55 protein-coding genes and 1 pseudogene (2 of these 56 only partly in view) are annotated in these 57,671 nt (G+C 51.1%); 16 read left to right on the plus strand and 40 right to left on the minus strand.

Features of this window, described 5'->3' with window-relative positions:
* From DBY95_RS07260 to truC, 22 genes are all read right to left on the minus strand, one after another.
* Positions 1-306, minus strand: the beginning of a protein-coding gene (locus DBY95_RS07260) for a phosphatidate cytidylyltransferase (protein ID WP_107723880.1). The gene continues 489 nt to the left of window position 1, outside the view; 306 of the gene's 795 nt are visible here — the first part of the coding sequence; it begins with the start codon at positions 304-306; its stop codon lies beyond the left edge, outside the window.
* 5 nt (positions 307-311) lie between these two features.
* Positions 312-1,058, minus strand: coding sequence for an isoprenyl transferase (locus tag DBY95_RS07265; RefSeq protein ID WP_107723881.1), 747 nt, complete (start codon positions 1,056-1,058; stop codon positions 312-314).
* A 57-nt stretch (positions 1,059-1,115) separates the two neighbouring features.
* On the minus strand, positions 1,116-1,673 hold the full coding sequence (gene frr / locus DBY95_RS07270; protein ID WP_063068560.1) for a ribosome recycling factor: 558 nt from the start codon (positions 1,671-1,673) through the stop codon (positions 1,116-1,118).
* A gap of 175 nt (positions 1,674-1,848) precedes the next feature.
* Positions 1,849-2,148, minus strand: a complete 300-nt coding sequence (locus tag DBY95_RS07275; protein WP_107723882.1) for a DUF2818 family protein — start codon at positions 2,146-2,148, stop codon at positions 1,849-1,851.
* 220 nt (positions 2,149-2,368) lie between these two features.
* The gene (gene nuoN / locus DBY95_RS07280; protein ID WP_107723883.1) at positions 2,369-3,811 is read right to left on the minus strand and encodes an NADH-quinone oxidoreductase subunit NuoN; all 1,443 of its coding nucleotides are present in this window, start codon (positions 3,809-3,811) and stop codon (positions 2,369-2,371) included.
* Between the two features lie 9 nt (positions 3,812-3,820).
* Positions 3,821-5,317: an NADH-quinone oxidoreductase subunit M gene (locus DBY95_RS07285; RefSeq protein ID WP_107723884.1), complete on the minus strand. Its 1,497-nt coding sequence runs from the start codon at positions 5,315-5,317 to the stop codon at positions 3,821-3,823.
* Between the two features lie 222 nt (positions 5,318-5,539).
* Positions 5,540-5,845 carry a chorismate mutase gene (locus tag DBY95_RS07290; protein ID WP_003747884.1) on the minus strand — a complete coding sequence of 102 codons (306 nt, stop codon included), beginning with the start codon at positions 5,843-5,845 and terminating at the stop codon, positions 5,540-5,542.
* A gap of 70 nt (positions 5,846-5,915) precedes the next feature.
* Complete coding sequence (nuoL, locus tag DBY95_RS07295; RefSeq protein ID WP_107723885.1) at positions 5,916-7,940, minus strand: NADH-quinone oxidoreductase subunit L; 2,025 nt, start codon at positions 7,938-7,940, stop codon at positions 5,916-5,918.
* A 2-nt stretch (positions 7,941-7,942) separates the two neighbouring features.
* Positions 7,943-8,248 carry an NADH-quinone oxidoreductase subunit NuoK gene (gene nuoK / locus DBY95_RS07300; protein WP_003747881.1) on the minus strand — a complete coding sequence of 102 codons (306 nt, stop codon included), beginning with the start codon at positions 8,246-8,248 and terminating at the stop codon, positions 7,943-7,945.
* A complete protein-coding gene (locus DBY95_RS07305) occupies positions 8,245-8,916 on the minus strand; it encodes an NADH-quinone oxidoreductase subunit J (protein WP_003747879.1) in 672 nt (223 codons plus the stop codon). The genes nuoK and DBY95_RS07305 overlap by 4 nt, the downstream gene beginning before the upstream one ends.
* 11 nt (positions 8,917-8,927) lie before the next feature.
* Positions 8,928-9,407, minus strand: a complete 480-nt coding sequence (gene nuoI / locus DBY95_RS07310) for an NADH-quinone oxidoreductase subunit NuoI (protein ID WP_070837200.1) — start codon at positions 9,405-9,407, stop codon at positions 8,928-8,930.
* Between the two features lie 80 nt (positions 9,408-9,487).
* Positions 9,488-10,564, minus strand: a complete 1,077-nt coding sequence (gene nuoH / locus DBY95_RS07315; protein WP_002216340.1) for an NADH-quinone oxidoreductase subunit NuoH — start codon at positions 10,562-10,564, stop codon at positions 9,488-9,490.
* Between the two features lie 2 nt (positions 10,565-10,566).
* Positions 10,567-12,828, minus strand: a complete 2,262-nt coding sequence (nuoG, locus tag DBY95_RS07320; protein ID WP_107723886.1) for an NADH-quinone oxidoreductase subunit NuoG — start codon at positions 12,826-12,828, stop codon at positions 10,567-10,569.
* Positions 12,829-12,886: 58 nt separating this feature from the next.
* Positions 12,887-14,182, minus strand: coding sequence for an NADH-quinone oxidoreductase subunit NuoF (gene nuoF / locus DBY95_RS07325; RefSeq protein ID WP_003676995.1), 1,296 nt, complete (start codon positions 14,180-14,182; stop codon positions 12,887-12,889).
* Between the two features lie 57 nt (positions 14,183-14,239).
* A complete protein-coding gene (gene nuoE / locus DBY95_RS07330; protein ID WP_107723887.1) occupies positions 14,240-14,713 on the minus strand; it encodes an NADH-quinone oxidoreductase subunit NuoE in 474 nt (157 codons plus the stop codon).
* A complete protein-coding gene (nuoD, locus tag DBY95_RS07335) occupies positions 14,713-15,969 on the minus strand; it encodes an NADH dehydrogenase (quinone) subunit D (RefSeq protein WP_107723888.1) in 1,257 nt (418 codons plus the stop codon). The genes nuoE and nuoD overlap by 1 nt, the downstream gene beginning before the upstream one ends.
* Positions 15,959-16,552 (minus strand): NADH-quinone oxidoreductase subunit C, encoded by a 594-nt coding sequence (locus DBY95_RS07340; protein WP_049332999.1) that lies wholly within the window; start codon positions 16,550-16,552, stop codon positions 15,959-15,961. The genes nuoD and DBY95_RS07340 overlap by 11 nt, the downstream gene beginning before the upstream one ends.
* A 12-nt stretch (positions 16,553-16,564) precedes the next feature.
* On the minus strand, positions 16,565-17,047 hold the full coding sequence (locus tag DBY95_RS07345) for a NuoB/complex I 20 kDa subunit family protein (RefSeq protein ID WP_002215610.1): 483 nt from the start codon (positions 17,045-17,047) through the stop codon (positions 16,565-16,567).
* Entirely contained in the window at positions 17,038-17,394 is a 357-nt protein-coding gene (locus tag DBY95_RS07350) for an NADH-quinone oxidoreductase subunit A (protein WP_003686600.1), read from the minus strand. Before DBY95_RS07350 ends, DBY95_RS07345 begins: the two co-directional genes overlap by 10 nt.
* Before the next feature lie 334 nt (positions 17,395-17,728).
* Positions 17,729-19,186: an oligopeptide:H+ symporter gene (locus tag DBY95_RS07355; protein WP_107723889.1), complete on the minus strand. Its 1,458-nt coding sequence runs from the start codon at positions 19,184-19,186 to the stop codon at positions 17,729-17,731.
* A 199-nt stretch (positions 19,187-19,385) separates the two neighbouring features.
* The gene (gene prfB / locus DBY95_RS07360; RefSeq protein ID WP_003681666.1) at positions 19,386-20,489 is read right to left on the minus strand and encodes a peptide chain release factor 2; all 1,104 of its coding nucleotides are present in this window, start codon (positions 20,487-20,489) and stop codon (positions 19,386-19,388) included.
* Positions 20,490-20,586: 97 nt separating this feature from the next.
* Positions 20,587-21,303, minus strand: a complete 717-nt coding sequence (gene truC / locus DBY95_RS07365; protein WP_107723890.1) for a tRNA pseudouridine(65) synthase TruC — start codon at positions 21,301-21,303, stop codon at positions 20,587-20,589.
* A 141-nt stretch (positions 21,304-21,444) separates the two neighbouring features.
* Here truC and DBY95_RS07370 point away from each other — a divergent pair, with 141 nt between their 5' ends.
* Positions 21,445-22,173 (plus strand): TIGR00730 family Rossman fold protein, encoded by a 729-nt coding sequence (locus DBY95_RS07370; RefSeq protein ID WP_107723891.1) that lies wholly within the window; start codon positions 21,445-21,447, stop codon positions 22,171-22,173.
* A 110-nt stretch (positions 22,174-22,283) separates the two neighbouring features.
* Here DBY95_RS07370 and DBY95_RS07375 read toward each other — a convergent pair whose 3' ends face one another.
* Positions 22,284-24,140 carry an ABC transporter ATP-binding protein gene (locus tag DBY95_RS07375; protein WP_107723892.1) on the minus strand — a complete coding sequence of 619 codons (1,857 nt, stop codon included), beginning with the start codon at positions 24,138-24,140 and terminating at the stop codon, positions 22,284-22,286.
* Positions 24,141-24,367: 227 nt separating this feature from the next.
* A complete protein-coding gene (gene sstT / locus DBY95_RS07380) occupies positions 24,368-25,591 on the minus strand; it encodes a serine/threonine transporter SstT (RefSeq protein WP_107723893.1) in 1,224 nt (407 codons plus the stop codon).
* A gap of 447 nt (positions 25,592-26,038) precedes the next feature.
* On the opposite strand from sstT, the gene DBY95_RS07385 reads away from it, so the two are divergent.
* Together DBY95_RS07385 and DBY95_RS07390 are read left to right on the plus strand one after the other, a co-directional pair.
* Positions 26,039-27,880 (plus strand): autotransporter assembly complex protein TamA, encoded by a 1,842-nt coding sequence (locus tag DBY95_RS07385; RefSeq protein ID WP_107723894.1) that lies wholly within the window; start codon positions 26,039-26,041, stop codon positions 27,878-27,880.
* A gap of 78 nt (positions 27,881-27,958) precedes the next feature.
* Positions 27,959-32,107 carry a translocation/assembly module TamB domain-containing protein gene (locus DBY95_RS07390; RefSeq protein WP_107723895.1) on the plus strand — a complete coding sequence of 1,383 codons (4,149 nt, stop codon included), beginning with the start codon at positions 27,959-27,961 and terminating at the stop codon, positions 32,105-32,107.
* 238 nt (positions 32,108-32,345) lie between these two features.
* On the opposite strand, the gene DBY95_RS10575 is transcribed toward DBY95_RS07390, so the two are convergent.
* The 12 genes from DBY95_RS10575 to gltX form a co-directional block, all read right to left on the minus strand.
* A complete protein-coding gene (locus tag DBY95_RS10575; protein ID WP_049323681.1) occupies positions 32,346-32,519 on the minus strand; it encodes a hypothetical protein in 174 nt (57 codons plus the stop codon).
* Between the two features lie 12 nt (positions 32,520-32,531).
* Complete coding sequence (locus DBY95_RS07400) at positions 32,532-33,110, minus strand: sigma-70 family RNA polymerase sigma factor (protein WP_063068580.1); 579 nt, start codon at positions 33,108-33,110, stop codon at positions 32,532-32,534.
* 142 nt (positions 33,111-33,252) lie between these two features.
* Complete coding sequence (locus DBY95_RS07405) at positions 33,253-33,939, minus strand: HvfC family RiPP maturation protein (RefSeq protein WP_107723896.1); 687 nt, start codon at positions 33,937-33,939, stop codon at positions 33,253-33,255.
* Positions 33,929-34,771 (minus strand): HvfB family MNIO-type RiPP peptide maturase, encoded by an 843-nt coding sequence (locus DBY95_RS07410; RefSeq protein WP_063068582.1) that lies wholly within the window; start codon positions 34,769-34,771, stop codon positions 33,929-33,931. Before DBY95_RS07410 ends, DBY95_RS07405 begins: the two co-directional genes overlap by 11 nt.
* An 86-nt stretch (positions 34,772-34,857) precedes the next feature.
* Positions 34,858-35,130, minus strand: coding sequence for a hypothetical protein (locus tag DBY95_RS07415; protein WP_107723897.1), 273 nt, complete (start codon positions 35,128-35,130; stop codon positions 34,858-34,860).
* A gap of 98 nt (positions 35,131-35,228) precedes the next feature.
* Positions 35,229-35,678 carry an HvfX family Cu-binding RiPP maturation protein gene (locus tag DBY95_RS07420; RefSeq protein WP_004519155.1) on the minus strand — a complete coding sequence of 150 codons (450 nt, stop codon included), beginning with the start codon at positions 35,676-35,678 and terminating at the stop codon, positions 35,229-35,231.
* Positions 35,679-35,900: 222 nt separating this feature from the next.
* The gene (gene recQ, locus DBY95_RS07425) at positions 35,901-38,210 is read right to left on the minus strand and encodes a DNA helicase RecQ (protein WP_107723898.1); all 2,310 of its coding nucleotides are present in this window, start codon (positions 38,208-38,210) and stop codon (positions 35,901-35,903) included.
* A 216-nt stretch (positions 38,211-38,426) separates the two neighbouring features.
* Complete coding sequence (locus DBY95_RS07430; protein ID WP_107723899.1) at positions 38,427-38,762, minus strand: zinc ribbon domain-containing protein YjdM; 336 nt, start codon at positions 38,760-38,762, stop codon at positions 38,427-38,429.
* A 59-nt stretch (positions 38,763-38,821) separates the two neighbouring features.
* Positions 38,822-39,160 (minus strand): hypothetical protein, encoded by a 339-nt coding sequence (locus DBY95_RS07435; RefSeq protein WP_107723900.1) that lies wholly within the window; start codon positions 39,158-39,160, stop codon positions 38,822-38,824.
* 277 nt (positions 39,161-39,437) lie between these two features.
* The gene (locus DBY95_RS07440; protein WP_107723901.1) at positions 39,438-40,412 is read right to left on the minus strand and encodes a hypothetical protein; all 975 of its coding nucleotides are present in this window, start codon (positions 40,410-40,412) and stop codon (positions 39,438-39,440) included.
* Positions 40,405-40,836, minus strand: coding sequence for a hypothetical protein (locus DBY95_RS10695; RefSeq protein WP_234394602.1), 432 nt, complete (start codon positions 40,834-40,836; stop codon positions 40,405-40,407). The genes DBY95_RS07440 and DBY95_RS10695 overlap by 8 nt, the downstream gene beginning before the upstream one ends.
* 106 nt (positions 40,837-40,942) lie before the next feature.
* Positions 40,943-42,337, minus strand: a complete 1,395-nt coding sequence (gltX, locus tag DBY95_RS07450; protein ID WP_107723902.1) for a glutamate--tRNA ligase — start codon at positions 42,335-42,337, stop codon at positions 40,943-40,945.
* Positions 42,338-42,496: 159 nt separating this feature from the next.
* Here gltX and DBY95_RS07455 point away from each other — a divergent pair, with 159 nt between their 5' ends.
* Positions 42,497-43,591 carry an ABC transporter substrate-binding protein gene (locus DBY95_RS07455; RefSeq protein ID WP_107723903.1) on the plus strand — a complete coding sequence of 365 codons (1,095 nt, stop codon included), beginning with the start codon at positions 42,497-42,499 and terminating at the stop codon, positions 43,589-43,591.
* Between the two features lie 117 nt (positions 43,592-43,708).
* On the plus strand, positions 43,709-43,861 hold the full coding sequence (locus tag DBY95_RS10700; RefSeq protein WP_234394603.1) for a hypothetical protein: 153 nt from the start codon (positions 43,709-43,711) through the stop codon (positions 43,859-43,861).
* Between the two features lie 179 nt (positions 43,862-44,040).
* Here DBY95_RS10700 and DBY95_RS07465 read toward each other — a convergent pair whose 3' ends face one another.
* Positions 44,041-44,697 (minus strand): YdcF family protein, encoded by a 657-nt coding sequence (locus DBY95_RS07465; RefSeq protein WP_070606488.1) that lies wholly within the window; start codon positions 44,695-44,697, stop codon positions 44,041-44,043.
* A 25-nt stretch (positions 44,698-44,722) separates the two neighbouring features.
* Complete coding sequence (gene arsC, locus DBY95_RS07470; protein ID WP_004519164.1) at positions 44,723-45,082, minus strand: arsenate reductase (glutaredoxin); 360 nt, start codon at positions 45,080-45,082, stop codon at positions 44,723-44,725.
* A gap of 169 nt (positions 45,083-45,251) precedes the next feature.
* On the opposite strand from arsC, the gene DBY95_RS07475 reads away from it, so the two are divergent.
* The 5 genes from DBY95_RS07475 to DBY95_RS10580 all read left to right on the plus strand — a co-directional run bounded on the left by DBY95_RS07475 (position 45,252) and on the right by DBY95_RS10580 (position 49,280).
* Positions 45,252-45,734: a TlpA disulfide reductase family protein gene (locus tag DBY95_RS07475; RefSeq protein WP_049349226.1), complete on the plus strand. Its 483-nt coding sequence runs from the start codon at positions 45,252-45,254 to the stop codon at positions 45,732-45,734.
* Between the two features lie 251 nt (positions 45,735-45,985).
* Complete coding sequence (ftsE, locus tag DBY95_RS07480; protein ID WP_107723904.1) at positions 45,986-46,636, plus strand: cell division ATP-binding protein FtsE; 651 nt, start codon at positions 45,986-45,988, stop codon at positions 46,634-46,636.
* A complete protein-coding gene (ftsX, locus tag DBY95_RS07485) occupies positions 46,633-47,550 on the plus strand; it encodes a permease-like cell division protein FtsX (RefSeq protein ID WP_063076502.1) in 918 nt (305 codons plus the stop codon). The genes ftsE and ftsX overlap by 4 nt, the downstream gene beginning before the upstream one ends.
* A 190-nt stretch (positions 47,551-47,740) precedes the next feature.
* Entirely contained in the window at positions 47,741-48,994 is a 1,254-nt protein-coding gene (gene murA / locus DBY95_RS07490) for a UDP-N-acetylglucosamine 1-carboxyvinyltransferase (protein WP_049333045.1), read from the plus strand.
* Between the two features lie 127 nt (positions 48,995-49,121).
* Positions 49,122-49,280 (plus strand): hypothetical protein, encoded by a 159-nt coding sequence (locus DBY95_RS10580; protein ID WP_159068473.1) that lies wholly within the window; start codon positions 49,122-49,124, stop codon positions 49,278-49,280.
* An 86-nt stretch (positions 49,281-49,366) separates the two neighbouring features.
* On the opposite strand, the gene DBY95_RS07495 is transcribed toward DBY95_RS10580, so the two are convergent.
* Positions 49,367-49,741 carry a hypothetical protein gene (locus DBY95_RS07495; protein WP_107723905.1) on the minus strand — a complete coding sequence of 125 codons (375 nt, stop codon included), beginning with the start codon at positions 49,739-49,741 and terminating at the stop codon, positions 49,367-49,369.
* Between the two features lie 658 nt (positions 49,742-50,399).
* Between DBY95_RS07495 and DBY95_RS10785 the strand changes: the two are divergent.
* From DBY95_RS10785 to DBY95_RS07510, 3 genes and pseudogenes are all read left to right on the plus strand, one after another.
* A pseudogene (locus DBY95_RS10785) lies at positions 50,400-50,810 on the plus strand (hypothetical protein); the annotation flags it as partial.
* A 128-nt stretch (positions 50,811-50,938) separates the two neighbouring features.
* Positions 50,939-52,996, plus strand: a complete 2,058-nt coding sequence (gene metG, locus DBY95_RS07505; RefSeq protein WP_107723906.1) for a methionine--tRNA ligase — start codon at positions 50,939-50,941, stop codon at positions 52,994-52,996.
* 23 nt (positions 52,997-53,019) lie between these two features.
* Positions 53,020-53,214, plus strand: a complete 195-nt coding sequence (locus tag DBY95_RS07510) for a virulence regulator (protein ID WP_107723907.1) — start codon at positions 53,020-53,022, stop codon at positions 53,212-53,214.
* Between the two features lie 108 nt (positions 53,215-53,322).
* Here the strand turns inward: DBY95_RS07510 and rsgA are convergent, their stop codons facing one another.
* Positions 53,323-54,189 (minus strand): ribosome small subunit-dependent GTPase A, encoded by an 867-nt coding sequence (rsgA, locus tag DBY95_RS07515; protein ID WP_070584458.1) that lies wholly within the window; start codon positions 54,187-54,189, stop codon positions 53,323-53,325.
* Positions 54,190-54,339: 150 nt separating this feature from the next.
* Here rsgA and DBY95_RS07520 point away from each other — a divergent pair, with 150 nt between their 5' ends.
* From DBY95_RS07520 to DBY95_RS07530, 3 genes are all read left to right on the plus strand, one after another.
* Positions 54,340-54,957: a tellurite resistance TerB family protein gene (locus DBY95_RS07520; protein ID WP_049349212.1), complete on the plus strand. Its 618-nt coding sequence runs from the start codon at positions 54,340-54,342 to the stop codon at positions 54,955-54,957.
* A 99-nt stretch (positions 54,958-55,056) separates the two neighbouring features.
* Positions 55,057-55,977 carry a patatin-like phospholipase family protein gene (locus DBY95_RS07525; protein WP_107723908.1) on the plus strand — a complete coding sequence of 307 codons (921 nt, stop codon included), beginning with the start codon at positions 55,057-55,059 and terminating at the stop codon, positions 55,975-55,977.
* Between the two features lie 108 nt (positions 55,978-56,085).
* Positions 56,086-57,671 carry the 5' portion of a ribonuclease catalytic domain-containing protein gene (locus DBY95_RS07530; protein ID WP_107723909.1) on the plus strand. It continues 271 nt past the right edge of the window, so only the first 1,586 of its 1,857 coding nucleotides appear in the window; it begins with the start codon at positions 56,086-56,088; its stop codon lies beyond the right edge, outside the window.

Consider the following 57,671-nt stretch of genomic DNA (forward strand, 5'->3'; position numbering starts at 1 on the left):
GTTCAACTTCCATTTCGCCTTCAGCCACCAAGGCATGACAATCAGCCAAAACGCCAATACGACATACCAAACCAAATCAGGCAACTGCCAACCGCCGGCATAGGCAATCACGCCAAACACCAGCGTTGAAGCCAAATAATGATTGATTTTCAGCTTGTCCAAGCCGCTCATGCGGGCATATTCCCACAAAGTCAGCATGGCAATCAGGCCGCAAAACGCCGCCCACAGCCACATAGGTGCATAAAATAGCATACCCAGCATCAGCGGCAAGAGCCACAGCGCCGTCAAAATCCGTTGTTTCAACATAGTTCTCAACCCCGTTGCTGCTCAACCGGCAGCTGTTCGGAAGTCCGCCCGAAGCGGCGCTCCCGTTTTTGGAACGAAGCAATCGCCTCGTTCAGCGATTTCTCATTAAAATCAGGCCACAGCGTATCCGTAAAATACAATTCCGCGTACGCCATCTGCCACAGCAGGAAATTACTGATGCGCGTCTCGCCGCCGGTGCGGATAAACAAATCCGGCTCGGGTGCATCGCCCAACATCAAATAACGCGACAACGCCTCTTCCGTAATCTCAGTTGCACCCTCGGCAATCAACTGATTTGCCGCCTGCAAAATATCCCAGCGGCCGCCATAATCGGCGGCAATGCTCAAAGTCAAACCGGTATTGTTTGCCGTCAACGCCTCTGCCGCCTCAATCCCCTTCAGGATTTCAGCATTAAACCGCTCACGGCTGCCGATGACTCTCAAGCGCATATTGTTATCGTGCAAACGGCGCACCTGCTTTTGCAAAGCCTGCAAAAACAGCCCCATCAGAAAAGAAACCTCTTCCTCGGGGCGTCGCCAGTTTTCAGTCGAAAAAGCAAACACGGTCAAATACCGCACACCCAGTTCAGCACAATGCTTCACCATGTTCTCCAGCGCATCCAAGCCGCGCTTATGCCCCATCACACGGGGAAGAAAACGCTTCTTTGCCCAACGTCCGTTGCCGTCCATAATCACAGCAATATGTCGGGGGATGGCAGAGTGTTCCAAAATCGTCTGCGTACTGCTTTTCATGTCTGCCTTTCAGGGAGCAAACCGTCCAAAGGCCGTCTGAACGGTTTGCACACAGAATTAAATCGCCATCAAATCTTCTTCTTTGGCAGCCAAGAGCTTGTCTGCCTCAGCAATGTATTTGTCGGTCAACTTCTGAACCGCTTCCTCGCCACGACGTGCTTCATCTTCAGAAATCTCTTTGTCTTTCAACAGTTTTTTGATGTGGTCGTTTGCATCACGGCGTACATTGCGGATAGACACACGGCCTTCTTCTGCCTCACCGCGTACCACTTTAATCAAATCTTTACGGCGTTCCTCAGTCAACATAGGCATAGGGACACGGATCAAATCGCCGACAGAAGCAGGGTTCAGGCCCAAGTTGGAATCACGGATCGCTTTCTCGACTTTTGCAGCCATATTGCTCTCGAACGGTTTCACACCAATCGTACGCGCATCCAAAAGCGTTACGTTTGCCACTTGGCTCACAGGCACCATGCTGCCCCAGTATTCCACTTCCACTTGGTCAAGCAGGCCGGTATGCGCACGGCCGGTACGCACCTTAGCCAAGTTTTCTTTCAACACTTCCAGAGAACGCTGCATTTTGCCTTCAGCTGTCTTTTGAATATCATTAATCATCTTATACTTTCAATTTCATAGGAATAAAACAGGATTAACCGAGAATAGTACCGTTAAACCGCCCTCACGACAAGGCTTTACGCCCCAACAGCCTTGTTTTCTAATCGATATTTAACATCAAACAAAATAAAGGCCGTCTGAAAATCTTTCAGACAGCCTTTCCCTTATTCAAATCCTACTCTCTATTCCGCTCATTCCAAAAGTAACGCCATACGAAGCATGGGAAGGCAAAAATCAGGTAGAGGCAGACAACGGTCGCGTAAAACTCCCAGTCTTGGGCATGTACGGCTCCGGCGCGTGATTCAAGGATATAGGCGAGAATCGCGGTAAGTAGGAAGCCTGCCAGCAATTCGATCAAGTGATGGCCGATGTGTTTGCGTTTCAGGGTGATGATGCCGAAGAATTTGGTGGTAATAAATGGTGCGTTGGCAAAGATAAGTGCCAACAGCAAAAGAATGTACATGGATGCGGTCATGATGGTCTTTCTATTTTCAGACGGCCTGTGTGTGATTTTAACATGTTAAATGGGCATTCTTGCCCATCATTATCCGTGGAATATTCAATATCTTGATGATACCTGCTAGATGATTGTTCAAAGGATTGAGGCCGTCTGAACTTTGGGTATATTTCACCCGAATGCGAATCCTAACAAAAACGGCGACTTTGGAACAGCCGCCGTTGGTTTTGTTTGAAGCTTACAGGGTATTTATCAATGCTTTGGCACACCAGTCGATAACGGTTTGCGGCATGATACCCCACAGGAGCAGCAAGAAGGCATTGACCGTCAGAACAAATTTAGCGGCATAGTTACTGCCGACCGGCTGGTCATGGTCAGGCGCATCGAAGTAGATGACTTTGACCACGCGCAGGTAGTAGAACGCACCAATCAGCGACATGATGACGGCAAATACGGACAACCAAACATGGCCTTGTTTCAAGAGTGCCATAATTACGCCGAATTTGGCGTAAAAACCCATCAGCGGTGGAATACCCGCCATGGAGAACATAGACAGCAACATCAGGAAGGCAAACCATGCATGGCGTTGGTTAAGGCCTGCGAGGTCTTTGATGTTTTCACATTCAATGTCTTTGGTGGACAATACCATCAAAACGCCGAAGCTGACTGCCGCCATCAAAGCATAGGTAATGGCGTAATACAAACCTGCAGTAAAGCCGACTGCGCCTGCCATAAACGCCAACAGGATAAAACCCATGTGCGATACGGTAGAATAGGCAAGCATACGTTTGATATTGGTTTGCATGATGGCGGCAAGGTTACCGACCACCAAAGAAGCAACGGCAAGGATGGCCAACATCGGCGCCCAGTCTGAATGTATGGTACCCATACCGGTAACAAGGATACGGAACGCAAAGACGACAGCGGCAATTTTCGGAGCCGTACCCACAAAGGCGGTAACAGAGGTTGGCGCGCCATCGTACACATCGGGTACCCACATATGGAATGGCACCGCACCCAATTTAAATGCAATGGCGACCACAATAAACACCATACCCAATTTCAACAACCATTCATTGGCCTGCTCATTGAAAGCAGAAGCCAAGACGGAAGCAAAATCAAGAGAACCGGTGGCGCCATAAACCATGGAAATACCATAAAGCAGCAAGCCGGAGGCCAACGCGCCCAATACGAAGTATTTCAGTGCGGCCTCGGCAGAGCGGCCGGAATCGCGGCGCAGGGCAATCATGGCGTACAGCGACAAAGACAACAATTCCAAACCGATATACGCAGTCAGGAAATGTGCCGAGCTGACCATGACGCTCATACCCAACAGGGCAAACAATGACAGGGTGTAAAACTCGCCTTTAAAGATTTGGCGGTCTTCGTTGTACGGTTTACTGTAAATAAACAGACCAAACGTCAGTGCATACAGCACCAGTTTTGCCAAACGGGACATGCCGTCTGCAATATACATACCGTGAAAGGCATCGACACTGCCCTGCTCCCATACCGCCAATTGGGTGATGGTCACGATGATGACCGTTCCCAAACTCATCAGATGGGTCAGATAGCGGTTTTTATCGCAAATCCACAAGTCTGCCAGCAATACGACACCCAATAGCGCAAGCAGCACGATTTCGGGCATGGCGGGCATTAAATTCAAATCAGACCAGTTCATTTACACACCTCAAATCTTGCTTTGTGCCACATGGGCAATCAAATCGTTTGCCGCTTGATGCACCACTTCGATAAACGCTTGCGGATACAGACCCATGCCCAATACAGCAACCGCCAAAATTGCCAAAATCGCAAATTCGCGGCAATTGATGTCTTTCATTTCGGCAACGTGCGGATTGTGGATCGCACCAAAAATAACGCGTTTGTACATCCACAGGGTATAAGACGCACCGTAAATCAGAGTCATAGCAGCCAACGCACCTACCCAGAAATTCACTTTAACCGCGCCCATAATCACCATAAACTCGCCCACGAAGCCGGAAGTCGCAGGCAGACCGGCATTAGCCATACCGAACAACATCATAAACGCCGCAAACTTAGGCATCACATTGACCACGCCGCCATAGTCGGCAATATTGCGAGTATGCAGGCGGTCGTACATCACACCGATACACATAAACATCGCGGCAGACACAAAACCGTGGGAAATCATTTGAATGATTGCACCTTTCAATGCCCAGTCATTCAATTGGCCGTTCACAAACAGGAACATACCCAAAGTGACAAAACCCATATGGCTGATGGAAGAGTACGCCACCAGTTTTTTCATATCGGTTTGCACCAAAGCCACCATACCGATGTAAATCACGGCAATCAGGCTCAATACGATGATCACGGGGGCAAAATAGCGTGCCGCATCCGGCATAATCGGCAGGATAAAGCGCAAGAAACCATATGCACCCAGTTTCAGCGTAATTGCCGCCAATACCATCGAACCGCCGGTCGGCGCTTCAACGTGGGCATCCGGCAACCAAGTGTGCACAGGGAACATCGGCACTTTTACAGCGAATGACAGGAAGAACGCCACAAACAAAAGCTGTTGTACGCCCAATGGAATCTGTTTGATGTTTTGGAAATCAACAATAGAGAAGCTGCCTGTCTGATAGTACAGGTAAACCATGGCAACCAGCATCAAGAGCGAACCCATCAGCGTATAGAGGAACAGCTTGACCGACGCATAGACGCGGCGCGGGCCGCCCCATACACCGATAATCAGGTACAGCGGAATCAGCATACCCTCGAAGAACACATAAAACAGAATCGCATCCTGCGCGGCAAACGCACCATTAATCAAACCCGACATGATCAGGAATGCCGCCATATACTGCGCCGGACGTTTCTGAATGACTTCCCAACCGGCCAATACCACCAACAGCGTAATAAACGCATTCAAGATGATAAAGAGCACTGAAATACCGTCTACACCCAACTGGTAGTTGATTTTCAGAAGCGGAATCCACTCGTGGAACTCGGTAAACTGATAGCCGCCACTCAAACGGTCAAAACCGGTAAACAGGGGCAGCGTTACCAAGAAACCGGCAAGCGCACCCATGAAGGCAAGCACACGCGCCAGCGGCGCACGGCTGTCTTTACCGGTCGCCAAAACCAGCACACCTGCGGCGATGGGTATCCATATTGCCAAGCTGAGTAGGTAGTTGGAAAACATAGTGGTTAACCTGTGGTTAAAATAAAAAATATAGTTGTATGGGTTGGTTTTCAGACACCATTTCAGGAGGCCGTCTGAAAAAGATTGTGTATTTTGTATATGGCAAAATCAAGAAAAACGTATATCTACCGTTATTCTTTTATTCCATAACCGCCTAAAACCTTCTTTTCAGACGGCCTCTTCCATATTTTTCTTGTCAAAACCATTATCCGAAGATTTTGACTACGCTCCGTCGGTACGGTTGGTGTCCATCTCAAGTTTAATGAACGCATCAATCATGCTGCGCCAAACTGCTTCTGCTACTTCGGGCGACAAACCCGCCTTTTCGGCATAAGCGCGGCGAGAGGCAATCACTTGAGCCACCCGTTCGGGCGCGGAAACCGCCTGCACATCGTTTTTAGGTTTCAGACGACCAGCCTGCCGTACCAATTTCTGCCGGCGGGCGAGTAATTCGATTAATCCCTTATCCAAACCATCGATGGCTTCACGGACTTCGTCCAGGGTTTGCGGTAATTTGTCTTCAATCATTGTTGCTCAAATTTTCTTTTTCAGACGGCCCTATACACAAACTATAAACAGGCCGTCTGAAATCCTGCTTTTATCGGAACAATCCCCAGAAGGTCATGCCGAGCAGTACCAATACGCCGAATACCATAGCGGCGGCATAGGTATAGATGAAGCCGGTTTGGACTTTGCGTACCTGCGCGGCAATCGCGCCGACCAGTTTGGCAGAGCCGTTGACGATACCGTTGTCGATAATAGCGGTATCGCCGACTTTCCAGAAGAAAGTACCCAATGCGCGCGTGCCTTTGGCGAAAACATTGAAATACAGGGCGTCGAGGTAGTATTTGTTTTCAAACAAAACGTAAATCGGACGGAACGCCTGTGCAATTTTCGCAGGCAGGTGCGGCAGTTTGACGTACAAGAGCCATGCGCTCAACACGCCTGCGATAGCAAGGTAGAGTACAGGCGAATGCAGGCTGTGCGACACCATTGCCAATGCGCCGTGGAACTCTTCCTTCATGATGTGCATGGTTGGATGCGCGTCGGTATTGACGAAAATCACGTCTTTGAAGAAATCGCCGTAAAGCATAGGCTCGATGGCAACATAGCCGATGATGACGGACGGAATGGCAAGCAGAATCAGCGGCAGGGTAACGACCAGCGGGCTTTCGTGCGGATTGTCGTTTTTGCCCAAGCCGTGATGTTCTTCGCCATGATGATCGTCATAATGCTCAGGCAGGCTGCGCCATTTCTCTTCGCCGTGGAACACCATAAAGTATTGGCGGAACGCGTAAAACGCGGTAACGAACACGCTGGCGAGGACGGCAAAATAAGCAAAGCCGCTGCCCGGCAGGGTGCTGTATTTCGCCGCTTCGATAATCGAATCTTTGGAGTAGAAGCCGGAGAAGAACGGCGTACCGATCAGCGACAAGTTACCGACCAGCATGGTCAGCCAAGTAATCGGCATGTATTTTTTCAGATTGCCCATGTGGCGCATGTCTTGGTCGTGGTGCATACCGATAATGGCGCTACCCGCCGCCAAGAACAGCAAGGCCTTAAAGAAGGCGTGGGTCATGACGTGGAACATCGCCACAGAATAGGCGGACGCGCCCAGAGCCACGGTCATATAACCCAGTTGCGACAGGGTGGAATACGCAACCACGCGCTTGATGTCGTTTTGAATTACGCCCAAGAAACCCATAAACAGGGCGGTAATCGCGCCAATCACCATAATCACCGACAGCGCAGTGCTGCTCATTTCGTAAATCGGCGACATGCGCGACACCATGAACAGACCCGCCGTAACCATCGTAGCGGCGTGAATCAATGCAGAAATCGGTGTCGGGCCTTCCATCGAATCAGGCAGCCAAACGTGCAGCGGGAACTGCGCCGATTTACCCATCGCACCCACAAACAGGAGCAAACAGGTTACAGTAATCAAAGACCATTCCACACCGGGGAACAGTTGGATAGTGGCCGTCTGAACATTAGGCAGATAAGCGAATACATCTTGATAGCGCAGGCTGCCGCCGAAATAGGCAAGCACCAAGCCGATACCGAGCAAAAAACCGAAGTCGCCGACACGGTTGATCAAAAAGGCTTTCAGGTTGGCAAATGTTGCGCTCGGACGTTTGAAATAGAAACCGATCAAGAGATACGACACCAAGCCCACAGCCTCCCAGCCGAAGAAGAGCTGGATGAAATTGTTGCTCATAATCAGCATCAACATGCTGAAAGTAAACAAAGAAATATAGCTGAAGAAGCGTTGGTAGCCGACTTTTTCATCGTGCATATAGCCGATGGTATAGATATGCACCATCAACGACACGCCGGTGACCACGACCATCATCATCGCCGTCATCGTATCGACCAAGAAGCCGACGGAGAAATCCAAGCCGCCCATTGTCAGCCAGGTATAAACGTTCTCGTCAAACTTGGTACGGCTGCCATTGAGGAATCCCCACAGCACATAAGCCGACAGCAAGGCGGACACCGCCACACCGAGTATTGTTACGGTATGCGCGCTGGCACGTCCGATTTTATTGCCGAACAAACCTGCAATCAGCGAGCCTGCCAAAGGCACAAGGGCAATTACCAAATATAAAGTCATGTCGTTCATGATTACCCTTTCAACTCATCCAAATCGGCAACGTTGATTGTTTTTCTGTTACGGTACACCAGCACCATAATCGCCAAACCGATGGCGGATTCAGCAGCGGCAACGGTCAATACGAAGAATACGAAAATCTGTCCGGCAGTATCGCCCAAATATTGGGAGAAAGCGATAAAGTTGAAGTTCACCGCCAAGAGCATCAGCTCGATGGACATCAGCAATACCAGCACGTTTTTGCGGTTCATAAAGATACCCATTGCGCTGATACCGAACAGGAGCGCACCCAATACCAGATAATGTGTCAAGGTAATCATGCTTTGCCCTCCCCTTCCGGCTTGAGGCCGTCTGAAACTTCGCTTTCTTCGGCAGATTCGACTTGCGGTTTGACCGCTTCCATTTTCACCAGACGCATACGGCCTTGATCGGCGCGTACTTTGACTTGGTCTGCAGGATCCATACGTTTCGGATTGAAAGTTTTGCGGTGAACCAGTGCAATCGCGGCTACCATACCCAACAGCAGCAATACCGCCGCCAACTCAAACGGCAACAGGTAGTCAGTATAAATACGGCTGCCCAAATCGCGGATATTGTTGTAATCGGCCGGAATGTCTTTCATCAGACCAAATGCGGCTAGGTCGGTTTTCGGGTTGACCAAAATCAGGATCAGGGCAACCGCCAACAATGTGCCGACCACACCGGCAACAGGCGCATGACGCCAGAAACCGGCGCGCATGGCTTCGATGTCGATGTTCAACATCATCACGACGAACAGGAACAACACCATCACGGCGCCGACGTAAACCACCACCAGCGTTACGCCCAAGAATTCGGCCTGCATCAGCATCCAAATCATCGCGCTCACGCAGAAGGTCAGCACCAAATGCAAAGCGGCGTGCACAGGGTTTTTAGCGGTAACGGTACGAACCGCACCGTACAAAACGATGGCGGCAAGGATATAGAACAGAATCGCGGAAAAAGTCATTCGTCTGCTCCTTAACGATACGGCGCGTCAGCGGCTTTGCGTTTGGCGATTTCGGGTTCGTATTTGTCGCCAATGGCCAAAAGAATCGGCTTGGTCATGTGCAAGTCGCCCTTTTTCTCGCCGTGGTATTCAAAAATATGGGTTTCCACAATCGCATCGGTCGGGCAGGCCTCTTCGCAGAAACCGCAGAAGATGCACTTGGTCAGGTCGATGTCGTAACGCTTGGTGCGGCGGGTGCCGTCTTCGCGTTCTTCCGATTCAATGTTAATCGCCATTGCCGGACAAACTGCCTCGCACAATTTACACGCAATACAGCGCTCTTCGCCGTTCGGATAACGGCGTTGCGCGTGCAGGCCGCGGAAACGCACGGATTGCGGCGTTTTCTCTTCGGGGAAATAAATTGTGTCTTTGCGGGCAAAAAAGTTTTTGAGCGTTACGCCCAAGCCTTTTACCAATTCGCCAAGCAGAAAGGTTTTTACTAAGTTAGCCATATTATGTTCCCTCAAAACAGGGATTTCGTTAGGTATTCAAAATCGCTTTGTTCAGACGGCCTCAAGATGCCGTCTGAAACTTATTTCCACAAATTCAGCGGTGAAATCATCCACACGCCCAAAATCACGATGTAGGCGAAGCCGATCGGAATCAGCACTTTCCAGCCCAAACGCATGATTTGGTCGTAACGGTAGCGTGGGAAGGTTGCACGGATCCACAGATACCAGTACAGCACCGCCGCCATTTTCACGAACATCCAAAATGCAGAAGGCGTACCGATAAAGCCCCAGCTTTGCGGGAACGGAGACAACCAGCCGCCGAGGAACATCAGCGATGTCAACGCGGCAATCAGAATCATGAAAATGTATTCGGCAAGGAAGAACAGCGCGAATGCGAAGCCGGAGTATTCAACGTGGTGACCGGCAACGATTTCGGACTCGCCCTCTGCTACGTCAAACGGTGCGCGGTTGGTTTCGGCAACGGCGGAAATCAGATAGACGATGAAGATAGGGAAAAGCGGCAGCCAGTTCCAAGAGAATACCGAACCGCCGGCAATACCTTTGGCTTGTGCGGCAACGATGTCGGAGAAGTTCATGCTGCCCGACACCATCACGACGCACACCAGCGCGGCACTCATGGCAATCTCGTAGGAAATGCTTTGCGCGGAAGCACGCATTGCGCCCAAGAACGAATATTTGGAGTTGGAAGCCCAGCCCGCGATGATCACGCCGTAAACCGACAGCGAGGTAATCATCAGGATGTACAAAAGGCCGATATTGATGTTGGTCAGCACCCATTCTTCGTTGAACGGAATCACTGCCCATGCCGCAAAAGACGGAGCAAGCGACATAATCGGGCCGATGTAGAATAAGGCTTTGTTTGACAGCTTCGGACGGGTTACCTCTTTAAACAAGAGTTTGAACACGTCGGCAAACGGCTGAATTAGACCCCACGGGCCGGTCACGTTCGGGCCGACGCGAAGCTGCATAAAGCCGATGACTTTACGTTCGAAATACGTCAGGTAGGCAACGGTCAGAATCAGCGGAATCAGGATAATCACAATTTTGACGATGACGGATACCACCAAACCTACGGTGATACCCAAATCGCCCAGACCGAGCGTTGCGGCAAAGAGGTTTTGGAACCATTCTTGCATGATCAAGCTCCCGCCAGTTCAATAGTGTCCATCAACGCACCCAGCGCGGCATTTTCGGTATGCAGCGGCAGATGCACCACGTTTTCAGGCAAACCGGCATCGGCTTTGACAGCAACCGATACGCTTGCGCCGTTTTGTTTGGCGACAGCGGTTTGTCCGTCTTGCAGGCCCAAGCGTGCCAAAGTGTTTGGATTTACACGCGCAGCAGGCACGGCGGCATGGCTGGTTTCTTGCAACGGTGCGGAACGGCGTACGATAGAATCAGTGTGATAAATACCGACGCCGCCGACACGGACGAGGCGGTCTGAGGCCGTCTGAATGCCCTCCTCTGTCCATGTGCTGCGGTTGTCCAGTTTGGACGGCAGACTTTCTACATCCAGCGCATCTTTCAGAATCGCAGCGGTATCGTGGTATTCAAAACCTTTCAGGTCAAACAGGTTGCCCAATACGCGCAACACTTTCCACATCGGACGCGAATCGCCGAAGCCTTGTACCACGCCGTGGAAAGATTGCAGACGGCCTTCCATATTGATGAAGCTGCCTGATGTTTCGGTAAACGGCGCAATCGGCAACAATACGTCGCACACGTCCAGCAGCGTTTCGCTGACAAACGGTGTAAACGCCATCACGCTTTTCGCCTGTTTCAACGCGGCTACGGCTTTTGCGCCGTCCGCCGTATCGATTTCAGGCTCGACGTTGAGCAACAAGACTGCCTGTTTCGGCGCGTTTGCCATTTCGGTAACGCTCTCACCGGAGTTTACATTCAAAACATCCGCACCAACGCTGTTGGCGGCTTGCGGCAAAATGCCCAGCACTGCGCCGGTCGCGTCTGCCAGCTCTTGCGCGGCGGCATAAATGGCGGCGTAATCAGGATGGTTTTGCACTTCCGCGCCCAAAATCACCGCTGCTTTTTCAGCGTTTTTCAGGCTGGCGGTAACGGCGTGTTCCGCATTAACAGACAGGTTTTTCAGACGGCCTGCCCACTCGTCGGGATGTGCGGCTTCTTGAGACAGAAGCGGCATAAACAATTCTTCTTTACTGCTGGACAATACGCTCAAGGCCATACGGTCTTTGGCGGCGCGGCGCAGGCGGGCGGTCAGGAGCGGCTGTTCTTTGCGCAAGTTCGCGCCGACTACCAATACGGCATCGTTGTCAGCCAAAGATTCAATGCTTTGTCCCAACCATTGCGCACCTTTAAGGCCGTCTGAAAGACGTTTGTCTTGTTGGCGCAAACGGGTGGCAAAGTTTTTAACACCCAAGCCGTCGGCAAGTTTTTTGGCCAGATACAGCTCTTCAACCGTATTCATCGGGTTCGCCCAAATGCCGACTTGGTTTTGGTTGCCGTCTTTGGCGATACATTCAATCGCGCTGCGGACATATTCCAGTGCGGTTTTCCAATCTACGTCCATCCACTCGCCGCCCTGTTTGATTTTCGGGTTTTTCAGACGGCTTTCGTGATACAGGCCTTCGTAGGCGAAACGGTCGCGGTCGGACAGCCAGCATTCGTTGATGGCTTCGTTTTCCAGCGGCAACACACGGCGGACGGTATGGTCTTTGGTTTGCACAATCAGGTTGCTGCCCAAAGCATCATGGGCAGAAACGGATTTGCGGCGGTTCAATTCCCAAGTACGCGCGTTGAAGCGGAACGGTTTGCTGGTCAATGCGCCGACAGGACACAAATCGATGACGTTGCCTGACAATTCGGTTTCCACTGCTTTGCCGATAAAAGGCATGATCTCGGAGTGTTCACCGCGGTTGGCCATGGCGATTTCTTGCACGCCGGCGATTTCTTCAGTGAAACGGACGCAACGGGTACAGTGGATACAACGGCTCATTTCCTCGGCGGAAACCAAAGGACCCATATCCTTGCCGACGACGGAACGTTTTTCTTCGGTATAACGGCTGGTGGTTTTGCCGTAGCCCATCGCCAAATCCTGCAACTGGCATTCGCCACCTTGGTCACAGGTCGGACAATCAAGCGGATGGTTGATGAGCAGGAACTCCATCACGCCTTCTTGCGCCTCTCGGGCTTTTGCCGAATGCGTACGCACAATCATGCCGTCTGTAACCGGCGTGGCACAGGCGGGCAGGGGTTTGGGGGCTTTTTCCACGTCCACCAAACACATACGGCAGTTGGCAGCGATGGAAAGTTTTTTGTGGTAACAGAAATGCGGGATATAAGTACCGAGCTTGTGCGCGGCTTCAATTACCGTCGCGCCCTGCTCCACAGATACCTGTTTGCCGTCGATTTCGATTTGTAACATGGTTCGTTCCTAGTTACGGGTATTTAATAAATAATTCTTTTAGAGGCCGTCTGAAAACTTAGCACCACTTATTCGGTTTCATCGGTCCGCCGTGTTCGATGTAATGCACAAACTCATCACGGAAATGCTTGGTAAAGCTGCGGACAGGGAAGACGGCGGCATCGGCAAGGGCGCAGATAGTGCGGCCTGCCATTTGATTACCGATAGAATCCAACAAATCCAAGTCTTCCATGCGGCCTTTGCCTTCTACGATGCGGTGGACGATGCGGTAGAGCCAGCCCGTACCTTCTCGGCAAGGCGTACATTGGCCGCAAGACTCGTCGTAGTAGAAGTAGCTCAGGCGCTCAAGGGCTTTAACCATGCACACGTCTTCGTCCATGACGATAATCGCGCCGGAACCCAGCATCGAGCCGGCTTTGGAAATCGAGTCATAGTCCATATTGGTCTGCATCATGATATCGGCAGGCAACACGGGCGCGGACGAACCACCGGGAATAACGGCTTTAAGTTTTTTACCGCCGCGCATACCACCCGCCATTTTCAAGACTTCAGCAAACGGCGTACCCAATGGCACTTCATAGTTGCCCGGACGCTCGACATGACCGGAAATACAGAACAATTTAGTACCGCCTGCATTCGGAATACCTTTATCGGCAAATGCCTGTCCGCCGTCACGGATAATGAAGGGGACGGAGGAGAACGTTTCGGTATTGTTGATGGTAGTCGGTTTGCCGTACAGGCCGAATGAAGCAGGGAATGGCGGCTTAAAGCGCGGCTGGCCTTTTTTGCCTTCCAACGATTCGAGCAATGCGGTTTCTTCGCCGCAAATATATGCGCCGTAGCCATGGTGGGCAAAGAGTTCAAATTCAAAATCCGAACCCAAAATATTTTTACCCAAAAAGCCTGCGGCACGCGCCTGCTCCAAAGCAGCTTCAAAACGTTGGTAGCCTTCGAAAATTTCGCCGTGGATATAGTTGTAGCCGGCTTTCGCGCCCATCGCGTAACCGGCAATAATCATGCCTTCAATCAGGGCATGAGGATTGAACATAATGATGTCGCGGTCTTTAAATGTACCCGGCTCGCCTTCGTCGGTGTTGCAAACCACATATTTTTCGCCCGGGAAGGAACGGGGCATAAAGCTCCATTTCAAACCGGTCGGGAAGCCCGCACCACCACGACCGCGCAAGCCGGAGGTTTTGACTTCGTCAATCACATCGGTTTGCGAGATGTTTTCGGACAGGATTTTACGCAGGGCGGTATAGCCGCCACGTTTGACGTATTCGTCCAATGTCCAGCAATCGGGATTGGCGGTATCCACTTGGTCAAAAATCACGCCTGATTGGTAAATAGCCATTTTTGGTGTGCCTGTTCGTTTTCGTATCGGTTGCAGCCGTTGTTTTCAGACGGCCTTTTATTTCAGTTCGGCAAGTTTCTTGTCAATTGCTTCTTCGGTCATAAAGCTGCACATGCTGTGGTTGTTGACCAGCATAACCGGAGCGTCGCCGCATGCGCCCATGCATTCGCCTTCGACAAGGGTAAATTTACCGTCAGGCGTGGTTTCGCCGTAGCCGATACCGAGTTTTTGTTTGAGGTATTCGCCGGTAGCCATACCGCCGCGCAGGGCGCAGGGCAGGTTGGTACAAACGGTCAGTTTGTATTTGCCGACAGGCTCAAGGTCGTACATATTGTAGAAAGTAGCGACTTCGTAGGCTTGTGCAGGCGAGATGCCGATATAGTCTGCGACAAAAGCGATGATCTCGGGAGCGAGCCAGCCTTTTTCGGTCTGGGCAATACGCAATGCGCCCATAATGGCGGAGCGGCGTTGGTCTGCAGGGTATTTTGCCAACTCAATATCAATTTGTTTTAAGGATTCTGCGGATAACATTATCGGTCAACCTCCCCGAATACGATGTCCTGCGTACCGATGATGGCAACGACGTCGGCCAGCATGTGGCCTTTTGCCATTTCGTCCATGCCTTGCAGATGGGCGAAGCCGGGTGCGCGGATTTTCAGGCGGTAGGGTTTGTTTGCGCCGTCTGAAATGATGTAAACGCCGAACTCGCCTTTCGGATGTTCGACAGCGGTGTAGGTCTCGCCCTCAGGAACGTGCATACCCTCGGTAAAGAGTTTGAAATGGTGAATCAGGTCTTCCATACCTGTTTTCATTTCGGTACGTTTGGGCGGAGCGAATTTGTGGTTTGTGGTAATGACCGGACCCGGATTGACATGCAACCACTCGGAGCATTGTTTGATGATGCGCACGGATTGACGCATTTCTTCCATACGGCAGAGGTAACGGTCGTAGCAGTCGCCATTGACGCCGACGGGGATGTCGAAATCCATTTTGTCGTACACTTCGTAAGGCTGTGTCTTACGCACGTCCCATTCTACGCCGGAACCGCGCAACATGACGCCGGTAAAGCCTTTTTGCATGGCGCGCTCAGGAGAGACGACGCCGATGCCGACGGTACGCTGTTTCCAAATGCGGTTGTCGGTCAGGAGGGTTTCGAGTGTGTCGATGTTTTTCGGGAAACGTTCGCAGAAGGCATCGATGAAGTCGAGCATGGTGCCTTCGCGGGATTCGTTGAGCTGCTTCAATACTTTGGCATTACGGAATTTGCTGCTCTCGTATTTAGGCATGAAATCGGGCAGGTCGCGGTAAACGCCGCCGGGACGGAAGTAGGCGGCGTGCATACGCGCGCCGGAAACGGCTTCGTACAAGTCCATCAGCTCTTCGCGGTCGCGGAAGGCGTAAAGGATGGCGGTCATCGCGCCGATGTCGAAGGCGTGCGAACCGATGCCCATCAAGTGATTGAGGATGCGCGTTACTTCGGCGAACATCACGCGGATGTATTGGGCGCGGATAGGCACATCGATACCGGCAAGTTTTTCTACTGCCAAGCAATACGCCTGCTCGTTGACCATCATGGAAACGTAGTCCAAGCGGTCCATATAGGGCAGGGCTTGCAGATAGGTTTTGGTTTCAGCCAGTTTTTCAGTACCGCGGTGCAGGAGGCCGATATGTGGGTCGGCGCGGACGATGGTTTCGCCCTCCAACTCCAAAATCATACGCAATACGCCGTGCGCCGCAGGGTGTTGCGGGCCGAAGTTGATGGTGTAGTTTCTTAATTTATTGGCCACCGTAGTTCTCCTCACGGACGATACGCGGCGTGATCTCGCGCGGCTCAATGGTAACAGGTTGGTAAATCACGCGTTTTTGCTCTTCGTCGTAACGCATTTCCACATAGCCGGAAATCGGGAAGTCTTTGCGGAACGGATGTCCAACGAAACCGTAATCGGTCAGGATGCGGCGCAGGTCCGGATGGTTGTTGAACATGATGCCGTACATATCGAAAGCTTCGCGTTCGTACCAATCCGCGCTGTTGTAAATATCGACTACGGATTCGACTATGGGGAAGTCGTCGTCTGAAACCCAGACTCGTACGCGGATGCGTTGATTGTTTTTAACGGAAAGCAGCTGACTGACGACGGCAAAGCGCTTGCCCTGCCATACTTCGTTTTTGTAAGTGCTGTAATCGACACCGCACAAGTCGACCAGAAGCTCGAAATGCAACTCTTCATGGTCGCGCAATGCGGTCATGACTGAAATATAGTGCTCGGGCAGACACTCGACGGTAATCTCGCCCAAAGCTGAAATGACTTTGCTTGCCTGATCGCCAAGCACGCCGACGACGGTCTCGTATAAGTTTTGAATGCTTGCCATATCGTCCTCTCCTTACTCGTCACGCGCGATGGTGGAAGTGCGCTTGATTTTTTGTTGGAGCTGAATCAGGCCGTAAATCAGGGCTTCCGCAGTCGGCGGACAACCCGGCACATAAACGTCTACTGGCACGACGCGGTCGGCACCGCGCACAACGGAATAAGAATAGTGGTAATAGCCGCCACCGTTGGCACACGAGCCCATAGACAATACCCAGCGCGGCTCGGCGAGCTGGTCGTATACGCGGCGCAGGGCGGGCGCCATTTTGTTGGTCAGCGTACCTGCCACAATCATCAGGTCGGCCTGACGGGGGGACGGACGGAAAATGATGCCGAAACGGTCAAGGTCATAACGCGCCATACCCGCATGCATCATTTCCACGGCGCAGCAGGCCAAGCCGAAAGTAACCGGCCACAGCGAACCGGTACGCATATAGTTCAGCACCGTATCCGCGCTGGTGGTGATGAAACCTTTTTTCAAAACGCCTTCTATTCCCATTCCAGCGCACCTTTTTTCCATTCGTAAATAAAGCCTACCGTCAGAACGACGATAAACACCAGCATAGACCAGAAGCCGTACGCGCCCAAATCTTTGAACACGACTGCCCACGGCAACATGAACGCGACCTCCAAATCAAACAGGATAAAGAGGATGGCGACGAGGTAATAGCGCACGTCGAACTTCATCCTTGCGTTTTCAAAGGCTTCAAAACCGCATTCGTAAGCCGCGTCTTTTTCGGCATAGTGACGTTTCGGGCCTAAAATTGTGCCGAGCAGAATAAACAGTACGCCGGCCGCAAGGCCGACGAGGATGAATACGAGGACGGGAAAGTAACTGGCCAACATGGTCGTACCTAACTGGTTGACAGACAAATCTTAAAAATAGATTACCATTTTATCGAATTTCAAAAGCCATTTAAAGGTAAATATCAGCAAATCAGCAAAAAAACCCTAATAAATTCAATAAAGTTATGAGAACAATTCTTATTCTTATTTAATATTTCCAAATTTTAATTTCGTTTTAATCATGTATCATTTAATTCGGATTTTCCGCCTGTCCGATTTACTTCAAAAATCTGGAAAACCGTCCTTTCCCAAACCTCAATAAAAGCATCAGGCCGTCTGAAAACTGATTCTTTTCAGACGGCCTGCGTACATCACATTATTTTAAATAGAAAAATCAATCGACACCTTTGAGCATGCGGTTCAATACCGGGGTAAGTACCAGCAGGATACCGCAGGTTACTGCGCCGATGGTGGCCAGCATCCAGTAGAAATCCAATGGCGACTGAGCATTGTAGTAGTCTTTAAACAACACTCCGCCCAAGGTAAAGCCGATGGACAATGCTAAGAAATTCAACGCAACCATTTGTGTTTTAAACATGCTCGGTGCGATTTTAGTGGAAAACGACAGCGAAATCGGCGACAGCATCAACTCACCTATCGTAATCGCCAGCAACACCAGCATAAACACGATAATCGGCATCGGGGTCTCGGATGAAATATACGGAATGAAACACAAATAAGAGACACCGGTTATCAACATGGCCAGCGCAAATTTCAACGGCGTTTTAGGTTGGCGTTTGCCCATTTTCGTCCACACCGCCGCCATCACGCCGGAAAAGAGAACCACCCACATGGCCTGTATCGAATCTTTCCATGAAACAGGCACGGTAAAGCCGAAGAAAGTACGGTCAACCGTTTCGTCGAAATAAACCGTTGCAACGGTGTACACCTGAAACCAAACCGCCCAGAACATACAAATGGTCAAAAACAACGGAATATAGGCCATGATGTAACGTTTATTGGCCGCCTCAACCTGGCTGCTGCCCAGCAGGCGTGCAAAATAAGCGATAACAGTGATAATGACCACGCCCAAGAGCCAGCGTGAAAAATTCTCAAGATTAAGCGCGCCGGAAGCAATCACGCTGCCCAACACCAAAACCAGCAACACACCGACAGCTATTGCAGTCTGTATCTTTTCAGGGCGCAACGGATTCGGAGCCGGCGTATGCGGCAGGTTTTTACGGCCGCGCGAATACCACAGCAGGCCAAATGCCATACCGACGGCCGCCGCGCCGAAACCGTAATGGAATCCCATTCTGTCTTGCAAAATACCGGTCAACAAAGGGCCTAAGAAACCGCCGATATTGATGGAAATATAGAAAATGGAGAAACCGGCATCACGCAATTCGCGCAGGTCGTCCCGTTCATACAAAGAGCCGACCATCGAACCGGCAGACGATTTCACGCCGCCGCTGCCCAGTGCGATAAACACCAAGCCCAACAGCAATCCCATCAAACCCGGCACAATCGCCAATAAAATATGGCCGGTCATCACGACGATACCGGCAATAAACAGGGTACGTTCCGCGCCCCAAATGCGGTCGGCCAACCATGCGCCGAGAATAGTGGACAGGTAAACGCTGCCGCCGTATGCGCCAACGATACCGCCGGCCAAAGCCTTATCCATACCCAAACCGCCTTGATTCGCGGCGTAATACAGATAAATCAGCAGGATGCCCTGCATACCGTAGAAGGAAAAACGTTCCCACAGCTCAATATGGAATAGGGTGGATAATTGCAAAGGATGACCGAAGAAAGTTTTCTCGGCAGAAGACAGCTTTTGACCGGACATTTAATAAGTTCTCCTAATATATCGGACAGGATTAGGCTTCAGACGGCCTATTGCACCTACCAATCATTTTTATAGAAACTATATATTACCGCCAATCTTTGCATTTGCAAAACATGTTTTAATATTTGCAAAATAATGTTTCTTTCAAACTGAAAAATGCCGTCTGAAATCTTTCAGACGGCATTTTATCTCTTACGGTTTACACACCTTGTTTCAGGCTGGCTTCGATGAAGCCGTCCAAGTCGCCGTCCAATACGGCTTTGGTGTTGCCGACTTCGTAGCCTGTACGCAAGTCTTTGATGCGTGAGGAGTCCAAGACGTACGAACGGATTTGGCTGCCCCAACCCACATCGGACTTGCCTTCTTCCAACGCCTGCTTCTCTTCATTGCGTTTGCGCATTTCCAATTCGTACAGTTTGGATTTCAACATTTCCATCGCGGCGGCTTTGTTGGCGTGTTGAGAACGGTCGTTTTGACATTGAACCACAATCCCTGTCGGCTCGTGGGTAATACGCACGGCGGAGTCAGTTTTGTTAATGTGCTGACCGCCGGCACCGGATGCGCGGTAAGTGTCGATACGCAAATCGGCCGGGTTGATTTCGATTTCGATGGAGTCGTCGATTTCGGGGTAAACGAACACGGACGAGAACGACGTGTGGCGTTTGTTGTTGGAGTCAAACGGCGAATAGCGAACCAAGCGGTGAACGCCGGTTTCGGTACGCAGCAGGCCGTAGGCGTATTCGCCTTCCACACGGATGGTGGCGCGGTTGATACCTGCGATTTCGCCGTCGTCTTCCTCAAGGATTTCGATTTTGAAGCCTTTGCGCTCGGCGTAACGGCTGTACATGCGGAACAGCATGCCTGCCCAGTCTTCGGCTTCCGTACCGCCTGCGCCTGCGGTAATGTCGATAAAGCAGTTGTTCGGGTCGGCAGGCTGGTTGAACATTCGTTTGAATTCGAGGTCGGCCATTTGTTTTTCCAAACCGGCCACGTCTTCCTGTACAGCTGCGAAACCTTCTTCGTCGTTTTCTTCAACAGCCATTTCGATCAACATACGGTTGTCTTCGATGCCTGTGGCGATGTTGTCGAGGGTCACCACGATGCCTTCGAGGATTTTGCGCTCTTTGCCGATTTCTTGGGCGCGTTTGGGGTCGTTCCAGAGTTCCGGGTCTTCGGAGAGGCCGACGACTTCTTCAAGGCGGTCTTTTTTGCCTTGGTAGTCCATATAGACGCGGATGTCTTCGCTGCGCTTCTCCAAGTCGTTTAGGGTGTTGTTAAGCTGGTTGATTACTTCGGCTTCCATGATTCTTGTGTTCTTTCAAAATTTTAGGGGCGTATTGTAAGGGATTTGCCTGTTTTTTTCCATGACCGAGCCGTCTGAAAATGTGCAGTTTGGATTTTCAAACGGCCTCGGTTTTGAATTTTTCCATCCAAAGCCGCCAGTCGTTGTCTGTCGGCGCGTTTACGGTAATCCGACTACCGTCTTCTATGCTTTGAAAACTGAGGCTTCGCGCGTGCAACATCAGGCGTTGCGTGCCGATATGTTCGGCAACGGCATGGTTTTGGCGCAAATCGCCGTAGTTGGTGTCGCCGACGATGGGGTGGAAAATGTGTTTCATATGGCGGCGGAGTTGGTGTTTGCGGCCGGTGTGCGGCGTGAGTTCGGCCCACGAATAACGCGAGGTCGGATAACGCAGGGCGGACTGGAACGGCAACTCGGTTTGTGCCAGACAACGGTAGGCGGTTTGCGCTTCCTGCAATGTGGCTTCGGTCTGCGCTTCGGCGATTTTGTCGGGCATATATTTGAGGGCGTAATCAATCAGGCCGTCTGAAGGCAAATGACCGCGAACAATCGCCCAATAGTTTTTTTCGATGGTTTTGTTTTCAAACTGCTGCGTCAATAACCGTGCGGCTTCCGTATCGAGGGCAAACAGCAAGACGCCGGAAGTCGGGCGGTCGAGGCGATGGACGGGATAGACGTGCTGCCCGATTTGGTCGCGCAGGGTCTGCACGGCAAAACGGGTTTCGTGTTTGTCTAACCAGCTTCGGTGCACCAGCATTCCGGCAGGTTTGTTGACGGCGATGGTGCGGCTGTCGCGGTGGATAATATCTAGCATGGCGGAGCAGTGAAAATAAAAGCAGATATTGTAACGGGCTTTTGAAAATGTAGCAGGCACACTTGCCGCCGAAACCCAACTTTCAGACGGCTCGCCCCTTTCGGGTTACAATACCGCACATAAAAACACGAAGGAAAAGCCGTGAGCCTGCTCAAAAAACTGCCCAAACCCATGCTGCCCGACGAAACCCGCCGCGATATTCAGGCGCGTGAGTCGTATCATGTATTGAAGATTATTTCCGAATTTGTCGAAGCCGGCGAAGAATTGCGCGCCATTCAACCAGCCGTCAGCATTTACGGCAGCGCGCGCACGCCTGAAAACCATCCCGACTACGAGTTCACATTGCGCTTGGCCCGCAAACTGTCGGATGCCGGATTTTCCGTCATTTCCGGCGGCGGGCCGGGCATTATGGAAGCGGCCAACAAAGGCGCGTTTGCAGGCGCAAGTCCGGCGGTGGGGCTGAATATCGTGTTGCCGCACGAGCAAAAAGCCAATCCCTATCAGGATTTGTCGATTAAATTCCAACACTTTTTCCCGCGCAAAGTCATGTTCGTCAAACACGCCGTGGCGTATGTCGTCATACCCGGCGGTTTCGGCACGCTGGACGAATTGTTTGAAAGCCTGACTTTGGTGCAAACCGGCAAAACGCCCGACCGCCCGATTATCTTAGTGGGCAAAGCATTTTGGGCGGGACTGTTGGACTGGATACGCGAGCAGTTGCTGGGCAGAAACCTGATTTTGGAAGAGGATTTGAACTTGATTCGAGTCATCGACGACGAAGACGAAATCATCGAAGAAATCTTCGCCCATTACGAAAACCGCCTGGAAGACTTGTCCGAACACCAAAATGCTTGGTCACTGGGGCTGTAAAAAACTAAGGTTTCAACTGACAAAGGGCGGTTATCCCACCTACCCTTTGCTTCATTAATAAAGGCCGTCTGAAAATGTTTTCAGACGGCCTTTTATCTTCTTTCAAAGCGTTAATTGTTTTCCCACTCGACATGCTCACTCAAGAAGCCGCCGCTTTGGTGCGCCCAAAGTTTGGCGTACAGGCCTTGTTTCTCGAGCAACTCGGTGTGGCTGCCTTCTTCGATGATGCGGCCTTTGTCCAAGACGATGAGGCGGTCCATCGCGGCGATGGTGGAGAGGCGGTGGGCGATGGCAATCACGGTTTTGCCTTCCATCATTTTGTCGAGGCTTTCTTGGATGGCGGCTTCGACTTCGGAGTCGAGCGCGCTGGTGGCTTCGTCAAGCAACAGAATCGGCGCGTCTTTGAGCATAACGCGGGCGATGGCGATGCGTTGGCGCTGGCCGCCGGAAAGTTTCACGCCGCGTTCGCCAACGTGCGCATCATAGCCGCGTCGGCCTTTGGCATCGCTTAAGTTTGGAATAAAACCGGCGGCCTCGGCGCGTTCGGCGGCGGAAATCATTTCGGCTTCGGTTGCATCGGGACGGCCGTAGATAATGTTGTCACGGACGGAGCGGTGCAGCAGGGAGGTATCTTGTGTCACCAAACCGATTTGGGCGCGCAGACTTTCTTGGGTCACGCTGTCCACGTTTTGGCCGTCGATCGAAATCGTGCCGCTTTGCGGTTCGTAAAAGCGTAGGAGCAGGTTGACGATGGTGGATTTACCCGCGCCGCTACGGCCGATCAAGCCGACTTTTTCGCCGGGTTTGATGTTCAGATTAAAGCCGTTAAGAAGCGGTTTGCCTGCTTCGTAGGAGAAATCGACATGATCAAACTTGATTTCGCCTCGGGTGACTTTAAGCGGCAAGGCTTGCGGCTTGTCGAGGATGGTGTGGGGTTTGGACAGGGTGGCCATGCCGTCGTTGACAGTACCGATGTTTTCAAACAATCGGGCAGATTCCCACATGATGTATTGCGACAAACCGTTCACACGCAATGCCATGGCTGTGGCCGTGGCTACCGCACCTACGCCGACTTGGCCGTGATACCAAAGCCAAATACCCAAGGCGGTCGTACCGACGGTCAGCGAACTGTTGACGATAAAGCTGCAGGTGTGCAGCAGCGTTGCCAAACGCATTTGGGCATGGACGGTTACCATAAACTCTTCCATCGACTGCTTGGCATAAGCGGCCTCGCGCGCGCCGTGGGAGAAAAGTTTGACGGTGGCGATATTGGAGTAGGCGTCGGTAATGCGGCCGGTCATCAGCGAGCGTGCATCGGCCTGACGCGCAGCGGTTTTGCCGAGTTTGGGAATCAGAAAGCGCATAATCATCGCGAATCCAATCATCCAGCAGATAAACGGCACGATAAGCCAGGCATCGAATGAGGATAGAATCACGCCGGAAGTGATGAAGTACACCAGCACATACACAACCATATCGGCAACGGTCATCACGACATCGCGCAGCGCCAGCGCGGTCTGCATGACTTTGGCGGACACGCGTCCTGCAAATTCGTCCTGATAAAAGCCCAGGCTCTGCCCCAGCATCAGGCGGTGGAAATTCCAGCGCAGGCGCATGGGGAACACGCCTTGCAGGGTTTGCAGGCGCACATTGGAAGCGAAAAAGGTCCAAACGGCAAAAAATGCCACCATGGCCATCATGCCGATTAATGCATGGCCTTTTTCAACAAAAAGCGTTTGCGGCGTATAAGCGCCGAGCCAGTCGACCACCTTGCCCATAAATTGGAACATCAAGGCTTCCATAATGCCGACGCCGACCGTAAACACGGCCAACACGGCAATCCATTTGCGCACGCCTTCAATGTTGCTCCAAATAAACCGCCACAACCCTTTTTCTGGCGTTTTCGGGGCGGCTTCGGGATAAGGATCGATGCGGGACTCGAACCATGAGAATATTTTTTTAATCATTGTTTTTGCAAATTTGATAAGACGGCCAGGCCGTCTGAAAAGGATAACTCAAATACATTCAAGGCTGTATTTTACGGGAAAAATCCAACTGATGACAGCAGATACCGTCAGTCCGACCAAACCAATCTATCGGCTTGGCCATCTAAAAATCCCTTTGCTTTGCCCAAAACAAAGGCCGTCTGAAACTTTTCAGACGGCCTTTGCCGGATTGGGCTTAACCCTAAAAATTACTCTTTACGTTGACGACCCAAATCGGCAGCGGCAGTAAACAAAACGTCGGTGGAAGAGTTCAACGCCGTTTCTGCAGAGTCTTGAATCACGCCGATGATGAAACCGACGGCAACCACCTGCATGGCCACATCGTTATCGATACCGAACAGGCTGCACGCCAATGGAATCAGCAGCAACGAGCCGCCGGCCACACCGGATGCACCGCACGCACTGACGGTAGCCACCAGGCTCAACAGCAGGGCGGTGGCGAAGTCAACCGTAATGCCTTGCGTGTGCGCCGCAGCCATCGCCAAAACGGTAATGGTAATGGCCGCACCGGCCATATTGATGGTTGCACCCAATGGAATGGAGATAGAGTAAGTGTCTTCGTGCAGACCCAGTTTTTTCGCCAATGCCATGTTCACAGGGATGTTGGCGGCGGAAGAACGGGTGAAGAAGGCATACACGCCGCTTTCGCGCAGGCAGGTAAACACCAGCGGGAAAGGATTGCTGCGGATTTGCGACCACACAATAATCGGGTTGACCACCAACGCAATAAACAGCATACAGCCGAGCAATACGGCCAACAGCTGCATATAGCCGGCAAGCGCTTCAAAACCGGTTTCCGCAATGGTAGAGGACACCAAGCCGAAAATACCCAGCGGCGCAAAACGGATAATCCATTTCACAACGGTCGAAACGGTATCGGCCAAATCGGCCGCCACTTGGCGGGTCGTATCCGAACCGTGATGGCGCAAAGCCGCACCCAATATCAGGGCCCAAGCCAAAATGCCGATATAGTTGGCATTGGCCAGCGCGTTAATCGGGTTGGCCACCAAATTCATCAGCAGCGTTTTCAACACTTCGATAATGCCGGAAGGCGGCGCAACGGATACATCGCCGGCCGCACGCAGAATCAGCGTAGTCGGGAATGCCATACTGGCAATGACTGCCACCACGGCCGCGGCAAACGTACCGAAAATATACAAAATTAAAATCGGTTTGATGTGGGCCTGATTGCCTTTTTGGTGTTGCGCAATGGCGGCAGTCACCAAAACAAATACCAAAATCGGTGCAATAGCCTTAAGCGCACCGACAAACAGGCTGCCCAGCAGTCCTGCGCTGATACCGACTTGCGGCGCAACTGCGCCCACAAGAATACCTAAAACCAAGCCGATGGCGATTTGCACCACCAGGCTGACGCTGTTGATCGCGTTTAAAAGCGGATTGCCACTTGCCATATCCGTTCCTTCAATTTAAAGATATGTTAAAAAAGTCTTACATTCTAAAATAAAAAATCATTTGTCGGCGAGGTTTTCATGCACACCTCACAAAAACAGCATTAAAGTTTAGCATTTATGACACAGTTGGCACTTTATACCAAAAATACAGTCAAACCCGCTCAAACCCTACTTTAAAGTATGCCCATACCGTTGCTTTACTTCTCTATATCTTGCTTTCAGACGGCCTGAAATCTGCGCCATAAGGCCGAATACAAAGGCAACTTCATCAATCAAAATACAAAAACATAAATATTACAATCAGATAGAAACAAACCAAAATCCGCCCTTACGTCACATTTTGCAACATTATCGCGCTAAATTTCCGTTTATAACCATAGCCTGAAACCTTGCAGAAATAATGTTAAAATCCCCAAACTGAAGAATTGTCGCTGTCGAACACACATCATGACCAAACTGACCTACCCTGTTTTATTTGCATCATTGGCGCTCGCCTACGGACACGCGTTGGCAGTAGATACTTCCGTTCCCAAAGCGGAAGACTACGAAGCTGTTCCCGAATCCGAAATGCCCAAGCAGCCCAAAGACGACCAAACAGGCAAACTCAAGCCCAAATTCCCCGTCAAAATCGACACCCAAGACAGCGAAGTCAAAGAAATGCTTGAAGAATACCTGCCGCTGATTACCCAGCAGCAGGAAGAAGAGCTGGATAAAGAGCAGGTCGGCTTCCTCGCCGAAGAGGCACCCGACAACGTCAAAACCATGCTCCGGACCAAAGGCTACTTCAACAGCAACGTCAATATTCAAGACCACGGCGAGAGCTACACCGTCAACGTCACCACCGGCCCACGCACCAAAGTCGACAACGTCAGCGTGGCCATCCTCGGCGACGTATTGAATGACGACAACTTGGCCGAATACTACCAAAATGCGATGGAAAACTGGCAGCAGCCCGTCGGCGAAAACTTCGACCAAGACGGCTGGAGTGCAAGTAAAACCTCCGTACTCAGCGCGGTAACACGCAAAAAATATCCATTGGCAAAACTCACCACCACCCAAGCCACCATTAATCCCAATACCCAAAAAGCCGACTTGAACGTCATCGTGGAGAGCAACCGCCCCATTTACTTTGGCGATTTCCAAATCACCGGCACACGCCGCTACCCTGAGAGCGTGGTTTCTGGCATGGCGCGTTTCCACCCCGGTTCGCCTTACGACTTGGACAAAATCCTCGACCTGCAACAGGCGCTAGAACAAAACGGCCACTATTCCGGCGCGTCCGTACAAGCCGACTTCGACCAACTGCAAGGCGACCGCGTTCCCGTCAAAATCAACGTGACCGAAGTCAAACGCCACAAACTGGAAACCGGTATCCGCTACGACTCCGAATACGGAATCGGCGGCCGCATCGCCTACGACTATTACAACCTCTTTAACAAGGGCTACATCGGTTCCATCGTTTGGGACATGGACAAATACGAAACCACGCTGGCCGCCGGTATCAGCCAACCGCGCAACAACCGCGGCAACTACTGGACCAGCAACGTTTCCTACAACCGCTCGACCACGCAAAACCTTGAAAAACGCGCCCTGAGCAGCGGCATTTGGTATGTCCGCGACCGCAACAATATCGATGCCCGGTTCGGCCTCGAATTCATTACCGAAGACCGTAAAGTCCCCGACACCAGCTACGATTTGGGCCGAAGCCATGCCACCATGCTGACCGCCTCATGGAAACGGCAAAGCATCGAAACCGAGCTGCATCCTCAAAACGGCTACTACCTCGACGGCAAAATCGGCTCGACCTTGGGCAAATTCCTCTCCTCCACCCAAATGGCACGTGCCACGGCACGCGCAGGCTATTTCTTCACGCCTGAAAACAAAAAACTCGGTACGTTCATCGTACGCGGACAGGCAGGCTATGTTTATGCCCGCGAAGGCGAAGAAGTGCCGTCCAGCCTGATGTTCCGCACCGGCGGCGCAACTTCTGTACGCGGTTACGAACTCGACAGCATCGGCTTGGCCGGCCCCAACGGCTCCATCCTGCCGCAACGCGCCTTGGTGGTCGGCAGCCTCGAATATCAATTCCCGGTCACCAAAAGCTTCTCCGGCGCCATCTTCCACGATGTCGGCGATGCGGCAAGCAACTTCAAACACATGACCTTAAAACACGGTACCGGCTTGGGCGTGCGCTGGTTCAGCCCGGTTGCGCCGTTCTCCTTCGACATTGCCTACGGCCACCATGACAAAAAAATCCGCTGGCACATCAGCTTAGGCACAAGATTTTAACAAACATACACCATCCATTCTTTCAGACGGCCTCAGCCATTCCAGGCCGTCTGAACAACAGACAAACAGAAAAATATCATGACCGATACTGCAAACACTTCCACGCCGTCTGAACAACAGCCCGCCCCGCCAAAGCGCAAAAAACGCCTGTTGCGCGGCCTTGTCCTGTCCGCCTTGGGCGTATTGACCGTTTCCGCCGGCGCGATCGGCTGGCTGGTCGGTACGGAATCGGGTTTGCGTTTCGGTTTGTACAAAATCCCGTCATGGTTCGGCGTCAAAATCTCTTCGGATACGCTGAAAGGCACGCTGATTGACGGGTTTGAAGGTGACAAATGGTTGATTGAAACAGAAGGTGCGGATGTCAAAATCAGCAGCTTCCGCTTTGATTGGAAACCGTCCGAACTGACCCGTCCGTCCTTGCACATTACCGAAGTCGTGGCCGGCGACATCGCCATCGTGACCAAACGCACGCCGCCCAAAGAAGAAGAGCCTTCAAAAGGCCTGCCCGACAGCATAGACCTGCCCGTTACCGCCTATCTCGACCGTTTGGAAACCGGCAAAATCAGCGTGGGCAAGCGTTTTGACAAGCAGACCGTCTATCTCGACCATCTGCACGCAGCCTATCATTACGACAAAAAAGAACACCGCCTCCACATCAAAACTGCCGATACGCCATGGAGCAGCTCGACAGGCGCGGTGGTGCTCGGTTTGAACAAACCCTACGTCCTCAATACCGCCATCTACACCAAAGGCCAGCTTGAGGGCGAAACCATACACAGCACGGTGCGCCTGTGGGGCAGCCTGCAAGACGTGTATACCGACCTGCTGCTCGACGGCGACAACGTTCATTTGTCTGCCAAATCCACCATCCACCCATTCGCCGACAGCCTCAACGAAACCGTTGGCGAAATCCTGGTTAAAGGTTCCAACATCAATCCGCAGGCCTTCCTGCCCAGCCTGCCCAAAGCGCGCCTGAATTTCGATGCCACCACCATTCCGTCCTTTACAGACGGCGTTGCGCTGGAAGGCTCGATTGACTTGGAAAACGACCAAGCCGGTTTTGCCGATGAAAATCATATCCCCGTCAAACGCATCCTCGGCGAATTCATCGTCGACGATAAAGGCACGGTCATGATTGAAGACATCGGCGTCGACCTGCTCAAAGACGGCAGCATCGATGTATCCGGATCAATCGATACCGCCCAAGACCAGCTCAAACTCGCACTGGGCATCAACAATACCGGCGCAGACGACTTTGTCCGTCAAAACATCGCAGGCCGTCTGAACGGCAGTATCGACGTCAAAGGCGAAACCTCCTCCCCCGTTGTCAACTGGAATCTCGACAGCGGATTTGCGCGTACAGACGGCATGCTGTTTCTCCAAACCGACAAACAGCTCGGCCAGCGCACGCTCAAGCTCGACAAAGTCCGCCTGGTTCCGCAAAACGGCGGCGAACTCAATGCCAAAGGCTCGCTCGAACTCTTCAAAGACCGCAAACTGCAACTGGACATTGTCAGCAAAGCCTTCAACCCTGCGCGCATCGATCCGCAGCTTCCGCAAGGCAGCGTCAACGGCAACATCAACTTAACCGGCATACTGGCGCAAGAAAAATTCGCCGGCAAAATGCAGTTTGCACCGAGTACGCTCAACGGCGTTCCGCTCAGCGGCAAAGCCGACGTCGCCTATGAAAACAAACACCTCGCGCGCGCCCTGACCGACCTGACCCTTGGCAACAACATCGTCAAAACCAACGGCAGCTTCGGCAAAAAAGGCGACCACCTCAACCTCAATATTACCGCCCCCGATTTGTCGCGTTTCGGCTTCGGCTTGGGTGGCCTGCTCAACGCGCGCGGCTACATCTCCGGCAGCTTTTCAGACGGCCTCAAAACCCTTGAAGCCGATTTGAACGGCGAAGCGCGCAACTTCAAAGTCGCCGATACCGTCAACATCCGCACCCTCGACTTCAAGCTCAAAGGTTCGCCAGATACCAACCGTCCGTTGAGTGCCGATATTAAAGGCGAACACATCGCCGTCTCCGGCGGTGCGGCCCTGATCGACAACGTCAACCTGCTCATCAGCGGCACAGGATCGCACCACCACATCCGAGGTAACAGCAGCATGGCGGTGGACAACAAACGCTACAAACTCGACCTCGACGCCACCGGCGGCCTCAACAAAGACCAAACCCAATGGAAAGGCACGGTCGACACGCTCGACATCAACGGCGCGTTCAACCTCAAACTGCAAAACCGCCTCAACCTCGAAGCCGGTAGCGAACGCGTTTCCCTCAGCAGCGCGCGCTGGGCGGCCATGGGCGGCAACCTCAACCTGCAAAATTTCGTTTGGGACAAGAAAGCCGGCATTACCAGTAAAGGCAGCGCACAAAATCTGCACATTACCGAATTACACAACTTCTACACTCCGCCTATCGAACACAACCTCGTCTTGGGCGGCGACTGGGATTTGGCGTACAGTCAAAACGCGCGCGGCTTTCTCAACATCAACCGTCAAAGCGGCGACATCATCCTGCCGAGCAAAGACCCGAAAAACAAACAGCCTTTGGGACTTTCCGCGCTCGCCCTGCGCACCCGTTTCCAAAACGGTCGCATCGACAGCACGCTGGAAGGCAACACCCGCTTCGGCAAAGTTGACGGCACGCTCGGCATCGCCCAGCAGTTCGGCAACAACATCAACAACGCCCCTGTCAGCGGCAAAGTCAATATCAGCGTTCCCGATTTAGGCTCGCTCAAATCCTTTATGCCGGCGACAGCCCAAGGCATTGCAGGCCGTCTAAACGCGACCGCCACCATCGGCGGCCGACTCGGTTCGCCTACCGTCAACAGCAACCTCGACCTCCAAACCAATTATGGCCGGGCCGACGGTACCGTCAACATCGGTCAAGGCACCAGCTTCGATACCGCCCCTCTGAGCGGCAAACTCAACCTGAACGTTGCCAACCTCGAAGTCTTCCGTAACTTCCTACCCGTCGGCCAAACCCTCAAAGGCCGTCTGAACGCCGCCGTCAACTTGGCAGGCCGTCTGAACGATCCGCAACTGAGCGGCCTGATTAACGGCGACAACCTCTATTACCGCCATCAAACCCAAGGCCTGATTCTCGACAACGGCGTATTGCGTTCACGCCTGCAGGGTCAAAAATGGGTCATCGACAGCCTCAAATTCCACCGTGGCGGCACGATTGAGCTCAAAGGCGCGGTCAACCTTGCCAACGCCAACCCCGATGTCGACGTGGACATCGTCTTCGACAAATACCGCACCCTCTCGCGTCCAAACCGCCAACTGCAGCTCTCCGGCGCGGCCAAAGTCCTCTACAATCCGGAAAAAGGCGTATCGCTCAACGGCACGCTCAACACCGACTACGGCAGGTTCGGTTCACAAAAATCCTCCATGCCGACCCTCGATGACGACGTGGTCGTACTGGGCGAAACCAAAAAAGAAGCAACGGCCACCACGCCGATTAATATGAACCTTGTCTTGAACATCAACGACAATGTCCGTTTTGTCGGCTACGGCGCAGACGTTACTATCGGTGGCAAACTGGCCATCACGTCCCGTCCGGGCGAAGCCGTCCAAGGCGTCGGTACCGTGCGCGTTGTCAAAGGCCGCTACAAAGCCTACGGCCAAGACCTCGACATCACCAAAGGATCGGTTTCCTTTGTCGGCCCGCTGACCAATCCAAACCTCAACATCCGTGCCGAACGCCGTCTCTCCCCGGTCGGTGCAGGTGTCGAAGTCCTCGGCAGCCTCAACAATCCGCGCGTAACCTTGGTTGCCAAAGAAGCCATGAGTGAAAAAGACAAACTCTCCTGGCTCATCCTCAACCGTGCCAGCAGCGGCAGCGACGGCGACAATGCCACGCTCTCTGCGGCCGCCAGCGCACTGCTTGCCGGCCAAGTCAACGACCGCATCGGCCTTGTCGATGATTTGGGCTTTACCAGCAAACGCAGCCGCAATGCCCAAACAGGCGAGCTCAACCCTGCCGAACAAGTCCTGACCGTCGGCAAACAGCTCACCAACAACCTCTACGCAGGTTACGAATACGGCATCTCTAGCGCCGAACAATCCGTCAAACTCGTGTACCAACTGACCCGCGCCATCCAAGCCGTTGCCCGCATCGGCACGCGCTCCTCCGGCGGCGAGTTGAAATACACCATCCGCTTTGACAACTGGTTCGGCAAAGACGAACCCGAGCCGGAAGAACAACACTAAAAGCCGTGAAAAAGGCCGTCTGAAATTCATCTTTCAGACGGCCTTTATCTTGTTCTACCGTATTAGAATCTTCAGCCATGCCTCAAAAAACAAAGGTCAACGGCGCAAGTTTAAAAATAAATGCAGCTAAAAAAGTGAACGGCAAACCATAGCTTATTCAAGGTTAGCGATAAATCAAACAGATACAAAAAGGCCGTCTGAAACTGACAGGGGCAGGTTTCAGACGGCCTTTTTTGAATCATCGAAACATCTTGTGCATGGCGTTGCTGATTAATTCGAGCTGTTTCTTATATTCGCGGCAACGGGGACAGAGCGACAGGTGCACGGCAAGGGCAATGCGGTTAAAAAGACTGAGACGCACTTGGTCTTGCTGTTTGGAAATCAGATCGGTTATTTTGCGGCATTTTTTCATGGCGTTTTCCTGTCAGGCATGGGAGAACCATTTGATTTGCAGGCACTGGCGCAAGGTTTCGCGCGCGCGGTGCATGATGGTGTGATAGTTGGCATGGCTGATGCCGCATTGCTCGCGGATTTCATCGCTTGAAAAACCGAGAATTTCTTTCATGGTAAACACGCGAGCGGTGTTTTCCGGCAGATGGTAGAGGCAGGTCTGTAAAACTTGGTAGAACTCTTTATTGTTCAAACTGGCTTCGGGCGAGTCCCAACCCTGAGGTTGTCCTTCATCCGTCCAATGCCCATCAGCGGCAAAATGTCCTTCAAAGGCTTCATCCAAGGCTTCCTCGTCGCGCGTGACGAAAACTTGGCGTTGCCGTCCGATTTGGCGCAGGCAGTCGGTAATTTTGTTTTTTAAGATTGCAAACAGCCAGCTGCTCACTTGGGCGTCGCCTTTGAAACCCTCGGCTGCACGGTAGGCAGAAAGCATGGTTTCCTGTACGAGGTCTTCCGCCAAATCGGGGCGGTCGGGCAGCTGGATATGGGCAAAGCGCAGTAGCAGTTTACGGGATTCGGCAAGCTCGGCATCGGTCAGTTCGGGTAGGGCCATAATGTATCAGTATGAAATGAATGATCAATATGCTTCTGATTTTACGCTGATACGGAAAGAGCATGCGATTGAATCTATAAACGATTTCAGTAGTATTTTTGTTTCGCCGAAACCGACTGCGCCCGTTTCAGACGGCCTTGGTTTATGCCGCAACCAAAATGCCCTGTTCCAGCCATTCCGCCCATTTCTGCCTTAATGCGTCCTGCCAAACGTTTTCAGACGGCATGAACTCTGCCAGCATGGTTTGCAGGCCGTTTAGGGAAGTGGGCGTTTCTGCCAGCGTTTCCAGCAATAAGGCATCGAAATCGTCGAGCGTTTGATACATCACGTCGTCTTCCTTATCGCGCCACACCAAAACGGCGGTTTCCGCCTCCTGCAATTCGTCCGTCACATCATACTGATAACGGCGCACAAAGGCGGCGGGAGAAAGGGTGTAAGCCAAATCGTCTGAATCGGCAGGCGAGGCTTCGCTGTCGGTTTGAGCGGTTTCGGCGAGCAGCTGGGTGTGTTCAAAGTCCATCAAGGCCAAGAGGTCGTCTGAAAGCGGCAGGCTTTGGCAATATCGGAGGAACTCGCCGGGGATTTCTTGAAAATAGGGCGTTTGGGCACATGCGTCGCGGACGAAACCTTCTTTCAGACGGCCCCATTCTTCGCTGTCAAAGTATTGCAGCGTTTCGGTATAACAACGGTCGATAAAGCTGTGAATATTGTTGCGTATCAGTCGGATATAGACATTCAGGCGCTCTCGCGGCAATCCGTCTGCGGCTTTGCCTTCGCGTATGGCTTTGGCAAAGCGGTGTTGGTATTGGGCGGAAGTTTCAGGCTGCACGGCGGTATTCCTTTCCGGCACGCATTTGATAGTCGGCGATTTTGGCGACTTCGGCTTCGAGTTCGGCAAAAGGCGGAAAATTGAAATCGCGTTCCAACAGGGTGGGCGGAATCGTCGGCAGTTTGGCATAGGCCAGTTCGAGCAAATCCCAAACAGTCGGCAATACCGCCGCACCATGCGTATCAATCAACAATTCCGGCGTTTCCACGTCATGTCCGGCAATATGGATATAGCACACGCGCTCTGCGTCCACATTCTCTAAAAAGGCTTCAGGCGACAACAGGCCGTGATTGACGGCGTTGACATAGATATTGTTCACATCCAAATGAATGCCACAATCGGCTTCACGGGCAACCGCGTTGAGGAACTCGACCTCATTCATTTCGGCAAGCGGAGAATGCAGGTAGTAGGAGGTGTTTTCTACGGCGATGCGGCAGCCCAACCGGTCTTGCACTTCGCGGATACGCCGCGCTGTATGTTGCACCATTTCTTCAGTGAAAGGCAGCGGCAACAAATCGTAAAGATGACCGCCGTCGTGGCAATAGCTCAAATGGTCGGAGAAAAATGTGCAGTCATAACGGCGCATCATTTCTTTGATTCCGTCTATTAAATCGGTATCCAGTGGGGCTTGTCCGCCCAACGACATGGATAATCCGTGCAATGCCAGCGGCAGCCGTTCCGCCACGCGGTCAAACTGTTTGCGCGCCCTGCCGCCCATTTTCAGCCAGTTTTCGGGGGCGGCTTCGATAAAGCGTATCGGGCTGTCATCTGAAAGCGAGAGGAAGTCTTCCGCCAAGTCGCGGCGGTAGCCCAAGCCTGCGTGTTGAATCATGGTGATGTCCTGTTATGGTGCCGTATGAACGACAAAGTCGCATTTTCGTTTGTAAAATGCGACTTTGTTAAAGGTATATTGCAGGATTATTTAGAACCGCATTTACCTTCGCCGCATTTACCTTCTACTACTTTGGCAGCTTTGGCTTTAGATGCTTTGCCTTTTTTGGCGTGTGCTTTTTTCATGGCCGCGCCGCAAGAACCTTCACCGGCTTTGGCAGCCGCGCCGCAACTACCTTCGGCAGCTTTAACAGTTTTCTCAACAGCCACGTCGCTGGCGGCTTTATCAGCGGCAACAACACCGGCAGCCAGAGACAGGGACAGTGCACCGGCCAGAGCAGCAGCTACATTTTTTTTCATTTCAACTTCCTTTTTAAAATATGGGTTTAAAAACAAATCAAGGGATAATATCGGGCATTTAAAGTCGGCCCGCGACCATTAATCCTTAAAGATAATCCTTAAAGAAAATGCTTGATACGGCAACAGCGTTTCTTCAGCAGGGCATCCAAAGACAGACGGCCTGCGCCCTGCAATAGGACAGGAAATAAAACCACCAAATAAATCAGTGCTATTTTATAACCGTTGTCGCACACATTGTAACCCAAGCCGGCATGTACCGCAGACCATGCGACAGCCGTTACGACCATCAATCCCAGCGCGGACAGCCGCGTTGCCAAGCCGACGATGAGCAGCGCAGGCAAAACCAGTTCCGCCCACATGGCCAAATTCCAGTTGACCGTATCCGACAACAAATTGAACGGAAAGGGAAATTGACTGTTTATTTCTGCAAACCAGTTTTCCCCGTTCCATTTTTCCAAACCGGACTCAAGAAATTCATACGCGGCAAAAAGCCTGAGCGTCAACAAACCGAAAGCAGCCTGCCAAGAGGGGTTGGATGAGGTGTTCATTTATTTTCCTAATCAATGTGTGTTGAATGGGATGGGACGAAAAATCAATCGGCACCATCCCATATTTCATGCCTGTTTAGACGCGGCAGCTTTAAAAAACTGACGAAACAAATGAAGATATCTTCTTATTCATTGTTTTATAAAGATTAAAAATTCAAAAGGCCGTCTGAAACACCATGCTTGATTGGGTTTCAGACGGCCTTTAATGATGAACGCGGTCAATCAATCCGCTTGTTTACACAATTCGACAATTTCTGCGCCGTATTTGTCGATTTTCTCCTCATTCATGCCGTGGATTTCCGCCAACTCCGCCAAATCTTGCGGCCGTCGGGCGGCAATCGCGCGCAGGGTAACTTTGCTGCATATCTGATAGGCTTCGAGGCCTTCATGGCGGGCAGTATCGATGTTCCACTGAAGCAGGCAGCGCATCAATCGGCGTTTGCGTTTGTCCTCTTCACTCAGGCCGTCTGAAAACGGGCGGCAGATGTTTAAAATGCCCTCGCCGTATTGCTCTATACGTTTTTCGCCGAGCTTATACACACCTAAAAGGTCGATGGGTTCGGCAGGCGTATTGGTCAACAAATCATCCATGCTTTCGTTGGAGAATACCGTACCCAGCGTTACTTGATCGGCACTTGCCTGCTGCTCGCGCCAAGTTTCCAAAGCCCGTTTTAAGGCCTGTTCGCGCTCGCTCAAGCTGTGGATAACTTGTGCGCTGTCTGTGGAAACCGTACCGGCTTCAGCCGTTTCGCAAACGTCGAGTATCTCCAAACCGAATTTATTGATTTTCGCCTCACCCAAGCCGTAGATTTGATGTAAATCTTCCAACCTTCGGGGCATTTTTTCGACAATATCGCGCAGGGTTTTGTCGCCGCAAACCACATAGGCCGGCACTTCCTCTGCCCGGGCGCGTTGTTGCCGCCATTGACGCAATGCCTGCCACAAACGCTCTTCGCGCTCGGTACGCAACCAATCGTCTTTCGGTTTTTGGGTGGCCGTTTTTTCGCGGCGCAGGGGACGCAACATAACTTCGGTTTCGCCCTTGAGGACTTTTTTTGCCGCTTCGGTCAACTGCAGGGCTTGATGTTGCTCGACATTGACGGTGAGATAGCCCAAGCTGATGCACTGGCGGATAACGCTGCGCCATTCTTTGTCAGTCTGTTCGCTGCCAATGCCGAATGTGGATAACTTGTCATGGCCGTTGCGCTGTATCCAATCGTCGCTTTTGCCGCGCAAAAGGTTGGTGATGTAACCAGCGGCAAAACGTTGTCCGGCGCGGTACACGCAGCTGAGTAATTTTTGCACCAACACCGTACCGTCAAACCGCACGGGCGGATGCAGGCAGTTGTCGCAATGGCCGCAGGGTTCGGATTCTTCGCCGAAATGTTTGAGCAGCAGTACGCGGCGGCAGGCGGCGGTTTCGCAGACGGAAAGCATGGCATCGAGTTTTTGCATTTCGATTTGCTTTTGCACTTCGTCGCTGTTGCCTTCGGCAATCCGTTCTCGCAGCAACACCCAATCGTTCAAGCCGTAACACAGCCAGCTCACGGCAGGCAGCCCGTCCCGGCCGGCGCGTCCCGATTCCTGATAGAAATGTTCGACACTCTGGGGCATATCGAGATGGGCGACAAAGCGCACGTCGGGTTTGTCTATGCCCATGCCGAACGCCACGGTCGCCACCACGATAATATTGTCTTCATGCGTAAAGCGGCGTTGGTTTTCCTCGCGCACGTCCATGCTCAAACCGGCATGATACGGAATCGCCTCCAAGCCGTTTTCACACAAAAACTGCGCCACATCCTCGACTTTTTTACGGCTCAAACAATACACAATGCCGCTTTGCCCATGCATCTGCTTGCGGATGAAATCCAGCAATTGTTTTTTGCCATTATTTTTTTCGATAACCTGATAATAAATATTCGGGCGGTCAAAGCTGGAAATAAATTCGGGCGCATTGTCCAAATGCAGATAATGCTTGATGTCGGCGCGCGTGGCTGCATCGGCGGTAGCGGTCAGGGCGATGCGCGGGACGTTTGGATAGCGTTCGGCAAGCATGCCGAGCTGTTGATATTCGGGGCGGAAATCGTGTCCCCATTGGCTGACGCAATGCGCCTCATCAATGGCAAACAGGCTAACGGTTTGTTGGTCGAGAAAACGCAAAAAGCGGTCGGTAACCAAGCGTTCCGGCGCGACATAAAGCAGTTTCAGACGGCCTTGGGCAAGCTTGTCGGCAATCTCGCTCGCCTCATCTGCCGATGTGCTGCTGTTGACTGCCGCCGCTTCAATCCCGGCCACATGCAGGCTGGCCACTTGGTCGTTCATCAGCGCAATCAGCGGCGATACGACAACCGCCACGCCTTCGCGCATCAGCGCCGGAATCTGGTAACACAAAGACTTGCCCCCGCCTGTCGGCATCAGCACCATCAAACTCTCGCCGCCAGCCAAAGCATTGACGATAGCCTCCTGCTTGCCACGAAATTCGGGATAACCGAATACTTCGTGCAAAATCTGTTTGGCGGTCGGCTGAGGCATAATGGTTCCGTAGAATAAGGGAAAGCGTTATTTTAACGGTTTTGCACCCGCGTATGTGCGGAACATTTTGCCGCCGCTTTTTCAGACGGCCTGAAATTCAACTCTATTAAACTTGTTTAATTTTAAATAAATATTTGTTTTATTTTGAACGAAACGCATGAAGGCCATCTGAATCCTACTCTTCGGATTTCAGACGGCCTTTCAAAGATAAAATCTTTAGGCTTTTTTGACGAACTCAGATTTCAAGTTCATCGCGCTACCATCGATTTTGCAACCGATATTGTGGTCGCCCTCTTGTAAGCGGATGCCTTTGACTTTGGTGCCTTGCTTGATGACCATAGAGCTGCCTTTTACTTTCAAATCTTTAATCAAAACAACCGTATCGCCATCTTGCAAGACCGCGCCGTTGGCATCTTTGACTTCCAATACATCATCGTTTGCAGCCGCAGCATCGGCCTCGTTCCACTCATGGGCGCACTCAGGGCAAACGTATTGGGCGCCGTCTTCGTAAGTGTATTCGGAGTGGCATTTCGGGCAGGGAGGTAGGGACATGAGGTTTCCTTATAAATATGATAAAAGAAGCGTAAAACGTAAATAATACAATGTCTAAATTATTGATTCGCCTTGCTGCCGCCTACGCCGTAAACGGCATTCCACGCCGCGTCCAACATCTGGCCGGCTTGTTGCAGCTTGGCATTTTGCTGCTCTTTCTGAGCCAAGGCCGTCTGAATTTCTCCTTTCAAACGGTCAATATCGGATTGCGCTGCCTGCAAACGGCGCTGCGCGCTTTCCAAATCACTTTGCAGGGAAATGATTTTGCTGTCGTTGCTGTTTTGCTCATGCAAAGCGGCACGGTAAACCGATTGGACGGACAGCAAACGGTCTTCCGCCTCACCGGCATACGCGGCGGCGGCAGATAGCATCATCAGGGTAAGTAAGGTTTTTTTCATGGGTTTTCCTTTAAAGTTGTTTGATTTGTAAAGTAAAGCGCAGAGCCGATTTTTCAGCCGCCAAGTTTACATAATATGCTTGTTGGTCTTTGTTCTTGATGGTTTATTTTATCCAATCCGGACATTCAGGCTGCCGATAAAAGTTAATTCAATCAACTGTTGTGACAGGCAGGCGGCTATTATTTTCTCATATTCTCCGCCTTATTCCATTATTTTCTGGTTTTATTAGAAAAGGCCGTCTGAAAAATTTTCAAACGGCCTTCCCTTTAATTACGTTTTAAGAACGACTTATCCCCTGTGCTTGTGACTGCTCATACTGTCTTTGCTGTTCTTCATACTCAAAACGCTGCGTCGCTTCCTGAACCTTTGCAAGGCTTTCTTCTATCGGAATATAGGCTGCTGTCTGCATATCCATAGATACTCGATTCAATACGGGATTACGCTCACCAATCAGATACTGTCCGTCTTTTACATTAAACAGCGTGACATCTGTCATTTTTTTGGAATAACCCAACGCAGTAAGAGCCATTGCGGAGTTTTGCAGTTTTGCTTCCTCAATCGGTATCCCATTTTTCTCATGGTATTCGGTTAGATGTCCTTTTACTGCATTGAAAAGATTTTGGGTTTCAGGAGCAAGGGATTGTAGTTTGGATACAAAAAAGGACTGTGAATATTGTAGTAGCTGTTCTTTCTCATTTTTAAATGATAATTTCATTTCCTCAGTAAAAACGCGATTATCATCCAAATTATTTATTGTCTCTCCTCTTTTTACTGCATCATAGATCCATTTTTCCAATGGATCTTTAGTTTCTCCTTTGATTATTGCTTGTTCCCATTTGAAATATTCCTTTTGTCCAACGGCGTTATTCCATTTATCCATGTTAACTTCTTTTCGCCAATCCTCCATACTCATGTTAGCAGGCTTTTTAGAAATATCTTCATGATCATCAAGTATTGCTTTAGCTTGATCACGTCCTATTACCTTGGATAATTCATGAAATTGATCCTGAGATACAGAGTAAGCAATACCAGAATCAGATATTAATATATCTTCAGCTACTTGTTGAATATTTTGAGTAATAACTGCACTTAAAAGAGCATGTCTATATGCATCATAGCTATTATTATGTGGGTCTATATCATCTTCCCCTGCAAAGCCACCATATTCATTAGCCTTTTTTACTGCATGCGACACAAAAGTACCAGCTACATACTCCTTAACAGTACTAGGACTAAAATAGTAATCACTCATTTTCACACTTCCCTAAATTAAAGTTAGAAAAATTTGAATTATTTGATATTTCTGCCTGTAAACAAATATTTTCATTTACAGGATAACAAACTTCGGGTTGTCTGTTCATAGGCCACGATTCAATGTAATAAACCTTCTCAAATTTTCCATTTTTTTTACCCCAAAATATTGTTTTATCTTCGGCCATTTTGTAAAAAAATAAATCTTGTCCTAATTTATTCTCAAAATCAGTTTCCAATACATAAGGTTTTTGAATACAAACTTCATCATACCCATTAAAAATCTCGATTAAAGGGATACTATTTTTTCCTTGAATTAATGGAAATAAGTTATTATTCCTATTAAAAAATCTAAAAAATAGACAAATAAACACTATTATTATAAATATGAGTATTAGAATAACTTTAAAAGAAATATTTTTCATAATCATACCATTATAAAAACATAATGATTATACGTCTGAAGACTAAATCTTGACAACCCAAAAGGCCGTCTGAAAAATTTTCAGACGGCCTTTTATCATTCATGCCTTACGAACGGATCCGTTTCAACACTTCTTCTTTGCCGATTAATGCCAATACGGCATCGACGCTTGGGGTTTTCGCCGTACCGCAGACAGCGAGGCGCAGGGGCATACCGAGTTTGCCCATTTTGATGCCTTCTTCGTCGCAGAAAGGTTTGAAGAGGTCGTGGATGGCTTCGGCGGTCCAGTCTTCCAGCCCTTCGAGGCGTTCGGCAAAGCGCAGCATACGGGCGGCGGCTTCGTCGTCCCAGTGTTTCTGCACGTCTGCTTCGGCAGGGGTTTGTTTGACATAGAAGTAGAGGCACTCGTCGGCAAGCGTGTTCAGGTCTTGGGCGCGGTCTTTGACCAATGCCAACACATCTTCCAAAGCAGGCTTGCTTGTTTCGTGGATATCGCGCAGGGCGAGGCGCGGTTTCACCATTTCGGCCAGTTTTTCGTTGGCGGTGATTTTGATGTGTTCGCCGTTGATCCAGTAGAGTTTCTTCAAATCCATGCGGCTTGGGGATGGGGAAACGTCTTTCAAATCAAACCATTCGATGAATTGTTCCATCGTGAAGAATTCGTCGTCGCCGTGCGCCCAGCCCAAGCGTGCCAGATAGTTGAGCATGGCTTCGGGCAGGATGCCCATTGCGCCAAAATCAGTGATGGCAACGGTATCGCCGCTGCGTTTGGAGATTTTTTTGCCTTGTTCGTTGAGAATCATGGGCAGGTGGCCGTATTCGGGGAGGGTGGCGCCAATGGCTTTTAAGATGTTGATTTGTTTCGGCGTGTTGTTCACATGGTCGTCACCGCGGATAACGTGGGTAACGCCCATGTCGTAGTCGTCCACCACGACGCAGAAGTTGTAGGTCGGTGTGCCGTCGGCGCGGGCGATAATCAGGTCGTCGAGCGCTTCGTTGGGGATGGAGATTTCGCCTTTGACCAAGTCCGTCCATTTGGTCACGCCGTCCAAAGGCGTTTTGAAACGGACAACAGGTTGCACGTCGGCAGGGATTTCGGGCAGAGTTTTGCCTTCTTCAGGGCGCCAGCGGCGGTCGTAAGTTGCCGTGCCTTCTTTTTCGGCTTTCTCGCGCATGGCTTCCAGCTCTTCTTTGCTGCAATAGCAGTAGTAGGCAGCGCCTTTTTCCAAGAGTTCGGCGATGACTTCTTTATAGCGGTCGAAACGGCGGGTTTGGTACACGATGTTGTCGGCGTTGTCGTAGTTCAGGCCGACCCATTTCATGCCGTCGAGGATGATGTTGACAGATTCGGCAGTAGAGCGCGCCAAGTCGGTGTCTTCGATACGCAATAGGAACTCGCCTTTATGATGGCGGGCAAACGCCCATGAAAACAAGGCGGTGCGTACGCCGCCGATGTGCAGGTAGCCGGTGGGGCTGGGGGCGAAACGGGTTTTGACGGTCATGATGGCTCCAAAGTCTTTGAAAACAGGTATTTTACTTTTTCGGCAAGGTTTAAACAATGTAAGGCCGTCTAAAAATAATGTCGGCGCAGAAGGACCGTCTGGGAACTTTTCTCCTGAAAACAAAACTAATGATAATCATTTCTTTGAAAGTATCCGCTCATGAACAAACGCGCTTTATTTACCGCCCTCGCCCTCCTGCCCCTTTTTGCCCAAGCCGAAATCAAAACTATCAAAGACGTATTGGGACGCGAAGTCAAAGTCGATGTCCCTGTCAAACGCGCGGTTTTGGCGTTTTACTATCCCGACTATATCGCGGTAACGGGCGCGGACAAATTTAAAAACGTCATCGGCATTTCGCGTGAGTTTTGGGAGAAATTCAATCCCGGCAGCTGGGTGATGTTCAAACAGAAGCTGCCTACGCTGCAAAACATTGCAGACATCGGCAACATCAGCACCGGCACGTTTTCACTGGAGAAAACGCTCGCGCTCAAGCCGGACGTATTGATTCTGGCCGACTGGCAGTATAAGGCCATCGCCACCCATCTGCCGCGCATTAAAGCGGCAGGCATACCCGTCGTCGTGGTCGATTTCAACGCCGAAACCGTCGCGCGGCACACGCGCAGTGCGGAAATTTTCGGCGAACTCAACGGTACGCAGGCGCGCGCCCAAAAAATTGCCGCCGAATACGCCCGAGGCATTGCCGACATCCAAAAACGCGTCGCGCGCGCCAAGCAGTCCAAACCGAAAATCTATATCGAGTTCGGCGACAAAGGCCCGTCCGAATACAGCTACACCTTCGGCAAAGATATGTGGGGCGCGATTGCCGACACAGCAGGCGGCAACAATATCGCCGCGCCTTACGTTAAAAACTGGGGACCGATAAACCCTGAAAAATTCCTGACGGCCAAACCCGACGTCATCGTCATTTCGGGGACGGAAAACGGCCATAAAGACAAGCCTGGCATTATGGCGATGGGCATAGGCATCAGCCAGGCCGATGCGCAACGCCGCCTGGCCGGATTTGTCAAACGCAAAGGCTGGGCAGACATTCCTGCCGTCAAAAACAAACGCGTTTACGGCATCTACCACACCGCCTCCCGCTCGCTCACCGATTTGGCCAGCGCGCAATTTATCGCCAAAACCCTGTATCCGCAGCAGTTTGCCGACATAGACCCAAACAAGACCTATCTGGACTTCTACCGCAAATACCTGCCCGTCGTGCCGGACGGTACGTTTTACATCCGATTGAAATAGCGGCTGCAAAAATCATAGGCTCAGGCCGTCTGAAGATTCAGACGGCCTGAACATGTTATGCCGATAAATATTTAATGAGTATAATTACCGTTCTTTCAACAAAATTACTGGGTACGTATGAACGGACAAAACCAAATCGACCGGCCTCAGGCTCCGGTCGTCAGCATCAGCGAATGGTTGGTTGGTAACCAGCTTGATTATGATGATTCCGCTGGTCAATCTGATCATGATGTTTGTGTGGGCATTCAGCTCAAACACCAATCCGAATAAAGCCAATTATTTCAAGGCTGCCTTGATTCTGTTTGCCATCGTAATGGCAATTTATCTGGTGCTGGCCGTAGTCTTTTTGGGCAGTATAGCTACAAATCAATATCAATAAGTAAGAATACATTTAGACCGTCTGAAACCTAAAAGGCTTCAGACGGCCTTTTGTATGGCTTGCCCAAGGCTCAACTGCTTATCCAATTCCAAACCGCATCGCTCCATTTGCCGATACGGTAGAGAAACAAAGAATAGCTCTCCTGCATCAGGAACTTGGCTTTCTTGCTGCGCTCATCAAAGCGCGTGGTCGGTGTGGCGGAGAACTGCGCATCTGACAAGCCCAAATCGGCGGCCATTTCTTCGGCGCGCGCCAAATGATACGGATCGCTGACAACGATAATGCTGCCGACTCCGTTGGCGTGCATGATGGGGACGATATTGCGCAGGTTTTCGTAAGTGTTGCGCGACGTGTTTTCAAATAGGATATTGTGCGCCGGTATGCCCTGCTTGAGCGCGTATCGGCGCCCCACTTCGGCTTCGGTCATAAATCCTTTTTTGGGCGTACCGCCGGTGAAAATGATTTTGCCGACCCGATGGCTTTGGTAGAGCGTGATGGCGTGGTTGATACGCTCACGGAACACCGGCGACGGGCGTTTGTCCCACGCCGCCGCACCTAACACCACCGCCGCATCGGCATGAACGTCCTTCGGCAAGGTTTGCAAACCTGTCCGGTAAATCTGCCATGTGCCGCTCAAAAAAATACCGCACACCAGCAAAACGCTCAAAGCAAGGCCGCGAAACAGGTAATATCGCAGACCATTGCGGCTTTTAAGCAGGGAAATCATCTTCAGACGGCCTTATCCAACCCCGTCAGCCGAGTAGGGCAGCAATGTTTTCCAACGGACGGCCGATGGCTGCGCGCGTAGGCGTTACCAAAACGGGACGCTCGAGCAGGGCGGGGTGTTCGGCGATTGCCTGAAGCAGGGCGGCATTGTCCAAATCGGGATTGTCCAAACCCAATTCTTTGTACAAGTCATCTTTCGTGCGCATCATACCGCGCACCGATTCGATACCGAGTTTGGCAAACATATCCTGCAAAGTCGCCAAATCGGGCGCGGTATCCAGATATTTGACCACGTCGGCGGCAACGCCTTTTTCTTCGAGCAAAGCCAGCGCGGCACGCGATTTGCTGCAACGCGGGTTGTGATAAAGTGTGAATTCAGACGGCATGAAAGTCTCCGTATTATTGCAAAATCATTCAATGATGGCGGTTATTATCGTCTGCAACTGATTTTTACTCAAACTTTTTACTTGATATCTTGATACGAATCGGTAGGCATGCCCACCAAACCGTTTTACAATAAACACAATTTCGATTGGCAACCTCAAGGATACAACCATGAAAGCCTTAACCGCCCTTCTACTGTCCGCCACCGTTTTTACCGCTGCACCGGCCTTTGCCGCCGACGAAACGGCAGGTTGGCAGGACAACAAACCGCAAAGTCTGGAATCGCTCAAAGCCCCCGTGCGCGTGGTCAACCTGTGGGCAACCTGGTGCGGCCCCTGCCGTAAAGAAATGCCCGCCATGTCCGCATGGTACAAAGCGCAGAAAAAAGGCAGCGTCGATATGGTCGGCATCGCGCTGGATACGACCGACAACATCGGCAAGTTCCTGAAACAAACGCCGGTTAGCTACCCGATTTGGCGTTACACCGGTGCCAACAGCCGCAACTTCATGAAAGCCCACGGCAACAACGTCGGCGTATTGCCCTTTACTGTCGTCGAAGCGCCGAAATGCGGCTACAAACAAACCATCACCGGCGAAGTCAACGAAAAAAGCCTGACCGCCGCCGTGAATTTGGCCAAAACCAAATGTAAATAAAACAGCGGATAGGGTGCTTAACCTACGCTGCTGATACCGAGGCCGTCTGAAACCCAACCGTTCAGACGGCCTTTTTTCAAACCATATTACTTTGTGTTGCAAACCGACAGTGTCTCCACAGGCAGAACCGGGGTTTCACTATCAAAAAGCAGCCGAAATATTTATAATCTGTGAATATCCCCATTTTTTCAGACGGCATGTTGCCCTATCGATGACGCCGGCCGTCTGAATCCCTATTTTCAGGAAAACCCATGATCCGTTTCGAACAAGTTTCCAAAACCTATCCCGGCGGTTTCGAAGCCCTGAAAAATGTCAGTTTCCAGATTAACAAAGGTGAGATGATTTTTATCGCCGGCCATTCGGGTTCGGGCAAATCCACCATTTTGAAGCTGATTTCAGGCATTACCAAGCCTACCAAAGGCAAGGTTTGGTTCAACAATCAAGACCTCGGCACCTTGAGCGACAATCAAATCGGCTTTATGCGCCAACATATCGGCATTGTCTTCCAAGACCACAAAATCCTCTACGACCGCAATGTCTTGCAAAACGTTATCCTGCCTTTGCGGATTAGCGGCTACCAGCCGCGCAAAGCTGAAGAGCGCGCGCGTATTGCGATTGAGAAAGTCGGCTTGAAAGGCCGCGAAAACGATATGCCCATCACTTTGTCCGGCGGCGAACAACAACGTTTGTGCATCGCGCGCGCAGTGGTTCACCAACCCAGCCTGCTGATTGCCGACGAGCCGTCCGCCAGTCTCGACCGCGCCTATGCGCTGGATATTATGGAATTGTTCAAAACCTTCCATGAAGCAGGCACAACCGTGATTGTTGCGGCGCACGATGAAACGCTGATGACGGATTACGGCCACCGCGTCTTGCGCCTGCAGAAAGGACGCCTCGCATGAGCATGATTCATTACATCTCGTTACACGTCGAATCGGCGCGCGCCGCGCTCAAAGAGCTTCTGCGCCAACCCATCGGCACGCTACTGACCCTGCTCATGCTTGCCGTTGCCATGACCTTGCCGCTGTTCATGTATTTGGGCATCCAAAGCGGACAAAGCGTATTGGGCAAACTCAACGAGTCGCCGCAAATTACGGTTTATATGGACACCGATGCGGCAGGTTCTGATGCCGATACGGTAAAAAACCTGCTCCAACGCGACAGCCGTATCGATAAAGTCCGCTTTATCAGCAAGCAGGAAGGTTTGGAAGAATTACAGACCAATCTCGACCAAAACCTCGTTTCCATGCTCGATGGCAACCCGTTGCCTGATGTCTTTATCGTTACGCCCGACCCTGCCACTTCTCCGGATCAGATGCAGGCCATCTATAAAGACATTACCAAACTGCCGCGCGTTGAATCTGCAACCATGGATACGGAATGGGTACAGACCCTTTATCGTATTAACGAATTTATCCGTAAGATTTTGTGGTTCCTCTCGCTGACTTTGGGCATGGCCTTTGTCTTGGTGGCACACAACACCATCCGCCTGCAAATCCTCAGCCGCAAAGAAGAGTTGGAAATCACCAAGCTGTTGGGGGCGCCCGCTTCCTTTATCCGCCGTCCTTTCCTTTATCAGGCAATGTGGCAGAGTATTTTCTCCGCCGCCGTCAGCTTGGGCTTGTCGGCCTGGCTGCTGGCCGAAGTACGGCCGCTGGTGGACGCGATTTTCAAACCCTACGGTCTGAACATCGGCTGGCGTTTCTTCACATTTAGCGAAGTGTCGCTGGTATTCGGCTTCGTCATCGCGCTGGGCGTATTCGGCGCATGGCTGGCCACCACGCAACACCTTTTGGGCTTCAAAGCCAAAAAATAAGCAAACAGGCCGTCTGAATGGTTCAGACGGCCTGAAATCTTATCCTTTCGCAACTTAAACAAACCTTGTGAAAATTTAATACTGCCAAATCTAACAGCAAGGGCATAATCCCTTATAATTGGTGGCTTATTATCCATCTCATTTCATTTGTGCGGCATAAACCGTGCAGACAAATAACGAAAGACATCCTGTGGACAAACTCAAAATCTCTGCCAACGGCCCCCTCAACGGCGAAATCATCGTATCCGGCGCAAAAAACGCCGCCCTGCCGCTGATGTGTGCCGGCCTGCTGACTTCCGGCACTTTACGCCTGAAAAACGTACCCATGCTCGCCGACGTCAAAACCACCCAAAAACTGCTGCAAGGCATGGGCGCACGTGTTTTGACCGACAACATCTCCGAATTTGAAATCAACGGTGGCACTGTCAACAACACCTGCGCACCTTACGAGCTGGTAAAAACCATGCGCGCATCCATCTTGGTTTTGGGCCCGACCCTCGCCCGCTTCGGTGAAGCCCAAGTCAGCCTGCCCGGCGGCTGCGCCATCGGTTCGCGCCCGGTTGACCAACACCTCAAAGGCCTCGAAACCATGGGTGCGGAAATCACCATCGAACACGGTTACGTCAAAGCCAAAGGCCGTCTGAAAGGCACGCGTGTCACCATGGACGTCGTGACCGTAGGCGGTACCGAAAACCTGCTGATGGCGGCCACGCTCGCCGAAGGCACCACCATCCTCGAAAACTGCGCCATTGAACCCGAAGTCGTCGATTTGGCCGAATGCCTCGTTAAAATGGGCGCAAAAATCAGCGGCATCGGTACAGCAACCATGACCATCGAAGGTGTAAAAGAGCTGCACGGCTGCGAACACAGCGTCGTTCCCGACCGTATCGAAGCCGGTACCTTCCTCTGCGCCGTCGCCATGACCGGCGGCAAAGTCGTCCTGCGCAATGCCGCCCCCAAAACCATGGAAGTCGTATTGGACAAACTGACCGAAGCCGGCGCCATCATCGAAGCAGGCGACAACTGGATTTCTATCGACATGCAGCAACGCCCCAAAGCCGTGGACATACGCACCGTCGTCCACCCAGGCTTCCCAACCGACATGCAGGCGCAGTTTATGGCCATGAACGCCATTGCCGAAGGCAGCAGCCGCGTGGTGGAAACCATTTTTGAAAACCGCTTCATGCACGTTCCCGAACTCAACCGCATGGGCGCAGACATCACCACCGAAGGCAACACCGCCTACATCAAAGGCGTAGAAAAACTCTCCGGTGCCGTCGTGATGGCAACCGACCTGCGCGCCTCCGCCAGCCTCGTCATGGCAGGTTTGGTCGCAGATGGCGAAACCATCGTCGAACGCATCTACCACCTTGACCGCGGCTATGAATACATCGAGAAAAAACTCGGCGGCGTAGGCGCAAAAATCGAACGCGTACGCGGTTAATCCCATACGCAGCCGATAAATAAAAGGCCGTCTGAAACACCGGCAATCGGGTTTCAGACGGCCTTTACGTATTGTTTTGCGGTATAATTCCCGACATCTTTATCCATTGTTTTTAAAAGCACAAACCATGACACGCAAAATCCTTGTCACTTCCGCACTGCCGTATGCCAACGGTACGCCCGTGATGCTTGCCGCTCAAAAACAAGATAAAACAGAGAGGAATCTATTGAAACAATATTTGAAAGTAACTTCATTGTTAAAAGAAAGGACTACTAAGACTGAGTAAGAACCAATCTGAAATCGAAGTATATTATAGTGCTTATTTAGTTAAATTTTTGATTATTAGGATAACAGCATGCTTGATTTAAAGAACTATCCGTACAAAGCTGTAATTACGCATTTTGTATTATTCAATGCAATATTGTCTTTTTTATTGGCAGCATCTATTTCAGTTTTATTAAATTTTGACTCCAGTAGTCGGCTTGCTTTACATGACTTTCTAATTAGCCTTGGAGAAAATTTTCTGTATTTGTTTTTTATTCCAACTATAATAACGGCTATATTTGTTTCAATATTTAAAATAAGAGATAATTCTATAGGTAGAAAAGTAGTATTCCTAATAACTTTTTTAATACCATCTATAATTATATGGATTACAACATGTGTATTCCAAAAAGAAGATGCCTGCTTTATTGGAATATCAATAATATATTTTTTATGCGGAATTCCAATTATAATCAACTCCATGTTTCAGATATATTGGCTGAAAAAAATATTTCGTGAAATTAACTAACTTTTATCTTAGGAGTAAAAAATGGAAAATCGTTATACATTAACGATTTATGTTGCAGCGCCTGGTACGCCTACTTTGAAGGGTGGAGAAAAAGATACGTCAACTGTAGGGCATGTATATTATTCAATAAGTGATGGAAATCGTCAGATGGGATGGGGGTTTGCTCCTACTAGTTCTTTCCCTATTTGGAAAGGAAAAGTCGTAAATAATGAGTTTAATATATATCAAAACCCTGTTCTTGAACGTACTATGGAAATTACAAAAAAGCAATATGATGCTTTAAAAGATTTTGGATTACACCCTGATAAACATGGATTTAATTCTTCATTTTATAATGCTTTTAGTAATAGCTGTGTAGATTTTCTCTATACTGCTTTAAAAGAAGGGGATATTTACCATAAACAAGTTTATGGTAATGATATTACTGGGCTGGTTGACCATGAAGGTGCTATTCGCGTTCCTCGAAATATTAAAGAGTTAAAAGATATTTCTAATCCTATTCCTCACAGCCCATTGAATAAAACAATCGAACGACCTTTACCGAAGCAAAGTTGGAGCCAAAAAAATATTCTAAGTAAAACTGATGATATTTTGCCTTCTATAAAAAACATTGAAGATGTACCTCAATACACGCAGGCAGCTTCTTCATCCAAACCGCAATTCCTTTCCCCCGAAGCCCAAAAGATCTTCAATACTGCAATGGTGCACCTAACGACATATCATAAGACAAACAATCTGTCTATTAATGAGGAAAAACTGCAAAATTCCGCGATGGCACTTACCGCCTTGGCTCAGTCAAAAAATATAACTGATCTTACTTTATTTAGTGTAAAAAACGACCAGTATCTAATCGGAAACCGAAATCCTACATTAAATCTTGCTTCTATGGATATAGGACTATCTGCATCTATTCCCGCGGAAAAGAGCTTTAATCAAATCCAGCAAACGGCACAACTCTCTGAATATGAAGAGCAACAAAAACAATTGGCACAATCTCAATCGCGTGGAATGAGTATTGGGTAACAAAACCTTTCTAGAACATCTCAAAAGGCCGTCTGAAACACCAGCAATCAGGTTTCAGACGGCCTTTGCGTATTGTTTTGCGGTATAATTCCCGACATCTTTATCCATTGTTTTTAAAAGCACAAACCATGACACGCAAAATCCTTGTCACTTCCGCGCTGCCATATGCCAACGGCAGCATCCACCTCGGCCACATGGTCGAACACATCCAAACCGATGTTTGGGTACGCTTCCAAAAACTGCGCGGCCACGAATGCTACTACTGCTGCGCCGACGACACCCACGGCACGCCCGTAATGCTTGCCGCGCAAAAACAAGGCATTGCGCCTGAAGACATGATTGCCAAAGTGCGCGAAGAGCACCTCGCCGACTTTACCGGTTTCAACATCGGTTACGACAATTATTACAGCACCCACTCCCCTGAAAACAAACAGTTTTCCCAAGATATTTACCGCGCACTGAAAGCCAACGGCAAAATCGAAAGCCGCGTCATCGAGCAGCTTTTCGACCCTGAAAAACAAATGTTCCTGCCCGACCGCTTCGTCAAAGGCGAATGCCCCAAATGCCACGCCCAAGACCAATACGGCGACAACTGCGAAGTCTGCGGCACCACCTATTCCCCGACCGAACTGATTAACCCGTATTCCGCCGTTTCCGGTGCCAAACCCGAATTGCGCGAATCCGAACACTTCTTCTTCAAACTGGGCGAATGCGCCGACTTCCTCAAAGCATGGACTTCCGGCAACAATCCGCACGACGGCAAGCCCCATCTGCAACCAGAAGCCCTCAACAAAATGAAAGAATGGCTGGGCGAAGGCGAAGAAACCACGCTGTCCGACTGGGACATCTCCCGCGACGCGCCGTATTTCGGTTTTGAAATCCCCGACGCGCCGGGCAAATACTTCTACGTCTGGCTGGACGCGCCCGTCGGCTACATGGCGTCGTTTAAAAACCTGTGCGACCGAATCGGCATCGATTTTGACGAATACTTCAAAGCCGACAGCCAAACCGAGATGTACCACTTCATCGGCAAAGATATTCTCTATTTCCACGCCCTGTTCTGGCCCGCCATGCTGCATTTCTCCGGCCACCGCGCCCCGACCGGCGTGTACGCACACGGCTTTTTGACCGTGGACGGACAAAAAATGTCCAAATCGCGCGGCACCTTCATCACCGCCAAATCCTATCTGGAACAAGGCCTGAACCCCGAGTGGATGCGCTACTACATCGCCGCCAAACTCAACAGCAAAATCGAAGACATCGATTTGAACCTGCAAGACTTTATCAGCCGCGTCAACAGCGACCTCGTCGGCAAATACGTCAACATCGCCGCCCGCGCCTCAGGTTTCATCGCCAAACGCTTTGAAGGCCGTCTGAAAGACGTTGCCGACAGCGCATTGCTGGCAAAACTGACTGCGCAAAGCGAAGCCATTGCCGAATGCTACGAAAGCCGCGAATACGCCAAAGCCTTGCGCGACATCATGGCCTTGGCAGACATTGTCAACGAATACGTTGATGCCAACAAACCTTGGGAACTGGCGAAACAAGAAGGCCAAGACGCACGCCTGCACGAAGTATGCAGTGAGCTCATCAACGCCTTTACCATGTTGACCGCCTACCTCGCCCCCGTATTGCCGAAAGTGGCCGAAAACGCCGCCAAATTCCTGAATTTGGAAGCCATCACTTGGGCAAACACACGCGAAACCTTGGGCGAACACGCCATCAACAAATACGAACACCTCATGCAACGAGTGGAGCAAAAACAAGTGGATGATTTAATCGAAGCCAACAAACAAAGCATCGCCGCTGCAGCCGCGCCTGCCGCCAAAGAGAGCAAATACGAAAAAGTCGCCGAACAGGCCAGCTTTGACGACTTTATGAAAATCGACATGCGCGTCGCCAAAGTATTGAACTGCGAAGCCGTCGAAGGCAGCACCAAACTTTTGAAATTCGAGCTCGATTTCGGTTTTGAAAAACGCATCATCTTCTCCGGCATCGCCGCGTCTTACCCAAATCCTGCCGAATTGAACGGCCGCATGGTCATCGCCGTCGCCAACTTCGCCCCGCGCAAAATGGCAAAATTCGGCGTATCCGAAGGCATGATCCTCTCCGCCGCCACGGCAGAAGGCAAACTGAAGCTCCTCGACGTTGACGCAGGCGCACAGCCCGGGGATAAAGTAGGCTAAGTATCAAATCTTAAGGAGAAACCATGTTAAACCTTTCCGCACCGGTACTTAAAGAAATTGAGTTGCTTCATGATGCAGGCTTATCAGTTGGCGCTATTGTTGCAGTGTTGCGTCTGAAGTTTCCGGTAGAACTCCATGATCGGGAGGACAAACAAATTGAAGAAGCCGTTCTTCTCATGATCAATCCGCCGCGAAAAGCACCGTCTCTTTCCCGCTAAGGTAGCGATACCGGTTGAATGGTAAATTTGGTTATGCTTCAACAAAAGGCCGTCTGAAATTTTCAGACGGCCTTTTTATTTATCCAAATGCTTATTCCCATTCAAACTTTATCTCAATAATTCATCGGTAACGCGTTGCAGAAACTCGATACGCTCGGGTTTGGCTTCACCTGATTCGGCAGCGGCTTTGACGGCGCAGCCAGGTTCGGCGCGGTGGGTACAGTTGTGGAAACGGCACTGGCCGATAAGGTGGCGCAGGTCGGGGAAGTATTGCAGTAAATCGGCGGCTTGGAGATGGTGCAGGCCGAATTCTTGCAGGCCGGGGGAATCGATGAGTCGGGTTTCTGCATTTAAATCGTATAGTTGGGCGTGGGTGGTGGTGTGTTTACCGGAGTCGAGCGCGGTGGAAATGTCGCCGGTTCGGGCGGCTTGGTTGCCGAGTAGGGCGTTGGTCAAGGTGGACTTGCCCATGCCGCTTTGTCCGAGCAGGATGTTGGTTTGCCCTTCTAATATGGGACGCAGGATGTCGGCGTTTTCCAATGCGTTGGTTTCGACCACGGAGTAGCCGAGGGTTTCGTAGAATTTGAGTTTCTCGCGCCATTGGGCGGTTTCGGGGAGGTCGGCTTTGTTGAGGACGATGACGGTGTTAATGCCGGCCGCTTCGGCTGCGAGGAGGGCACGTTGCAACAGGGCTTCGCTGGGTGAGGGGCTGGCGGCGGTTACGATGAGGAGTTGGGTAACGTTGGCGGCAATCAGTTTGGTTTTCCACGCGTCTTGGCGGTAGAGCAGGCTTTCGCGCGGGAGGTAGTCTTCAATCACGACTTGTTCGCCGTTGATGGGGCTGATGCGGACTTGGTCGCCACAGGCGAAATCGACGCGTTTTTTGCGGGTGGTGGCGTCATATGTTTGGCCGTCGGGGGTGCGGACGATATAGCGGCGGCCATAGCTGGTAATGATTTGGGCGGTATCGGTCATGATGGGGTTTATTGTTTAGAATGGTGTGATTGTACCGAAAGTCGGCTATGGCCGTCTGAAAACTTGTTTGCACCTTTTAACTTTCTTTGGCTTGGTTTTTTGGTGTTTCTGCCCTATATTTGCAATGTATTTGTTTTCAGGAGATTTTTTATGGATTTCAGTCAGTTGCTCAATCAGGTTTTGGGTGCGGCTCAAAAAGGCGGCAAAGCGGTGGCGGACAGTCCGCTCAATTCTTTCGGCGGCGGCGCGCTGACGGGTGCTTTGGCATCGATGCTGTTGAAAAAGAAAAACACGAAGAAGCTGGTCAAGGCCGGCTCGGTCGCTGCTTTGGGTTTCCTGGCTTATAAAGGCTATCAAAACTGGAAACAAAACCGCCAGCAGGACGAATTACCGCAAAGTGCTTTCCAACCTGCCGGTCTGATTGGTGAAAACCACAGCCGTGTGATTTTGCAAACGATGATTGCGGCGGCGGCTTCAGACGGCCTGATTGATGATGCGGAACGCGCGGCGATTGAGCGCGAAAGCGGCAGTGATGCGGAAACGGCGGCATGGTTGCAGGCGGAATATGCGCAACCGGCCTCTATCGAGCAAATTGCCGCTTCTGTCGGCAGCGACGAGGCTTTGGCAGCCGAAACTTATCTGGCTGCCAGATTGGTCTGCGCGGACTTGTCGCGCAAGGAAATCGTGTTCCTGAGCCGTTTGTCCCAAGCTTTGAATTTGGACGACCAACTGGTCGAAAGCTTGGAAAAACAGCTCGAATTGGCTTAAGCTTGATTTAAAAGGCCGTCTGAAACCTGATTTCAGACGGCCTTTCGACTTAATTTCAGAGTAAAATAACCCTTTCGACATATTAAAGGCTGTCTGAACATGAATAAACTTTTTTCCACATTCAAAACGTTTTTAGCCGCTTCGTCCGTTTTGGTATTGGCTGCCTGTCCGAGCGGCAACGCGCCGCAATCCAAACCTTCTACGCAGGGTCAAAATACGGTTTCGCATACTGCACCCAAACCGAAAGCCACGGTTGCACTGGCTTTGGGTGGCGGCGCGTCCAAAGGCTTTGCCCATATCGGGATTATTAAGGTTTTGAAAGAAAACAATATTCCGGTCAAAATTGTTACCGGTACATCCGCAGGCTCGATTGTCGGCAGTATGTACGCTTCGGGAATGTCGCCCGACCGCCTCGAATTGGAAGCGGAAATTTTGGGTAAAACCGATTTGGTGGATTTGACCTTGTCCACCAGCGGCTTCATCAAAGGCGAAAAACTGCAAAACTACATCAACCGCAAAGTCGGCAACCGCCCGATGCAGCAGTTCCCCATCAAATTTGCCGCCGTTGCGACCGATTTTGAAAGCGGCAAACCAGTGGTGTTCAACGTAGGCAATGCCGGACAGGCCGTCCGCGCTTCCGCGTCGATTCCGAACGTATTCCAGCCTGTCGTCATCGGCAACCGCAAATATGTAGACGGCGGCCTGTCGCAGCCCGTACCGGTCAGCGCGGCGAAAAAAATGGGCGCAAACTTCATCATTGCCGTCGATATTTCCGCCCGTCCGGCCAAAAATGTCAGCCAAGGCATGTTCTCCTATCTTGACCAAACCTTCAACGTGATGAGCCAAACTGCGTTGCGCCAAGAATTGGGACAAGCCAATGTGGTCATCAAACCGCAGGTTTTGGAGCTGGGTTCGGTTGGCGGTTTTGACCAAAAACAACGCGCCATCCAATTGGGCGAACAGGCCGCACGCGCCGCGCTGCCTGAAATCAAACGCAAACTGGCGGCATATCAGTATTAATCATCCGCCGTTTGAACAGGCCGTCTGAAAGTATGTTTTTCAGACGGCCTTTCTTGTGCAAATCTGCTAAAATCACGCGTTTCCTACAAATCATAAAATCCTAAAAAAATGAATATCTTTTACGAAGAGTCCGGCCAATTCAAAGTTGCCTCCATCGTCCAAAAAAACGACGCCACCTACCAAGTCGATACCCAACACGGCAAACGCACCAAAGTGAAGGCAAACAATGTCTTTGCCGAATTTGACGGCGATATGGCGACGTTTTTGGAGAACGCGCAAGCGCAGGCGGCGGACATCGACACCGATTTATTGTGGGAAGTATGCGGCGAAGAGGAATTTACCGCCGAAGCCATCGCCGAAGAATATTACGGCCATGCGCCGACCAAAACCGAGCTGGCGGCGACTTTGATTGCGCTTTACGCCGCGCCGATGTATTTCTACAAAAAAGCCAAAGGCGTGTTCAAAGCCGCGCCCGAAGAAACTTTAAAACAAGCACTTGCCGCCATCGAACGCAAAAAACAGCAAGACGCGCAAATCGATGCTTGGGCGGAAGCCTTGAAACGCGGCGAGATGCCGTCTGAAATCGCGGCGGATTTGAAAACCATCTTACACGCGCCCGACAAGCAGTCGCTGACCTACAAAGCCTTTACCAAAGCCGCCGATGCATTGAAAACCTCCGCCTACGAATTGGCGAAAAAAACGGGCGGCATTACGTCCATTCCCCAATACCTGCAAGACGGGTTTGAAATCAAATACTTCCCCAAAGGAACAGGCTTCCCCGACCTTCCGCTTCCTGAAATGCCCGACTTACCCAAGGCTGATGTTACCGCCTTTTCCATTGACGACGAATCAACCACCGAAGTCGATGATGCCTTGAGCCTGACCGACTTGGGCAATGGCACGAAGCGCGTCGGTATCCACATCGCCGCGCCGTCGCTTGCCATTAAACAAGGCGACAAAATGGAAAAAAACATCATGGAACGCTTAAGCACGGTTTATTTCCCCGGCGGCAAAATCACTATGTTGCCCGAAAACTGGATTGCCGCATTCAGCCTTGATGCAGGCGCATACCGCCCTTCCATCAGCATTTATTTCGATGTGGACAACGGGTTCAACGTCGGCGTGCCAACCTGCAAAATCGAAGCGGTCAACATCGCCGAAAACCTGCGCATTCAAACCATCGAGCCGCATTTCAACGCCGAAACCGGCTTGGACGAAGCAGGCGAAATGATGTTTGCCCACCATCAAAACCTGATTTGGTTCTATCAATTCGCCATCGCCCTGCAAAAAGCGCGCGGCAAATACGAGCCCGACCGTGCGCCGCAATACGATTACAGCATCGAATTGGATGAGGAAGGCAACGTATCCGTCGTCCGCCGCGAACGCGGTTCGCCCATTGATACGCTGGTCAGCGAGATGATGATTCTTGCTAACAGCACTTGGGCTCAAATGCTGGACGAAAACGAGCTGCCCGGCCTTTTCCGCGTCCAACCGGCAGGCAAAGTGCGTATGAGCACCAAATCCGAGCCGCACATCGGCATGGGCGTGCAGCATTACGGCTGGTTTACCTCGCCGCTGCGCCGCGCCGCCGACTACATCAACCAAAAGCAGCTGATCAGCCTGATCGACGACACTGCCGAGCCGCTGTATCAAAACAGCGATGCCGAGCTTTTCGCCGCGCTACGCGACTTTGA

Origin of the sequence: Neisseria subflava (genome assembly GCF_003044935.1) — a bacterium.
GTDB lineage: Bacteria > Pseudomonadota > Gammaproteobacteria > Burkholderiales > Neisseriaceae > Neisseria > Neisseria subflava_E.

Bases quoted from the DNA above. Each gene is read 5' to 3' on its own strand.
- DBY95_RS07265 (WP_107723881.1), bottom strand. From the start codon at position 1,058: ATGAAAAGCAGTACGCAGACGATTTTGGAACACTCTGCCATCCCCCGA.
- frr (WP_063068560.1), bottom strand. From the start codon at position 1,673: ATGATTAATGATATTCAAAAGACAGCTGAAGGCAAAATGCAGCGTTCT.
- DBY95_RS07275 (WP_107723882.1), bottom strand. From the start codon at position 2,148: ATGACCGCATCCATGTACATTCTTTTGCTGTTGGCACTTATCTTTGCC.
- nuoN (WP_107723883.1), bottom strand. From the start codon at position 3,811: ATGAACTGGTCTGATTTGAATTTAATGCCCGCCATGCCCGAAATCGTG.
- DBY95_RS07285 (WP_107723884.1), bottom strand. From the start codon at position 5,317: ATGTTTTCCAACTACCTACTCAGCTTGGCAATATGGATACCCATCGCC.
- DBY95_RS07290 (WP_003747884.1), bottom strand. From the start codon at position 5,845: ATGATTGAAGACAAATTACCGCAAACCCTGGACGAAGTCCGTGAAGCC.
- nuoL (WP_107723885.1), bottom strand. From the start codon at position 7,940: ATGAACGACATGACTTTATATTTGGTAATTGCCCTTGTGCCTTTGGCA.
- nuoK (WP_003747881.1), bottom strand. From the start codon at position 8,248: ATGATTACCTTGACACATTATCTGGTATTGGGTGCGCTCCTGTTCGGT.
- DBY95_RS07305 (WP_003747879.1), bottom strand. From the start codon at position 8,916: ATGACTTTTTCCGCGATTCTGTTCTATATCCTTGCCGCCATCGTTTTG.
- nuoI (WP_070837200.1), bottom strand. From the start codon at position 9,407: ATGGCTAACTTAGTAAAAACCTTTCTGCTTGGCGAATTGGTAAAAGGC.
- nuoH (WP_002216340.1), bottom strand. From the start codon at position 10,564: ATGCAAGAATGGTTCCAAAACCTCTTTGCCGCAACGCTCGGTCTGGGC.
- nuoG (WP_107723886.1), bottom strand. From the start codon at position 12,828: ATGTTACAAATCGAAATCGACGGCAAACAGGTATCTGTGGAGCAGGGC.
- nuoF (WP_003676995.1), bottom strand. From the start codon at position 14,182: ATGGCTATTTACCAATCAGGCGTGATTTTTGACCAAGTGGATACCGCC.
- nuoE (WP_107723887.1), bottom strand. From the start codon at position 14,713: ATGTTATCCGCAGAATCCTTAAAACAAATTGATATTGAGTTGGCAAAA.
- DBY95_RS07340 (WP_049332999.1), bottom strand. From the start codon at position 16,552: ATGGCAAGCATTCAAAACTTATACGAGACCGTCGTCGGCGTGCTTGGC.
- DBY95_RS07345 (WP_002215610.1), bottom strand. From the start codon at position 17,047: ATGGGAATAGAAGGCGTTTTGAAAAAAGGTTTCATCACCACCAGCGCG.
- DBY95_RS07350 (WP_003686600.1), bottom strand. From the start codon at position 17,394: ATGTTGGCCAGTTACTTTCCCGTCCTCGTATTCATCCTCGTCGGCCTT.
- DBY95_RS07355 (WP_107723889.1), bottom strand. From the start codon at position 19,186: ATGTCCGGTCAAAAGCTGTCTTCTGCCGAGAAAACTTTCTTCGGTCAT.
- prfB (WP_003681666.1), bottom strand. From the start codon at position 20,489: ATGGAAGCCGAAGTAATCAACCAGCTTAACAACACCCTAAACGACTTG.
- truC (WP_107723890.1), bottom strand. From the start codon at position 21,303: ATGCTAGATATTATCCACCGCGACAGCCGCACCATCGCCGTCAACAAA.
- DBY95_RS07375 (WP_107723892.1), bottom strand. From the start codon at position 24,140: ATGATTAAAAAAATATTCTCATGGTTCGAGTCCCGCATCGATCCTTAT.
- sstT (WP_107723893.1), bottom strand. From the start codon at position 25,591: ATGGCAAGTGGCAATCCGCTTTTAAACGCGATCAACAGCGTCAGCCTG.
- DBY95_RS07385 (WP_107723894.1), top strand. From the start codon at position 26,039: ATGACCAAACTGACCTACCCTGTTTTATTTGCATCATTGGCGCTCGCC.
- DBY95_RS07390 (WP_107723895.1), top strand. From the start codon at position 27,959: ATGACCGATACTGCAAACACTTCCACGCCGTCTGAACAACAGCCCGCC.
- DBY95_RS10575 (WP_049323681.1), bottom strand. From the start codon at position 32,519: ATGAAAAAATGCCGCAAAATAACCGATCTGATTTCCAAACAGCAAGAC.
- DBY95_RS07400 (WP_063068580.1), bottom strand. From the start codon at position 33,110: ATGGCCCTACCCGAACTGACCGATGCCGAGCTTGCCGAATCCCGTAAA.
- DBY95_RS07410 (WP_063068582.1), bottom strand. From the start codon at position 34,771: ATGATTCAACACGCAGGCTTGGGCTACCGCCGCGACTTGGCGGAAGAC.
- DBY95_RS07415 (WP_107723897.1), bottom strand. From the start codon at position 35,130: ATGAAAAAAAATGTAGCTGCTGCTCTGGCCGGTGCACTGTCCCTGTCT.
- DBY95_RS07420 (WP_004519155.1), bottom strand. From the start codon at position 35,678: ATGAACACCTCATCCAACCCCTCTTGGCAGGCTGCTTTCGGTTTGTTG.
- recQ (WP_107723898.1), bottom strand. From the start codon at position 38,210: ATGCCTCAGCCGACCGCCAAACAGATTTTGCACGAAGTATTCGGTTAT.
- DBY95_RS07430 (WP_107723899.1), bottom strand. From the start codon at position 38,762: ATGTCCCTACCTCCCTGCCCGAAATGCCACTCCGAATACACTTACGAA.
- DBY95_RS07435 (WP_107723900.1), bottom strand. From the start codon at position 39,160: ATGAAAAAAACCTTACTTACCCTGATGATGCTATCTGCCGCCGCCGCG.
- DBY95_RS07440 (WP_107723901.1), bottom strand. From the start codon at position 40,412: ATGAGTGATTACTATTTTAGTCCTAGTACTGTTAAGGAGTATGTAGCT.
- DBY95_RS10695 (WP_234394602.1), bottom strand. From the start codon at position 40,836: ATGAAAAATATTTCTTTTAAAGTTATTCTAATACTCATATTTATAATA.
- gltX (WP_107723902.1), bottom strand. From the start codon at position 42,337: ATGACCGTCAAAACCCGTTTCGCCCCCAGCCCCACCGGCTACCTGCAC.
- DBY95_RS07455 (WP_107723903.1), top strand. From the start codon at position 42,497: ATGAACAAACGCGCTTTATTTACCGCCCTCGCCCTCCTGCCCCTTTTT.
- DBY95_RS10700 (WP_234394603.1), top strand. From the start codon at position 43,709: ATGAACGGACAAAACCAAATCGACCGGCCTCAGGCTCCGGTCGTCAGC.
- DBY95_RS07465 (WP_070606488.1), bottom strand. From the start codon at position 44,697: ATGATTTCCCTGCTTAAAAGCCGCAATGGTCTGCGATATTACCTGTTT.
- arsC (WP_004519164.1), bottom strand. From the start codon at position 45,082: ATGCCGTCTGAATTCACACTTTATCACAACCCGCGTTGCAGCAAATCG.
- DBY95_RS07475 (WP_049349226.1), top strand. From the start codon at position 45,252: ATGAAAGCCTTAACCGCCCTTCTACTGTCCGCCACCGTTTTTACCGCT.
- ftsE (WP_107723904.1), top strand. From the start codon at position 45,986: ATGATCCGTTTCGAACAAGTTTCCAAAACCTATCCCGGCGGTTTCGAA.
- ftsX (WP_063076502.1), top strand. From the start codon at position 46,633: ATGAGCATGATTCATTACATCTCGTTACACGTCGAATCGGCGCGCGCC.
- DBY95_RS10580 (WP_159068473.1), top strand. From the start codon at position 49,122: ATGACACGCAAAATCCTTGTCACTTCCGCACTGCCGTATGCCAACGGT.
- DBY95_RS07495 (WP_107723905.1), bottom strand. From the start codon at position 49,741: ATGGAGTTGATTATAATTGGAATTCCGCATAAAAAATATATTATTGAT.
- metG (WP_107723906.1), top strand. From the start codon at position 50,939: ATGACACGCAAAATCCTTGTCACTTCCGCGCTGCCATATGCCAACGGC.
- DBY95_RS07510 (WP_107723907.1), top strand. From the start codon at position 53,020: ATGTTAAACCTTTCCGCACCGGTACTTAAAGAAATTGAGTTGCTTCAT.
- rsgA (WP_070584458.1), bottom strand. From the start codon at position 54,189: ATGACCGATACCGCCCAAATCATTACCAGCTATGGCCGCCGCTATATC.
- DBY95_RS07520 (WP_049349212.1), top strand. From the start codon at position 54,340: ATGGATTTCAGTCAGTTGCTCAATCAGGTTTTGGGTGCGGCTCAAAAA.
- DBY95_RS07525 (WP_107723908.1), top strand. From the start codon at position 55,057: ATGAATAAACTTTTTTCCACATTCAAAACGTTTTTAGCCGCTTCGTCC.